Here is a 57,671-nt window from a genome sequence, read left to right as displayed (position 1 = left end):
AACGATGATGCCAGTTATATGGACTAAAAAAATGATTACAACGATTCCAATGGCTTTCCCGATCCATCGCCCGACGATGAGCTCGCTATATTGGGCGATTGTCAGTTTCGGATAAAGCGCATGCAGACGAAGAGCTACAAATATGCTGATAAATCCGCTTACGGAAGCGACGAGGGGGCTTAACCAAAGATCATTTCTGGCATACTGTGCCGAAATAGCCGGCAATGAAAGAAAGCCTGTAGCCAATATGACAGGATACATGATTAAACCCATTTGAAAGGCGGAAATTTGACCTTTCTCGAGCATAGGCATTCCCTCTCGTTCTTAGATTACTCCCCCCCACGCTCAGGACCGGGCTTCTCATCGGATGCTTGACGATATTTGTTGTAATTCCCTGTAAAATGAGGACGGGAATCCATCATCCACCATGGCGCTCGGATGAGAACGTCCTTCAATTGATTCATTTTTGGAGTCGCAATGGTGTCCAAGTAAGGCACGCCGAATGAACGCAGGCTCGACATATGGAGAACCAAGGCGATCATCCCCATCATAATGCCTAGCAACCCCAGTGTCCCTGCGAGAATGATTAATGGAAAACGCAGCATCCTTATTGCGATTCCCGTAACATATCGCGGGATCATGAAGGAGGAGATGCCGGTGATGGCGACGACGATGACCATCGGCGCCGAAACGAGGCCAGCTTGCACGGCGGCTTGTCCGATGACGAGCGCTCCGACAATGGAGACGGCAGCCCCGATTTGCTTAGGCAATCGGACGCCTGCTTCGCGAAGCGCTTCGAACGTGATTTCCATAATTAGCGCTTCGACAAATGCGGGAAACGGTACGGCTTCCCTGGAGGAAGCCATGCTGATTAACAAGGAGCCGGGCACCATTTCTTGATGATAGGTGAGTACGGCTACGTAAATGGACGGGAGTAAAAGTGAAATTAAAGTAAACGTATAGCGAAGCCAGCGGATAATCGTTCCGATCCAGAACCGCTGGTAGTAATCTTCGGAAGACTGGATTAAAGAAAAGAAAGTCGTTGGCGCGATTAAGACAAAGGGGGTTCCCTCTGTTAGTATGGCTACTCTGCCTTCCAACAAACTGCTGGAGACGACATCGGGACGCTCAGTGCTGAGCAGTTGCGGAAATGGCGAGTAGGGGTTGTCCTCAATCATTTCCTCGATATACCCACTTTCCAGAATACCGTCAATTCGAATGCGGTTGAGCCGATTTTTCACTTCTTCGACGAGTGTCATATCCACAAGACCTTCGATATAAGACACAATGACTTTCGTTTGCGTGTAATCACCGATCTTTAAAGTTTCCATTTTTAGAAGCGGACTCTTAATAATACGGCGAATTTGCGACGTGGAGGTTCGCAGTGTCTCCGTAAAGCCTTCCCGGGGTCCCCTGATGCCTACTTCTGCAGAAGGCTCATCGATAGCGCGTTTATCCCATTTTGTCAAGCCTAGAGCAAGGGCACTCGCCTCATTGTCGCACAGAAGCAGCGGATTTCCTTCCGAGAGATAAGCGATGCATGTGGAAAAGGTAGTGCATGGATTCGCATGAGTAACGGATATTTTTCGCTCAATAAGCCCTTTAATATCGATGATCTCTTCATGATCCTCACGCATTAAGGGGACTATCACGTTTTCCTCTAGTCCATTGCTGTCGGATAACCCTTCAATATACAGGATCATTGCATTCGTTTTACCTGCGATTAATATGGAGCGGAAAATGACGTCCGAGCAGTTCGCATAGATCGACCGGAATTTCTCTTCATTTTGCTGCAAACTGGCAAAAAGCAGCTGCTCCTGCTCCTGAGCTTGCAACTGCTGCGGGGGAGACGATGATTGGAAGCTGGGTTTCAATTTTTTTTTCATTAACAGTTTAAATAAGTTTCTAATCAAACGGTTCCCCTCATTTGTAGTGCATTGGATTGAATTTCCTTAACATAAAATTCTTTATGTAGGTTTAACGAAAGCTTCCTTTTTTATGCAACGGACTATCTTTCATAGCCGAAACCAACGGTTGAGTAGCCGGAATACGTATGGAGATGGAGCTTTCGTATCAATCCTTCCTTCTCTGCGGATTGGCTTAGGGCGTCTCCTCTTGATGTGTTATAAGCGTTGAGCTCAACAGTTCCTTCAAGAAAATGGATGTGTGATCCATCCGGAAGAGGGATGGCAGGGCCGGTAGTCCCATAGTAGTTATGATAATGACCGTATCGAATTCCTGTTATGCCTTGATATTGATGGACATGTCCATCATTTGCATCGCCATTGACGCTGAACGTGTATAGACGGATGAGATGGTGATGACTTAACTGTTCAGAGGTCATCGTCGAGAGAAAGTGGATATGAGCAGGCGGGATTCTAACGAGCAAATAAAAAACCCCCTAGGGAAAGGATTATGGTTCCATCCTATTCGCTGGGGGTTCAAGTCATGACGCTGGGAGTGTATATAGATTCGATTGACCAATCTTCATATTTTTGTCGTCGATGATGCGAACTTCAATTTGATGCGGTTTGCTCCAATCTATCGAGGAATCTTCGGGAAATTCCGCGTAAAGCTTATCTGCGCCATCGAAGCTGGATTTCATCAGTTGGCCGTCGATATAGACGCTGCAGGAAGAAAAGAAGTTGGAGCCCTCAATCTGCAGCTTCTTATCAGCCTTAGATACGCTGGCGATAACCGGATCGCCGTAGCCAAGCGTGTACAAAGGTTGGATAATTGTGTCCTTGTAGCCTTTGGCCTCATACCCATAACGGCCGCCAAAGAGATTGTCGTATTGCAGCTTGGCATAGTCGGCGAGATCGCTAGCTTTAATGTTGTATTTGTCCCACATGTCATTCGGTGGGATCACCGGTATCTTTTGCGATAAGTCGTACAAATAGTCGGTGTAATAGCTGCCCTGCACGCCCGCCATATGCAGGACTCTAGGTCCGAGATAGGAAGGACTGAGACGAAGGTTCGTTTTCTCTTGGTCCGCAGGCAAGAAATTGTTCCAGATGACGAATGGGGTGTAATGGGTTTTGGTGTAGAGATCGGGATCGTCAGGGAGCACATATTTGGCATCGCGATAAACCTTGTAGTTATTCTCCATGAAAGGCAAATGGTCGCCGAAGAATAGGATGATCGTGGGCTCTGAGCGCTTTGCATAGTAATCGACCAACGTTTGCAAGCATTTGTCGGCGTCCGTAATTCCCTGTGCATAAGTTTCCAACAAGCTTTTGGATTCGGCTGAAATGTCGCCAGTGACTTCAATCGTGTTTTTACTAAACTTACCCGGTGTGTAAGGATGATGATTTTCCATCGTATTAGCGAAAATGAAGTCAGGACCCGGACTTTTCTCGGTTTCATTAATAATCTTCTTGGCTACCGCACGATCGGCATAATTCGGTCCTTCGAAGTCATTCGGGAAATACTCGCTGGAGATGAAGCGGGAAAAGCCGAAATGCTTGTACACCTTGCGGCTGTCAAAGAACCAGCTAAAAAAGGGGTTGATGGCCGTAGCCGAATAACCTTGGCGAGTCATGATACTGGCCATGGAGTCTACGCCATGGTTCATATATTCTATGTAAGGCAAGATCTTATCCGGCGACTTTCCGAAAAAACGCATGGAATTGCTGGATAACACTTCAAATTCGACGTTCGCGGTACTGCCTCCGAATTGAGGCGACAGCATCCAGCCTCCCGTGTATGTCTTCTGCAAGTTATGCAGTGAGGGGATGGGATCCCGGCTGAACGAAACATTTTTCATCACAGTTGGATCCCAGAAAGATTCGCTCAGCATGACGATGATATTCGGCTTTTTGTCGCTTGCAGCCGGTTTTTCAGGAATTTGATTCAAGATGTTTGCAACTGCTTTTTTACTGTACCCGTCCGGTTTCGCAACATCTAGAAAACCTAGCATTTGTACCGAGGAAAACAAGAACCCGTTCTCGTCATACGTTAACGTTTGATCCCAGGGTACGGTGTACAGACCGAACATATTCATAAATGGTATTGGCTTGTCCGCATACAGACTGGTCATCATGACCACAGCAATCACTGCGTATACAATCCGTTCCATCCAGGGTATGCGTATAGGCCGTTTTCGCAAAATGAAATGAAATAAGATGGCAATCAACACCAGGAAGCCGACAACATAACCCAGGATGCGAAGATGTAAATATTGACTTAGAAATGCGCGATATTCCACGATTTGATTGTGAAAAACGAGATCCCACGGGTAATACGGAGCTCCAATTGCTTTTAGTTTGCTGCCGCTGATAGCGCCAAGCGGGAGGAGAGCAGCGCAGAGCAGCCAGAAGGATAAACGGCTTCGGCCAGTTAATGCAATGAGCAGCAAGTAGAGGGTTCCCACAACGAAATAGCCAAGAACCATCGGGAGTGGGTGATTTATTACCCATTTGTGGAGATCTTCATAGCTGCCGCGTTCCAGGAATTCAACCATGAACATCAGCAACAAAGGCAAAACGATAAACATGACGCGCGATGGAAGTCGCTTAAGGATTTGCAAAAAAATTGACATATCGGGGCTCCTGTTCGTTAATATCTGATCCGGATTCATTCGTTCATTATCTTATATTTTTTGTAAAGAAGAAAGATAACCATTGACACGTATAACTATAACATTTATGATTACAGTTAAAACGCTGGGGAAAATTTCCGAATAGAAATTATACTTATTTTTTCCGGTTCATTCGATGCTGGCTTATGTTAAGATAGCTGAGGATAAAAAACAGATGGAGGTGAGAACCATGCAACATGTTGCAGATGCAACCATGGTACAAGAGAAAACAATAGATGCCAAGAAGGCAGTGCCATGGATTATTTTTTTAATTTTTTTCGGAGTGTTGAACGAAACGGTTTTCAATGTTTCCACACCTGAGATCGCTAAACAATACGCGATAACCCCGACAGGCGTGAGCTGGGTGCTCACGACGTTCATTATTTTCTTTGGAATCGGCTCCGTTATTTATGGCCGGCTTTCCGACATTTTTAGTTTGAAGAAGCTTATTGTAGTTGGCATCATTATTTACAGCGCAGGCTCGATTATTGGCTTTGCGATGCAAGCGTGGTATCCGACTGTCATCCTTGCCCGGGCCATTCAAGGGGCAGGCGCATCCGCTATTCCAGCCTTAATTATGGTTGTCGTGGCACGCTACTTTTCTCCGAATGATCGCGGGAAAATATTCGGGCTGCTGACATCGACGGTTTCCTTTGCAATTGCTGTTGGTCCTGTTGTTGGAGGATTCATATCGGCAACTTTTCATTGGACCTATTTGTTCATCATTCCCTTATTTACACTTATTTCTATCCCTTTCTTCAGAAAGATTCTTCCGGATGAGGAGGGCAAAAAAGGGAGCGTGGACATACTCGGCGCAGGTCTCGTAGCATTCACTGTTGCCGGCCTTATCGTGTACTTGTCGTTCCCTCAGTGGTATTATCTGGCGATTAGCCTTGTGTTACTGGTATGGTTCATTGCGCATATCCGTAGAGCAAAAGAGCCGTTTATTGAGCCAGCGTTATTCCGGAACGGATTGCTGCGCGGAGGCCTCATTGTCGGTTTCCTTATATTCTGTACAGTCATGGGCATCATGTTCGTCATTCCTTTAATGCTAGCCGGTGTGAACAATTTGGATACGAGCACTATCGGGCTCATTCTATTCCCAGGCGCAATTTGCTCCGTAGTCTTTGGAACGATTGGCGGCAATCTTGCCGACCGTAAAGGGAACAACTTTGTTGTATATATTGGTTTGACGCTGCTTTTCGTTAGTCTGGCTGCGATTGCTCTTATGGTCGGCCATTCGCCATGGCTTGTATCGGCGGCACTGCTGCCAACCTATGTCGGGTTTTCGTTTGTACAGACTGCGCTTGCGAATCGGGTTTCTTTGACGCTTGACGTACACGAGACGGGAGTCGGAATGGGGCTGTTCAACCTAATCAGCTTTATTTCCGGTGCAGTAGGAACAGCATTAGTGGCAAAATTAATTGATGGCGGACTCATGGATTTCTACAAAAATCCGCTGCTCAGCACGGAGAAAGCCGTTCCATACAGTAACTTGCTTCTGATTTTCGCTGTTGTCGTCATCATTAGTGGGATCGTCTATAATCGCATCTATCGGAAAAAAGGAATCGCCGTTTAACCAGCTGTGATATAGTGAAGGACGCTTTGCAAAAGCAAAGCCGCGGTTCGTGATCTTCCCGCGTTATCAAAACTAGGAGGCTCTTTGGGAGATGTTTAATTTTATATGGGGCATTGGTTTTGTCCTTGTCAATTTCGTATTATTCTTGATTTGCTACCGCATTTTCGGTAAACAAGGACTGTACGCCTGGGTCGGCGTTGCTACGGTGCTCGCAAACATACAGGTCGTCAAAACCATTGAGATGTTCGGACTTGTTATGACGCTCGGCAACACCATGTACGGCACCATCTATTTAACAACCGACTTGTTGAATGAGAAGTACGGCGAGAAAGAAGCCAAGAAAGCAGTCTGGTTCGGTTTCTTCACGCTAATCATGACCATAATCATTATGCAGATGGCTATGGTATTTACGCCGGAAGGATCTGAGATGGGGAAGGCCTCGCAAACCTCCTTGGAAACGATTTTTGGCCTTCTGCCGCGTATCGCCCTAGGCAGCTTGACGGCATACTTGGTCTCGCAATTTCTCGATGTAAGAATTTATACGTATTTAAAGAAAGTATTTTCAGCTCGCAACCAGCTTTGGATACGTAATAATGGAAGTACCGGCATTAGTCAATTGGTCGATTCCTTGGTGTTTTGCAGTATCGCTTTCGCGGGCGTATATGACTGGAACGTCTGGGTGCAAATATTTCTGACCACTTATGGAATCAAGTTCGTAATTTCCTTTGCCTCAACGCCGGTGCTTTATATAGCAAGAAATTTTGTTTTTAAGTCATAGCATAACAAGCCCGACTTTGCTCTCTTTATGGAGAGCGAGCCGGGCTTGTTTGTTTTTACTCATTTTTCATGCGCTTCATGGGATGGAATGTCTTGGAGCTGAGAGAAAAACTTTAAATGACAAACTTGAATAATAATAAACGATAAAATATAATAAAAAATAATTGATATTAATATTAAATGATAAAAGTGAGGTGAGTGATGGGATGGATAAACAAGGATTGAATTCACTTTTTAATGAAGAACGCAGGAACTTGATCGTAGCTTTGTTGGAGAAAGAAGGCAGGGTCGAAGTGAAGCGCTTAGCCCTTCAATTCCAAGTGACAGAAGACTCTATCCGTAAAGATTTGCGCGCACTGGAAAGCCGCGGTCTGCTGCAAAAAGCCCATGGCGGAGCGGTTCCCGTGTCCCGAGTTTCGAGCTTCGTGCCGTATCAGGAGCGAGGTGATTCAGAAAAGAAGCGCCCGATTGCGCGTGCGGCTGTGTCGTTGATCCAGCCAGGTGAAACAGTGTTTATTGAATCATCAAGCTACACGCATTTAATGTTCTACGAGCTTGGCGAGATGACGGATGTCACCGTCGTTACGAATAGTATTTACGGTCTCCCTGAGCTGGTGCGCAGAGTCAACCTTATCCAGTTAGGCGGAAGTGTTCATAGGCAGGATGAGGCTTGTTATGGCCCGTTTACCTTGCACATGCTGGAACAAATGAATTTTGATAAATGCTTTCTGAAACCGGCAGGCATTACAGGGGATGGCAAGCTGACAACAGGCTTACAAGAGAGCTTAGCCGTTAAGCAGAAGGCGATTAAACAATCGGACCGTACCATTGTTTTGCTCGACGAACAGGATTGGGGACGCCGTGACGTTTACAATGTAGGCGGATTGGACTTGATTCATACCGTCGTGACGAATGGGCTCTCGGAACCGCTTCGAACCAAGCTGGAGAAGAAGGGGATTGTTCTGGTGAAGGCATGATTTTTTTCATAAGCCTTAACCATAACCCATAATCGTAACTCATAATCTTAACCCATTCAAAGATTGAAAATTACATTGCCTGTGGTATCTGCAAAGTTCCCTTTTGTATGTATTTCAGGAAGATCTTGTTCACTTACCGAGGAGGAATTCAGATGAAGCTTCATTGTGCGGAGTGCGGGACTCAATTACCGGCAAACAAATTTGCTTATCAATGTTCATGCGGGGGCTTATTGGAAGTGGTCCATGATTTTCGGGATGCGGATGCGGACCGATTGAAACGGTTGTTTGATGATCGATTGGCGTTGCGCATGAGCCCATATGCTTCCGGTGTTTGGCGTTATAAGGAACTCATTGCGCCTGAGCTGCCTGAGAGGATGATAACGACCAAATATGAGGGGAATACCGGGTTATACGCAGGTTCCGATTACCAGCAGCAGTACGCAGGCATGAGGCGCCTTTGGTTTAAAGCGCAAAGCGAGAATCCGAGTGGATCCTTCAAAGATAACGGAATGACCGTAGCCGTATCGCACGGCCGTTCACTCGGATACAAGCATTTTACTTGTACTTCGACCGGCAACACTTCATCTTCCTTAGCCATGTATGCGGCATTCGGAGGGGATATATCTTGCGTTTTTGTGCCCAATAAGGATATTTCCTACAATAAAGTATTGCAAACGCTGGCCTATGGAGCAATTGCCCTTAGCTTTGAGGGGACGTATGACGACGGGATTCGCTTTTTGGAAAAGCATGCGGAAGAATTAGGCCTCTATGTCTGTAACTCCGTGAATCCGCTGCGGATTGAAGGCCAGAAGAGCATTGTGTATGAAATCGCTCAATCGATGAAATGGCAGCTTCCCGATTGGATTGTGCTGCCAGGCGGTGCGCTTAGCAATGCGACGGCACTCGGTAAGGGGCTCCGCGATCTCAAAGAGCTAGGTTTCATCGAGCGGCTTCCGCGCGTCGCGGTTGTTCAAGCGGAAGGCGCGAGTCCCTTCCATGAGATGATGGCAGAGGGCAAGGAGCAGCTTGTGCCGCAAAGCTGGCCATACACCCGCGCCTCTGCGCTAAACATCGGCAACCCGCCAAGCTGGCGCAAAGCCCGGCGGGTGCTGGAGGCGACAAGAGGCGTCACGACAAGTGTCAGTGACGCCGAGATCCTCGATGCCAAGGCGGTCATCGACCGCAGCGGCATCGGCTGTGAGCCCGCGTCGGCGGCTGCGCTCGCCGGCCTGCGCAAGCTTGTCCGCGAAGGCATCGCGGACAAGGACGAGACGGCCGTCTGCATACTGACGGGCCATCTGCTCAAAGACACCGATGCGCTGCAGGAGTACCACTTGGACGCCAAGTGGCCCTCAGCTGCGCATCGGAATGCACTGCTTTCGTCTTCGCTAACTCTCGAAGACGTTGGCATTCATCTCCGTGCTGCTGCCTGCGCACGGAGCTAGTTCATCTGACGGAAGCGTTCCGGCGTCAGTCCCACATGCTTGCGAAAGCTCGCCACGAAATGGCTCGCATCGCGAAAACCCACCTGCTCCGCCACATCCTTCACGGTCATGTGCTGCTGATTCAGCAGCATTTCCTTGGATTTGCGGAGCCGCATCAGAATCAAATACGAATAAGGCGAAAGCCCGAAAGCATGCTGAATTAACGTATTCATATGCCGGGGGGTTACCTTAAGAATGCTGGACATCTCCGCAAGACCGATATCAGGATTGCTGTAGTGCTGTTCCAGCCAATCGAGCAACGGCTGAAGCAGCGTTATTTGACTTGTGATTGAAGCACGGTTGTTGACTTGACCGTGCTTTTTGAGCATGGTCAGAAAGTGATACAAATCCGCAGAGGCGTCATAGCCGGTGTACTCGGCTCCAGCTTCTGCGTGTAGAAGCATTCGCTCTAACGCGTATTGTAGCGAGGAGTGTTCCTCCCAACGGAAGATCGCGGATTCATTCAAGCCAAGCGTACTTAGGATAGATTCTGCCAATTTGCCGCCGAATGTGATGTATTGTGTACACCATCTTTCACTGACCGTCCAATAAGCATGAGGTTTTCCTGGAAGCAGAAGGGCACCTGATCCCCTTTGCATGTTAAAGCTTTTGCCGTCTAACCAGAACTCGCCTTCGCCTGAAAAAGTCTGAAGCCAATGATAGCAAGGGTAACCATGATCCCGGACGAATTTTTCCTGATCTTCGTGATGGCCGATACTCTCAATAAATAATGGAAACGGTTGCCCAGCGGATGGCGTTAATTCAAATCTTTTATGCATAGTCTAAACCTCAGTTCCATTTTCTTATATTAGCATGTAAGAATATTATATTTTAAGCAGGATGAATATCCAATACAATGGTTGTATTCTTATATTCAATTCATGTCAATAGACAGGGAGTGTTCATTTTGCTTAGTGAGAAATTGCCAAAGATCTGGTATGGCGGAGATTATAATCCGGAGCAGTGGGAAAAGTCCGTAATGGAAGAAGATTTGCGGATGTTTAAGCTTTCAGGCATTGATGTGGCGACTCTAAACGTTTTTTCGTGGGCGCTTTCACAACCGAATGAAGATAGCTATCATTTCGAATGGTTGGATGACATCATTGATCGGTTGCACAAAAGTGGGACATACGTTTGCTTAGCGACAAGTACAGGCGCACACCCGGCATGGATGGCTAAAAAATACCCGGATGTGCTAAGAGTAGATTTTGAAGGGCGTAAACGCAAATTCGGGGGAAGGCATAATTCATGTCCAAATAGCCCTACCTATCGCAAATATTCAGAGCGAATCGCCGAAAAGCTTGCCGAGCGTTACAAAAATCATCCTGCTGTTTTGATATGGCATATTTCTAATGAGTACGGGGGTTATTGTTACTGCGATAACTGCGCTAATGCTTTTCGCGGATGGCTGCAAACACGCTATACAAGCCTTGAAAACCTGAACAAAGCGTGGAACACGCGGTTTTGGGGACATACTTTCTATGAATGGGACGAAATTGTACCGCCAAATGCGCTCTCCGAGGAATGGGGGAATGAAAAGACGAGCTTCCAAGGCATTTCGCTGGACTATCGCCGCTTCATGTCGGCTAGCTTGCTGGAATGTTACAAACTGGAGTACGATGCGATCAAAAAGCATACCCAGCACTTGCCTATTACAACGAATTTAATGGGAACATATAAAGAATTGGATTATTTCAAATGGGCCGAACATATGGATGTAGTTTCATGGGATAACTATCCGTCGTTAGATACGCCGTTCAGCTTGACGGCGATGACCCATGATCTTATGCGTGGATTGAAACAAGGCCAACCGTTTATGCTCATGGAGCAAACGCCAAGCCAACAGAACTGGCAGCCTTACAATGCGCTCAAACGTCCAGGTGTCATGAAACTTTGGAGCTATCAAGCGGTTGCTCGCGGAGCCGATACAGTCATGTTCTTCCAACTTCGAAGATCGGTCGGTGCCTGTGAGAAATATCACGGAGCCGTTATCGAGCATGTCGGCCATGAACATACCCGCGTTTTCCGTGAATGCGCGGAATTAGGTGCCGAGCTGCATGGCCTATCGGACAGCTTGCTTGATGCGAGAGTCCACGCGCGAGTAGCCATTGTCTATGATTGGGAAAATCGTTGGGCTGTCGAGCTGTCCAGCGGACCAACCGTAGCGCTGAAATATGTGGACGAAGTCCACAAATACTACGACGTATTGTTCCAGCAAAATATCCAAGTCGATCTCATCGGAACTGACACGGATTTATCGGGATACGACATCGTTATTGCCCCCGTTCTTTATATGGTGAAAACCGGTTACGCAAAGCGAGTGGAGGATTTTGTCCAAGCTGGAGGAACGGTTTTAACGACGTTTTTCAGTGGCATTGTGAATGAATCCGATATTGTTACATTGGGCGGTTACCCCGGTGAACTAAGAAAGGTATTAGGGATATGGGCGGAAGAAATCGATGCGCTTTTCCCGGGTCAAACCAATCAGATTGTGGTGAACGATTCGTGGGGAGTACTAAAGGGAGCGTATTCCTGCGATTTGCTTTGCGATTTGATTCATGCCGAGGGTGCAGAGATTAAAGCTGTTTACGGCAAAGATTTCTATCGTGGCATGCCTGCTCTAACCGTTAATTCATTTGGCGCAGGGAAAGCCTGGTATTTAGCAACTAGTCCAGAGCCATCTTTCCTTCAGGGATTGCTGGCCAACTTATGCAAAGACAAAGGGATCACGGCCCCTATCCCTCCAGTTCCAGGCGTTGAGGTTTCGATCCGTAGCAAAGACGGCAACTCCTTCTTATTCATCTTGAATCACAATGCCGAATCTGTTGATGTGAAAATAGGTACTCAACCGATGAAAGATATGTTGACCGGACAAACATTCGTCCATACTGCAACACTCGCTGAAAAAGGCGTTCTCATTTTAGCAACAGAATAAAGCGTGTTTGTTTCCCTTGCCAGAAGCCTCTATCTGCATATTAAGAGATAGAGGTTTTTTTGCTTTATAGGAAAAATTTTACTATAGTTAGGTCATAGAGAGAAAGATTACTAGAAGATAGCGCATAGAGGGAGGAAACAATTTGAACGAACAACAGCACTTATATATATGTTCGGATTCAATAGGAGAAACAGCTGATGCTGTGGCGAGAGCCACGATTCGTCAATTTAACACAGAACAAGTGAAAATCAAACGTTACGGCCATGTCAGCCAAGAAAACGAAATTAGGCAGATGCTTCAAGAAGTGGCGGCGGCGGGAGGTTTTGTCGCTTATACACTCGTTCAACCGGAACTGCGGGATTTGATGAAATCGGAAGCGCTTCGGCTAGGTGTTCGGGCCGTTGATATAATGGGACCTATGCTTCAGGCGTTCATGGATACATACGGTGATGCTCCGAAACGCCAGCCCGGTCTGCTGTATGAGATGAACGCGGACTATTTCAGAAGAGTGGAAGCCATCGAATTTGCCGTGAAATATGACGATGGCAAAAGTACCCGCGGCATGGTCCAAGCGGAGGTTGTGCTCATCGGGGTATCCCGAACCTCGAAAACACCACTAAGCATCTTCTTAGCCCACAAAGGATTAAAAGCCGCTAATCTGCCCATCGTTCCAGAATTAAAGCCGCCTTCAGAATTATTCAAAATCCCGAAAAAACGTATTATCGGTCTCACCATGGATGCCGATCATATCCTTCAAATTCGATTAGAGAGACTTAAAGCAGTAGGCCTTCCTGAAGGTTCCAAGTACGCCACACTTCATCGTATCCATGAAGAACTCGATTACGCTCACGCCCTTATGCAACAGCTTGAATGTGCGGTTATCAATGTTACTAACAAAGCGATCGAAGAAACAGCCGGCATCATTGTCGAAACCATTCATGGCAAAAATTACTGAAGTGAAATTATATAGAATCCGACATCTAAATTTCAAAAATCCAAAATCTGCAGCTGGTTCGGTTTTCTGAAACAAGACTTCCTGTTATATATACAAAATGAAGATGTAACCTATTTGAGCTAGTCCAACACAGTCTTCATGAATCCAATAATTAAGTATGAGTCATAGCGTCTTTATTAAATCGAGAGGCAATCGAAAAGGAGGACAAAAAAGCAAATTAATTGATAAAGTAGTATGAGTGCAGGAGTTATATCTAAAAGAAGCTGATAGGAAGGTGAATTAAGGAGTTTAAGATTTGCAGTTACAGCGGATTGATGATTGGGTTGTTTTGACCAGTTTGGCTGACATTACTGGACTACCAGATCTACAAGATCTACAAGGCCCATCAGGCCTATCGAGTCTAACAGGTCTACCATGACTAACCCAACCGATCTGACCATTTTTTCTGATCTAAGAAAAGTAGGATTGGGAACGAATTGGTTAGGTAAATGTTCCTTTCAAAGTGAATTTTCATTATTTTGTAGATATAACAGGAAATGAGTTTACGCAACAAGCAAGCCCGAGTAGTTTCTTATGATATCCTCATACACCTCGAGAACGCGCTAAATTTACATTTATATCCTAAAAAGAAAAAATAAATATTAAATTCAAAATTATATGCTATACTAAAATAGAACAAATGTTTGGTATTCGAGGTGTGATCATGGAGAAGCGGTCAGTTGATATCGGTTCACGAATCTTTCATACAGAAGAAGACTGTGAAACTTACTTGATGAACATGCGTTGGCCAAGCGGGTTTTGCTGCCCTCGGTGTGATCATTCGGTTGCTTATTCAATTGAAAGCCGAAGACTACTTGAATGCTCATCATGCAAAATGCAGGTTTCATTTACGGCTGGAACCATTATGCATAAATCAAAGCTTCCATTGCTAGTTTGGTTTCGTGCCTTACAGGTGATTATTCAAGATGAATCAAGCTGTACGCCTAGCAGTTTGTCGGCCATATTGGGCATTAATTATCGCAGTGCTAGGTTACTGCTTCAAAAAATAAACTTTGCCTATCTCAAACAGGAAAACAGAATCCAACTTTTTGAGAAAATGAAGAAGTCAGTTTCCAAAAATACATTGGTGAATCTAGATGAGTCAGAAGATCAATTGGACTTTTCCTCAGAATTACAAGTGATCGTGGAAAGAGTTTCTGAACAATCCACAAATTTTTCTTATATGTGGTTTCGCAGTGCGCTGCTATCAGCTATCGGAGTGATGCGCTCGTTCTTTGCTTGAAAAAAATTTGCATGCAACGACTACCTTGTTGAGGTTTGTTGACGCTCCTCTGATTTTGGGGCATGATAGATGGGTGATCTTGTTTTAGAAGCAAAGTAGTTTGCTGGCAGGGGGAGTGGGCATTGAATTCTAAAAAAACCTTACAAGTGCCTATTTATTTTTATCGAAAATTCATTTCGCCGTTAAAGCCGCCTACTTGCAGGTTCTATCCTACATGCTCGCAATATGCGCTTGAAGCGATAGAAGTACACGGGGCATTGAAAGGCTCTTGGCTATCCGTGAAGCGGATATGTAAATGCCACCCTTTTCATCCCGGAGGCGTCGATCATGTGCCGCCCGTAAGCAAATCGCCTTATACGGATCATCCTGCTTGACATGCAGCTCCTTTTTTCGATATATTTTCCTTAAGCATTTCATATTCATTCGATGAACGGATAAGTACAAGCGGATGCCTATCAACAGAGAGCCGGGTCAGGTGAAAGCCGGTGTAGGAGCAGGTTTGGAAGATGGTCCTGGAGAATAAGCCTTCGAGCTGCCTAGTTTTGCCGGTTATCCCAATAATCGACACTGGGAGTAAGCTGGCTTCGTGTCCCAGCGTTAATGGGCAAGTCGTCAAAGACTTACTGAGCCCCGAGCTTGTGAAAGACGGGGAAACCTGGGTGGTACCGCGTGAGTTCAGCTCTCGTCCCAAGATGGATGAGGGCTTTTTGTGTTTTCTAAAATGTGCTGGGAGGAACGAATGATGTCAACAGAAACGAAATCATTTTATATCACTACGCCGATTTATTACCCAAGTGATAAGCTGCATATCGGTCATGCCTACTCCACTGTAGCAGGAGATGTGATGGCCCGTTACAAAAGGCTGCGCGGCTTTGATGTTAGGTATTTAACAGGGACGGATGAACATGGACAAAAGATTGAACGCAAGGCACAGGAAAAAGGGACTACACCGCAGCTTTTTGTAGATGGCATTGTTTCTGGCATTAAAGAGCTATGGGCGAAGCTCGATATTTCCTATGATGATTTTATCCGCACGACGGAAGATCGCCATAAAAACGCCGTGGGGAAAATTTTTCAACGCTTAGTGGACCAGGGCGACATTTATCTGGGGGAGTATGAAGGCTGGTATTGCGTGCCTTGTGAAACTTTTTTCCCTGAAAGCAAGCTGGTGGACGGCAAGTGCCCGGATTGCGGGCGACCAGTTGAGAAGATGAAGGAAGAGACGTATTTCTTCCGCATGAATAAGTACGTGGATCGACTAGTCCAATACTATGATGACAACCCGGATTTCATTCAGCCTGAATCTCGTAAAAATGAGATGCTGAACAATTTCATTAAGCCGGGACTTGAGGATTTAGCTGTATCTCGTACGACTTTTGACTGGGGAATCAAAGTTCCGGGGGATCCCAAACATGTGATTTATGTGTGGATTGATGCTCTTTCGAACTACATCACTGCGCTAGGCTATGGTTCAGAGGACGAAAGTAAGTTTCGCCAGTATTGGCCGGCTGATGTTCATTTAATGAGTAAGGAAATTGTTCGCTTCCATACGATTTATTGGCCGATTATGCTAATGGCGTTGGATCTTCCGCTGCCTAAGAAAGTATTTGCTCACGGATGGCTGCTCATGAAGGACGGCAAGATGTCCAAGTCGAAAGGCAATGTGGTTGATCCGGTTACATTGATTGACCGTTTCGGTCTTGATGCGTTGCGTTACTATCTCATGCGCGAAGTGCCTTTTGGCGCGGACGGCACGTTCACGCCGGAAAGCTTTGTTGAGCGGGTCAATCATGACCTTGCGAATGATCTCGGGAATCTACTGAACCGTACGATCGTGATGATTGATAAGTATTTTGCAGGCCTGATTCCCGCGTATGTTCCTGGTGCTACCGAGTTTGACGAAAGCCTTCTGGAGGCTGTTCGTTCCGCGGTCGCGAAGTACGAAGAAGCGATGGAGAAGATGGAATTCTCCATTGCGCTCGCGGCTGTGTGGCAGCTCATCAGCCGCACGAACAAATATATCGACGAGACGCAGCCGTGGTCGATGGTGAAAGATGAGGCCAAGCGCGGAACCCTTGGCTCTGTCATGTATGTGCTGGCGGAGTCCCAGCGCATCTCTTCCGTTCTGCTGCGTCCTTTCCTGACGAAGACGCCGCAACTGATTTGGCAGCAGCTAGGCTTAGCTGCTGAAGATTTGCCACGCTTGACCTCATGGGAAAGCGTGCAAACCTTCGGTGCTCTCCCTACAGGCACCAAGGTGCAGAAGGGAGAGCCCATGTTCCCGCGTCTGGACGTGGAGGCAGAAGTCGCCTACATCGCCCAGGCTATGGGGGGCGGCGTCACTGCGAATGCCGCCGAAGCGGAAACGGCAGCACCTGCGGTTGCTGCCGCAGCGGTGCCCGCGCCGGAGCCGAAGGAAGCCATCGGCATCGATGACTTTGCCAAGGTGGAGCTTCGCGTGGCGCAAGTGCTGTCAGCCGAGCCTGTGAAAGGCGCGGATAAGCTCTTGAAGCTGCAGCTCGACCTTGGGTACGAGCAGCGCCAGGTTGTTTCGGGCATCGCGAAGTTTTACTCGCCCGAGGACCTGGCTGGACGCAAAGTGATTTGCGTCACGAACTTGAAGCCCGCTAAGCTGCGCGGCGAGCTGTCGCAAGGGATGATCTTAGCCGCTTCGCATGGTGATCAACTTACATTGGCGACAGTACCGGACAGCATGCCGAACGGCGCTATTGTCAAATAATTAACTTCAACCCCAGTTCCGGCTCTGCCAGAACTGGGGTTTTGTTCATGGGGTGATTTTTTTCTGAATGGGCATCCTATAGGAAAAGAACTAACGGAGTGAGACACATGAATGTACATTTTCTTGTGAAAGCTATTGTTGTTGTAGGCATTTCCATGATTTTCTCAGCATGCACGCTTTTTGGCGGCGGCAAAGCTACTAAGCAGCAAAATAATTCGGATCCATCGAAAGCGCAAAGCGGTGATGGAAAGGGCAGTATTATCAATCAAGAATTGAAGAAGCAGTATGACATGTACCAGGAAATCATTCAATATCAATCAGAGCAGGACAAAAAGGTCCTCCAGCAATCAGAGGAAAGGTATAAAAAGTTGAAGCAAGAGAGTGATAAGGCTACTAAAACTGAGGAGAAAGGTACCTCTAGTTCATCGGCTAACCAGGAAAAATCAACGGGGTCAGGCTCGGATCAGGCTAAAAATAAAAAAGAAGGAGACAGCAGTAATTCCGATGGCGGTTCTGATTAGTTCATGTATAGAGAAGAACAATGCTCACTAAATAGCCACTCGGTGAAGAAGTTCACAGATTGGCTTTTATTTATGCGATTAAGCTATGTTCTGTATTGACATCGAAGTTGCCTATTCGTATAATCAAGATCGTTAATAAAAAAAATTACGATTTAGATAGTGCGGGGGTTTATCATGCGTAAAATGATCGGTATTTATATAGGGATTTTGGCTCTTTTCGGGCTTATATTGTCTGGATGTGGCAATGGCTCAAGTTCGAAAGCGGAGCTCGTTGAAGGAAAAGTAAATGTCATAACAAGTTTCTACCCACTTTACGATTTTACGCGGAATATTGGCGGCGATTATGTTCATGTCATCAATCTCGTTCCAGCGGGTGTAGAACCTCATGACTGGTCGCCTAAAGGCAGAGATTTGAAAAATATGACCAATGCTCAAGTATTCGTGTATCAGGGAGCAGGCTTTGAAGGTTGGGTTCAAGACTTCTTGGGAAGTATTCCTGCTGATTCCAAACTTGGTGTTGTGGAAGCCAGCAAAGGGGCAGATTTAATCAAAACCTCTGAAAATAAAGATCAATTTGATCCGCATGCCTGGTTAAGCCCGTTAAATGCGGTGAAAATGGCTAATAATATTAAAGATGCGCTTATTCAAGCAGATCCGGCGCACAAAGCTGTCTTCGAGCAAAACTACAATATTTATGCCGCTAAGCTGGCTGAATTGGATAAGCGTTACAAGGATGAGCTTGCTCGAACATCCAAGAAGGAAATTGCGGTTTCCCACCAAGCCTTTGCCTACCTTTGCCGGGATTATGGCTTGACGCAATTGTCCATCATGGGATTGTCCCCTGATGCAGAACCTACAGCTCAGGATTTGAAAAAGATGAATCAATACATTAAAGACCATGGCATTCAATATATATTCTTTGAAGAACTGGTTTCTGATAAGCTGGCGAAAACGTTAGCAAAGGATGCAAAGGTTTCAACTATGGTTTTGAATCCGCTAGAAGGATTGACGGAGCAGCAGCTTCAGGCTGGCGATGATTATATTTCGGTTATGGATAATAATTTGAAAAATCTCGTGAAAGCTTTACAATAATGAAGAATGCAAGGGGAATTTAATAGGTAAGGAGTTTCGCTGATGGATAATAGCAGCCAGCAAAAGTGCCATAACAGCATTGTTTCTATAGATAATGTCTCATTTTCTTATGAGCATAAAAAAGTGATTGAGAAGCTGCGCTTTGACGCGCTAGAAAGGGATTTCGTCGGTGTCATCGGTTCCAACGGCGCAGGTAAAACCACACTACTCAAAATGCTCGTCGGTTTGTTAAAGCCGACGGAAGGCGAGATCCGTCTTTTCGATCGTCCGATCAGCAAGTTCAAGGATTGGGAGCGGATTGGATATGTCCCGCAGAAAAATGCCTTTAACCCGTTGTTTCCGGCAACGGTTCGGGAGATTGTGCTGTCAGGCATGTACAGCAAAAAACGGGTCTATCGCCGGCTTTCCAAAGCCGACGTCCAGAAAGCCGAGGATGCGATGCTTGCCATGCGCATCGAGGACTTGGCTGACCGGCGGATCGGCCAGCTGTCCGGCGGTCAACAGCAGCGCGCTTTCCTCGCGCGCGCGATTGTCAATAACCCGGAGCTGCTCATTTTAGACGAGCCGACGGTCGGCATCGATGCGGAGACGCAGGCCGGTTTCTTTCGGATGATTCGGCACATGCACCAGCATCATCATATGACGTTCATCATGGTATCGCATGATATGGACATGATGCAGTCTTATCTAGGCACGCAGCCGCAGCAAGTAAGCGGCGGCATCAAATTTTATGTGAAGCATACTCATGATCCCGAAGATTGCCGAGAGACGAACTTAACTCACTCCATCGGCCAAATTCGCGAGATGATCGGAGTACAGTAAGGAGCGGGCATCTTGGACATTTTTACGGAATATTTTTTTCAGAGAGCTTTAATTGGAGGCATTTTAATTGGTCTCACGGCGCCGTTAATGGGCGTTTTTCTTGTCCTTCGACGGTTATCGATGATCGGGGACACGCTTGCGCATGTTTCCATCGCAGGCGTCGCGCTGGGATTTCTTATTAATATCTATCCTCTAGGCGTGGGGCTTGTTTTCGCGCTGTTAGCTTCGTTTGCGATTGAACGGCTGCGGAAAGCCTACAAAACATATGCTGAGCTCTCGATCGCCATTATTATGTCAGGCGGTGTGGCGCTTGCGACACTTCTTTTTACGCTTGGCAAAGGGTTTAATATGAATGTCATGAGCTACTTGTTCGGCAGCATTTATACGCTTGATTCTACAGATCTATGGGTTGTTTTTGGAGTATGTTTGCTTGTGGTTGGGGTTATTGCTTTTCATTTTAAAGAGTTTTTCTTGATGTTCTTTGATGAGGATGCAGCAAGTGTAAGTGGACTTCCATTGAAATTTTATAATATGATGATTACGATGCTGACGGCATTAGTGATCTCAGTTGCGATCAAAATTGTGGGAGCTCTCTTGGTTTCTTCCTTATTGACGATTCCTGTTGCCTGCAGCCTTCTCATTGCGCGAAGCTTCAAGCATTCCGTGTTTCTGGCTGTGCTGTTCTCTGAAATTGCTGTAGTCATCGGATTGATTATGGCTGGCGTCTGGGATCTCGCTCCGGGAGGAACTGTCGTTCTCACATTAATCGCGCTGCTAATCGGAATTATTCTGAAAAGAGGATTGAGAATTTAATATGGATTCAGTGAATTTATGGATCGCCCTTTGGGCGGGGATTGCATCATTCATTTCGCCCTGCTGCTTGCCATTATATCCTTCCTATCTTTCGTACATAACGGGCATATCGGTTAGTGAATTGAAGTCCGGGCAATCGTCATCAGCCGTTCGTCGGCGGACTATGCTCCATACTTTATGTTTTATCGTTGGATTTTCTATCATTTTTTATGCGTTAGGTCTAACCGCAGGTTTTCTTGGCAATTTCTTCATTGATTACCGTGATTTATTGCGGCAAATCGCCGCCATTTTAATTTTCATCATGGGACTGTTTCTGCTCGGCATTTTCCAACCGCAATGGCTTATGAAAGAGCGCAAGCTGAACATTAAATTCAGACCTGCAGGTTATCTGGGGTCGGTTCTGATTGGCATGGGCTTTGCCGCTGGCTGGTCACCATGCATTGGACCCATCTTGTCGGCAATATTAGCTTTAGCGACAACAGAGCCAGGCACTTGGTTCCAATTGACGACGGCTTATTCCTTAGGGTTTGCAATTCCATTTTTTGTTTTATCGTTTTTCATCGGATCTACCCGCTGGATTCTGCGTTATTCCAATACCATTATGAAAATAGGAGGGGGACTCATGGTGCTGATCGCGATTCTGCTTTATACGGGCAAAATGACGCAAATCACGCTATGGCTCAACAGCATAACCCCCGATTGGTTAAAGTTTTAAGTTCATCTTTTAAGTGAAATATTCGATCTTGGCCTCAGGGAATTTGTCAAAGATTTGTTCGGTGATAAATTCCCTAAGCGCATTTGCCTGCTCATCGGGATACACATACTTCCCTTGTCCCCAACGCCCCCACTTGTATTTCCGTTTCTCTTCATCCATCTCCAGCTTTGTCTTCGGATATCGTTTCTGAATCACAGTTTTGGCTGTTTTCGTGAACCGATGTTGAATCATTTCAAATGTTAGATCTCTAGTCGCCTCGATCGGCAGTTCGTTGCGCAGCCGCTCTAATAACAGCTTGTAGCCGTCTTCCCAGCCGTCGTGCCAAACAATCGGCGCAATGATGAATCCAAGCGGATATCCAGCCTTGGCTACTTTGCCTGCCGCTTCAATCCGTTCATGGAATTTGGATGTGCCGGGTTCAAAGTTTTTGATCACATAATCCGCATTCACACTAAAGCGAAAGCGGGTGTGTTTATTGTGCTTGGCGTCAAGCAAAGGTTCCACATGATGATATTTGGTCACAAATCGCAGACGTCCGTGCTCCTGCTGCCCCATGAATTCAATGAGCTGCTTCAATGAGCCCGAAATATGCTCTAGGCCGACAGGGTCTGACGTACAGGCCGCTTCAAATCGTGTGACTTCAGGTTCGCGTTCTTCGATGTACTTTTGGGCGGCGCTAAGGATATCATCGATGTTGACATATATGCGAATGTAAGGCTTCGCTCCAAGTGTTGTCTGCAGGTAACAGTAATGGCAATGCCCCATACAGCCTGTCGCAATGGGAATGGCATATTCGGCAGACGGTTTAGAGGTGTCGAATTTCAACGTTTTACGGATGCCAACGACGAGGGTTCGTTTTGCGATGCGATACTTTTCCAGTTCTGATTCTCCCGGCAGGTCGCGGATTTGATTATGGGAGGTTGTCATGTGAATCTCCAGTCTTTGCTGCTGAGCCCATTCATAAATTTGCCGACCTTTGGGATAATTCATTGCATTCGGCTCAAAATATACAAGCTCAGGGACGAAAAGATCGGTGCTGGGCGCGGGAGGTCTAAGCAAATCTGTTGACATAACGGGCTCCTTCCGGCATCGTGATGAAAGCTGTTAGGTTAATCTTTAGTGTGCCAAGGCGGTAAGTATTGAATCATGGGAGATTTGACCGCATCTACGTTGATGGATTATGATAAGTAATGCAATGGACAGGAAATAAAGAAGCAGGGGGAAACAAAGCAATGGCTACACCAAGCATGGAAGACTACCTGGAGAGAATATATAAACTCATTGACGAGAAAGGCTACGCTCGTGTCTCCGACATTGCTGAAGGACTAGAGGTGCATCCCTCATCGGTTACGAAAATGATTCAAAAATTAGATAAAGACAATTATCTGATTTACGAAAAATATCGCGGGCTTATGCTGACCTCCAAAGGGAAAAAGATGGGTAAGCGTTTAGTGGACCGCCACCAATTGCTGGAGGAATTCTTAACAACCATCGGTGTCCAAGAGGATAATATATATAAGGATGTAGAAGGTATTGAGCATCATCTGAGCTGGGATTCCATTACCTGCATTGAAACGCTATTGGAGTATTTCCGGCGCGATCCGAATCGAATGGAAGGACTTCTCCAAGTTCGGAAAGAGTTGGAATCGGAAAGTTGATAGAGAATAGACAGACAGAGTCCCAGCAAGGGCACTCTGTTTTTTATTTGTCCTGTAAGGACGATATTCCTAGAGGCATATAAACAAACACCTCCCGCATATAGAAAAGTGGAGCCTAAAGTCTGGCTCTGGCTGCGAGGCTTCTTGAGGGGGAGTATGGGTGAAAATCAATGGCGTATTTGAAGGTGGAGGCGTTAAAGGCATTGCGTTGGCTGGGGGCGTAAGCGCTGCAATGAAACAAGGATATGAGTTCCATGAGGTAGCGGGTACAAGCTCAGGATCCATTGTGGCAGCTTTTCTTGCTGCAGGCTATTCTGGTGAGGAGATGAAAGAACTAATCCTGAGAACGCCATTCAAAGCTTTCTTGCAGAGACCGACCATATTCAATGCCAAAATTATAGGCCCGGCGGCGCGGCTTTTTATTAAAAAAGGTTTGTATTCCGGTGAAACGCTGGAACAATGGGTTAATCAGCAATTGCTTATGAAGGGTATCCGCACATTTGGCGACTTAAAGCCGAATCAGCTGCGTATCATTGCTTCTGACATCACTCAAGGCAAATTGCTGGTGCTGCCTGACGATATTTCCCAATATGGGATAGATCCCCTGAAATTCTCTATTGCCAAGGCGGTGCGGATGAGCACGAGTATCCCATATTTCTTTGATCCCGTTATGATTCGGCGAAAAATAAAAAGCTCTGCAAACGCAGAGCCTTTTAAACAACAATTTTTTTATATCGTAGATGGCGGACTGCTAAGCAACTATCCTTTGTGGGTATTTGATAGTGCCCCAGACGAGGAGCGAATCCCTGTTATTGGCTTCCAGCTCGTTGGTAAGAGCGAGCATCCTATGCATACAATCAAAGGACCCATCTCGATGCTTGAGGCTTTATTCAGCACGATGCTCAATGCGCATGATGAACGTTATATCGAGCAGCAGTACCGCTTTCGAACAGTTAAAATTCCAACACTGGGCGTTCAGAATACACAGTTTAATTTGTCCAAAGAAACCAGTATGGAGCTTTATCAATCGGGCTATACGGCCGCTGACAACTATTTTACCAAATGGTCGATGGAAACATATGAGCAGGACTACGAGAAATACGTGCTGCGCATTGACAAATGAATTAATGATATTTCGGGAAATCATCTGACTCTGAATCTTTGTTCCCGTTGATCACGCGGAATTTCCCGTTCATTCTTTTCCCTTTCGCAGTCCCGCGTCCGGGAGTGTTCCATTTCCAGCGGGATGGCGGAAATTTATAAAGCAGGAAGATAATCCCTAGCACGAGTATGGGGATGAAATAAGTTTGCATATTCCTGAGCAAACCAATCACTATCAACACAGCTAGCGCAATCTCGAACGGGGAAAATCTTCTTTTCATAGCCGTCCCTCCATTATTCGTTGTTCGGCTTCCCGCATACGGTTGAAAGAGGCGATGGAAACTTCAACTTGACTATCTTCCGGTTCTTTAGTCGTGAGGAGCTGAAGCCACAAACCTGGATAGCCCATGAAGCGCAGTACCGGCACTTCCCGCAGCGAGTTGGTGAACCGCAGAACTTCATAAGAAACTCCGATAACGACCGGCAGGAGCAGCAGGCGCTGGACGATACGCTCGACGTAGCCGTCATAGTGCAGGAATGAATAGATGACAACACCGACGATGACGGTGAATACGATAAAGCTGCTGCCGCAGCGATAGTGCAGCGTGTTGAATTTCTGGACATTACTGACTGTAAGCTCAACGCCTGCTTCGTAGGCACTAATCACCTTATGCTCGGCTCCGTGATATTGGAACAATCTGCGAATCATCGGGGTTAACGATATGAAATAAATGTACCCGACCAGCAATATGATTTTAATAATGCCTTCTATAAGATTATGAAGAATTTGATTGCTAAATGCATTCCCAAAAAGAAACTGCTCAATGACAGCAGGGACCAGAGTGAAAACAAATTTCCCGAATAGGAAAGAGATCACACCAACAACAGCCACACCGAGTATCATCGAAATGTTGGAGAAAATGCCGGGTTTTTCATCTTTTTTACTGCTTTCCTGCGACTCGCCTTCTTGCTCGGCGAATGATTCAGCGGAGAAGTTAAGATGCTGAGCTCCTTTTGCGCTGGATTCGATGATGCCAACGATACCGCGGATAAAAGGGATTTTCTTAAGTGACTGAACCCACGGGATTACTTTTTTTGGTACCTCTAAATACTCTAAGGAACCGTCTTTTTTGCGCACCGCGGTAACGTGCACGTTTTTACCTGCGAACATGACGCCCTCGATGACGGCTTGTCCTCCGTATATGCTGTTTTGTTCTGCCATTACAACCACCTTCTCTGGATTTCGTCGGTGCTTCCCGGTTCGGAAAACCAACTTCATGTATTTTCTTTTGTACCTATCTTCTCATTGTAACGGATTCGTGGTTTGAATGCTACCGATTGCGGTAGAACATACTATTCCTGAGAAGGAAGCTGCGAACAACTCGTGCAGAGAAAGGATGGACACGCTCATGGGTGGGAAGAATGGAGACAGGATTAAAACCAATCGATGGTTATTTGCCCTCTACATTGGATTCTTCGCCGGTTTGATATGGGGTGCGCTGAAAATTGTTGAGCACTATTTGAAGTTTACGAAAGTAGTGGTTGGATTTCTTGTCGAACCTTTTTTCAAACATGATTTTCTGCTTTCCTGGCAAGGTACGCTCGTCGGATGGGGATTTTTCATTTTATTTTCTATTGTGGCGGCCTACCTCTATACAATAGCCTTTTGGAAACTAAGGGGCCCGTGGTGGGGAATTGGTTATGGAGCCGTATGGTGGTGTTTCGTTTATTTATTCGTTGGGCCTTTGGCAGGAATGACCTATTGGATTACCGATTTGGATATCAATTCGAGTATAAGCGATTTTTGTTTATTCCTGATATGGGGAATGTTCATCGGCTACTCGATTAACGTCGAGTACACGGACGAAAGAACAAGAGAGCCTATACACAAGAGTTGAAAGTTATGGTAAAATGTCTAAGTTAAACACTAGGTTTCAACCTACTTGCCTGGAGGGTTTTACTGTTGAAAAAGGTACTGGTTATCAATGGTCCGAATTTAAATATGCTAGGCGTACGGGAGCCAGGGATCTATGGTACAGTTTCTCTCGCTGCGATTGTCCAGGGGCTTAACGAAATTGCCGGGACGATGTCGATTGAACTAGAGACGTTCCAGTCCAATCATGAGGGCGCCATCATCGATAAAATTCATGAGGCGTTTGGCACGAAGGATGGCATTGTTATCAACCCGGGAGCGTTCACGCATTACAGTTATGCGATACGGGATGCGCTTGCTACCGTGCAGCTGCCTACAGTTGAGGTTCATTTATCAAATATTCATAAGCGTGAAGAATTTCGTCATCATTCCGTAACCGCGCCAGTGGTTATCGGGCAAATTTGCGGTTTTGGAGCGCTTGGTTATGAGCTTGGCTTAAGAGCGTTAATCCCCCACATGTAAGAAAGATTGGTGATTGAAATGCAGGAGAAACGTATAGAACGTGTTCGTAAATTGATGCAGCAGCAAGATTTCCCGGCACTGCTTATCACAAATGCCTACAACCGTACATATGTGTCAGGCTTCACGGGTTCCTCTGGTTATGTCCTCATTACGTTGGATCGGGCAATTCTCATTACCGACTTCCGCTATATGACTCAGGCTCCTCAACAAGCCAAACATTTTGAAATTGTTGAACATAAAGCCAAAGCAATCGATACAGTCAAGGAATTGCTGCAGCATCAAGGCATTGCGAAGCTCGGATTCGAGCAGGCCGACGTTTCGTACGGCGACTTTCTTAGTTATCAAGAGGGGCTGCCAGGAATCGAATTGCTGCCTACGAGCCGTATCGTCGAGCAAATTCGTATCATCAAAGACGAGGCGGAACTGCAAATTTTACAAGAAGCTGCCGATTTGGCGGATCAAACCTTCTCTCACATTTTATCCTTCCTTAAGCCGGGAGCCGTAGAGAAAGATATTGCGCTTGAGATTGAGATGTTTATCCGCAAAAATGGCGGCACATCAACCTCATTCGAAACGATCGTCGCTTCGGGCGAACGCTCGGCATTGCCGCATGGCAAAGCGATTGATTGTGTACTCCAAGGAAACGAATTTGTCAAATTAGATTTTGGAGCGTATTATAAAGGATATTGCTCTGATATCACTAGAACCGTTATGCTAGGTAAGCCAACGGACAAGCATAAGGAAATTTATGATATCGTGCTTGAAGCCCAGTTGAATTGCTTAGCTAACTTGAAACCGGGCATTACAGGTCGTGAAGGCGACGAATATGCGCGTGACGTCATTGTCAAGCATGGCTATGGCGATTATTTCGGTCACGGTACGGGTCATGGCTTAGGTATGGAAGTTCATGAATCGCCTCGTTTATCGAAGACAGAAGACATGATTTTAACACCCGGCATGGTGGTTACTGTTGAGCCTGGTATCTATCTCCCTGGATTTGGCGGAGTTAGAATTGAGGACGATGCAGTAATAACCGACGCTGGAATTAAAATACTTACCCATTCTACCAAAGATTTTCTTATTATTGATTAGCGGAGGGACTCACAAGTGATATCAGTTAACGATTTTAAAACAGGACTTACCATTGAAGTAGAGCATGATATTTTTACTGTTTTGGATTTCCAACACGTTAAACCTGGAAAAGGTGCGGCATTCGTACGTTCCAAACTCAAAAACCTGCGTAATGGGAATACGGTTGAGCGTACTTTCCGTGCTGGTGAGAACGTTGGGCGCGCACACATCGAAAATCGCGAAATGCAGTATTTGTATGCGAGCGGTGACGAGTATACGTTTATGGATACAGAAACGTATGATCAATTCTCCCTTGGTTATGAGCAGTTGAAATGGGAACTGAACTTCTTGAAAGAAAATATGAACATCAAGATTTTGAGCTACCAAGGTGAAATTCTAGGGATCAACCTGCCGAAAAGCGTTGATTTGAAAGTTATTGAAACCGAGCCGGGAATCAAAGGCAACACAGCACAAGGCGCTCTTAAAGGTGCTAAAGTTGAAACAGGACTTATGGTTCAGGTTCCACTATTCATCAATGAAGGCGACGTTCTTACGGTTGATACAGAAGACGGTAAATACATCTCCCGTGCCCAGTCTTAAATAAGACAAGCCTCTCTGACGATAACGAGTCAGGGAGTTTTTTTATGCAGTGCGTATTTCTTCCCACAGTTCGCCGGTTATATGCTATAATATTGAATTGTTATGCTACTTGAAGCGTTAGGAGTGAGTCTGCTTTGTCTCTTATAGTGATGAAATTTGGCGGCAGCTCTGTCGGTGATGCGGAGCGAATGAAACGTGTTGCAAAAAGGATCGTGGAACGAAAGCAAGCAGGGCACAGCTGCGTAGTAGTCGTTTCGGCGATGGGAGATACAACGGATGATTTGATCGACCTGTCCAAGCAAATTTATGATGGAGCCCCTCCGGCTCGTGAAATGGATATGCTGCTCACGACAGGGGAGCAAGTATCAGTAGCGCTCTTATCGATGGCGATACATAGTTTAGGCGAAAGCGCGGTTTCTTACACGGGCTGGCAAAGCGGCATTTATACAGAAGCCGTTCATGGAAAAGCAAGAATTACGGATATTCAGCCTCATCGTGTTCTCAGCGCAATTGAACAGGGCAACGTCGTTATTGTGGCCGGGTTCCAAGGGATGACCGAGGCCGGAGAGATTACAACACTTGGCCGCGGCGGTTCCGATACGACAGCTGTTGCGCTTGCTGCAGCAATCAAAGCCGATCTTTGCGAAATCTATACCGATGTAGACGGCATTTACTCGACAGATCCACGAATCGTGAAAGTCGCTAGAAAACTGGACGCGATTTCTTACGATGAAATGCTGGAGCTTGCCAATTTGGGTGCAGCTGTTCTTCACCCAAGAGCCGTCGAATACGCAAAAAATTATAACGTAACTTTAGTGGTACGTTCGAGCTTTACGCACAATGAAGGAACCAACGTGAAGGAGGAAGCAGTCATGGAGCAAGGAATCGTCGTTCGAGGCATTGCCTACGATAAAAATGTAGCAAGAATCAGTATTCTGGGTGTGCCAGAGAAACCGGGACAATTGGCGAAAGTGTTCATCGCGCTTGCTGAAGTGCAAATCGATGTAGACATCATCGTTCAAAGCGGCGTTATTAACGGATCCGCTGATTTCTCCTTCACCACGACGCTGGCTGATAAGGAGAAAGCGTTGGATGTAATCGCGCAAATTCGCGAGGACATCGGTTATCGTGAAGTAACTTCTGAAGTCAACCTGGTCAAGGTATCCATCGTTGGCGCAGGCATGGTGAGTACGCCAGGTGTTGCGGCTACGATGTTCAAGGTGATTTCGGATCTTGGCATAAGCATCTCTCTTGTTAGTACGTCTGAGATCAAGATGTCTTGCGTCATTGACAGCACACATCTGACTGACGTGATCCGCGCTCTTCATACGGCATATGGCTTGGACACATCCGAGCAAGCGTTTGTCGGCGGTCCTGAAGATCGCAGATAAATAGAGCTTAACGTATTTTGTCAGCGATAAAGTAGGCTAGTTTTAATAAAAAAGCAGTGATTCCGGCAGCCATGAGTGGACCTACCGGAATGCCGCGCATAAATACAATGCCAAATATAGAACCAATCACGAGGCCCACAATTAATTGTGGGTCTATTTTTAATAATTCCAACCCTTTACCGTTCATATAAGTAGCAATTGCACCGCCGATTAACGCAATAATGCCCGGCCAAGTCGTAAAAACGGAGGCGATATCCCGATACGAAATACGCTCGCTTGCGAATGGCACCAACACGCCCATCGTTAAAAAGAGCAGACCGAGCTCTAATCCTCTTCGTTCAACTGTTGGCAAATAACGATCGAGCCCAATCAGTTTAAACACGAGTAAAACACAGGCTGCTGTCGTTATAATAGGCGAGCGACCGACTAACCCGATAATAATGAGAATGACTAATAATAGATCGCCGTTCATACAATATCCCCTTGTCACATGAGTCGTCCATCCTAGTTTATGAGGGGGGCTTGTTTTTAGAACGAAAGCCGGTTTCACGTCAACAGAACCATTTGATCACGATCCAAGATGGGAACTTGCTCGGAGCTGTTCACCTTGCAGCAGTCCTTCAGATCTTCGTTAAAGCCTAGCTTGCATAAGCGTTTCCCGTTTGTGCATGCGAGGAGGGTCTCGAAGAGCACATCCTTGCTTTGCTTATAGCTGCTGTGCATCGCCAAACCAAAGTCATTAACAACCATAGGCTTTGTGCCAATGAGATGGCTTATTTCATCTAAGATGAGTCCCGCACAAAGCCCATCCTCCAAGGAGAACACGTCCTGCGTTCCCGCGCAGAGGATGACGATATCCCGTTTGAAGTTCAGAGCAGCCCGCGCACATGCGCCTCCGTTGGTCAAAGCCCCGGCAAGCACATGATCAGCTTTTAAAGCTTTTTGTATGCCTCTTGTGCCGTTTGTCGTGGTAAGGATGATTCGTTTCCCTTCTATAGCAGCTCTCGTATATTCATGAGGAGAATTCCCGAATTGAAAGCCAGGAATTTTTTTGCAAAAACGTTCACCGCCAAGCAAGTCTCCTGGTTTTTGCAGTTCTTTAGCTTGTAATACGGTCTCAACGGGTAAGATGGCTCTACACCCATTCGATAGCGCGGCAATCATTGTGCTTGTTGCGCGAAGAACGTCGATGACAATGACTGTTTTGTGAATAAACTCATCGGATCTGGCTTCGCCGATGTTGGCAACCACATCGATTTGCATGATTTATTCCTTTCTGGTACCGAAGATCAAGGTGTCGGAGCGTAAGCCTCTACGCAATGCTTCCAAGGAAATAATGTCGTGCGTCGAGATATTTCCCAAATGAATATCCGGACCAAGCAATTGCATTAAATGTACCTGTTGGTTTTTAAGCGGCGCTTCCCATAGCAGCAAATGCTGGCTTGGGATAGCTTCCAGCACTTTGTGCAACTCCTCGTCCTTACAGTTCCCATCCTTGTCAAATATGCCTACGCCCATCCCTGATTCACGAGCTTCGATCGTAATCAATTCCGCTCCGTATTCAGCATCGATCGTGACGGTCTCGATCAGCTCTTCGAGCTCGATGGTGGAACCCCAGCCCTTTTTACCGTATTCCGTAATGACCTGCAACCCTTCCTCTAAACCTCTTAAAATGAGCTCATTCCGTAATTTTCGCCCAATTTCAATCGTTCCATCGGATACTTCTAGTCCCGTAAAACCAAGCGAAAGAATCATGTCAAAAAATGAGGATACCGCATTCTGTGCAATTGCAACTTCAAGAAAAGTGCCGCCCGGATAAATACATATGCCGCTCGCTGTTGCCATTTTGATTTTGGCCTTGAGCAGCTGTTGCGGATATAACGGAGAAGTGCCGAAACCAATCTTGATCATATCCAGGTGATCATCGGAAGTACTGAGCAAATCGTCAAAAGCGTTCAACCCCAAACCTTTGTCGATGACCATCGTTTTGCCTAACGTTCTTGGTTTGGCCTGCCTTCGCCCCGTGGGATCGGCTAGAGCCGGGTGCCATTTCAGTTGAGTCACTTCCATCGGTAAATCTCCTCGCTATCCCTCTAAGGTACATTTCTGAGTCATCATATGCATTTTTAGATGGGGAGGTGCCCACCATGCCTAAAATCAGACGAGCTTGCATAAGGTAGGGTAAAAAGGGATTGACCCTACCTTCAGGCTTTGTGCGAGCAGATACTCGCTTCATGATCCGAAAAAAACCTCCAGCTCCCATTGTAAAACTGTTCCTTTCATTAGATGGGCCTTCGGATTGTAGGAATAGCTTTACAAAAGTACGCTTCCGGCCTTTTTTCGAATCACTACGCTGTTTGCTTGGTTTAGCATGAAAAAGACCCAACCCTTTTTAAGGAGGGGAGAAAAAGTGATCAACAAAATCGTGCTGAGCATGGCATCGCTGAGGTTGATGTCGGGGGGCGTCGAAATTATCGCGGCGATTATTATGCTTCGTCTGGCGACGATTGAGAAGGCGCTGCTGGTGAACACGGGGTTGGCTCTAGTAGGCCCTCTAGTACTTCTAGCGACGACGACGATTGGTTTAGTAGGGATTGCAGAGAAACTATCATTTGGCAAAATGCTTTGGGTGCTTGTAGGCGTAAGCTGCATTTTTATTGGGATATTAAAAAAGTAATTGGTCATATTTCTTTCTAGCAAGCATACAAATGAAATATAGAAGACTGGACAACTTGGAGGCATGTCATCTCATGCACGATTCTGTCATGAATTTGCTCCCGCATTCTCTCAGAATGATTCTCTCGCAACTGCCGATTGAGGTACAAGCTAGTGTTGAGGAAATACGAGTAAGGGAATTACGCCCACTAGAGATCAGCTACAACGACCAATATGCTTTTCTTGATGATCGAGGTCAAATGGTGTTGCAGGAAACTTTGGCTTATAGGCCAACACGCCAGGATTGTCTTTCCCTGCTTGAACAGCTCACGAATCATTCCTTGTATACATTTGAGGAAGAGCTGCGGCGAGGATATATTACAATCGCCGGCGGTCATCGAGTGGGACTAGCCGGTCGAACCATTTTGGATCAAGGGCAGGTCAAACTGATTCGCGATGTGAGTTCCTTCAATATCCGAATTGCCCGTGATCGGCAAGATGTGGGGAAGAAGGTGATGCCGTATCTGTTCGATCCGTCTCATCGGAGCATTCACCAGACACTAATCATCTCGCCCCCGCAGCAAGGAAAAACGACGCTGATTCGCGATCTGGCAAGGCTCGTCAGCCGTGGAGACTGGGGAGTTATCGGTCCCGCGAATCGTGGACGCAAAGTAGGGATTGTCGATGAGCGCTCCGAATTGGCGGCTTGCATCAAAGGAGTGCCCCGATTCGATCTCGGTCCGCGGACGGATGTGCTGGATGGCTGTCCGAAGGCGGAAGGCATGATGATGATGATCCGCTCGCTTTCGCCTGATGTACTAGTGGTCGACGAAATTGGTCGTCCGGAAGATGCGATAGCTATTCATGAAGCGCTTCATGCGGGTATTCGGATCATTGCAACGGCGCATGGCGCTGGTTATGAAGATGCGCGAATGCGGCCTGTTTTGAAGCATTTGATGGAAGAGGGGGTGTTTAACCGATATGTCATTCTGGATAGAAGGAAAGGAGAACGAGCGCCGTTCCAAGTGTTGGATCGCCAGGGCAAGCAGCTCTCGTCGTATCAAGTGAGCAAAGGATGATCAATCATGCTTAAGTTTATTGGAGCGGTTCTCCTCATAGGCGCCGCTGCCTTGCTCGGCTTCCTTCAAGCGGCCCAATATGCAAGACGGCCCAAACAAATTCGGCTGCTCATCAGCGCCCTTCAGCGGATGGAAACGGAGATCATCTACGCGCTAACCCCGCTTCCTGAAGCGTTCGCTTCGCTTAGCAGGCAGCTTGCCGAACCTCTTTCGTCCTTATTTCGCTTAACCTCTGAACGCCTGCTTGGCCAAATAGGGGTATCGACGAGCGAGATTTGGCGTCAAACGGTCAAGGAAGTGTGGAAGCGTACTTCGTTGAAACAAGCGGAACAGGAAGTGGTGCTGCAGCTTGGATCTGTGCTTGGACTCACTGATCGCGGCGACCAAGTGAAGCATTTGCGCCTCGCCATTAGCCAGCTTCAATCGGAAGAAACGGAATCCAGAGATGAACAGCGGCGCTACGAGAAAATGTGGAAAAGCCTCGGCGTCCTGATCGGAGCCTTGATCGTGATTGTGATGTATTAGATGTTGCGGCAGACGGACCCGCAAAGTAGGTCTGTTGTCAAACAGAGTGAGGTGCCTGGAATGCACGTAGATGTGAACGCCATTTTCCAGATCGCCGGCATCGGCATCATCATCGCGATGATCCATTCGGTGCTCAAGCAGATGGGCAAAGAGGATATGGCGCATTGGGTCACGGTCATCGGCTTTGTCGTCGTGCTCTTTATGGTCGTCAGCATGCTGGATAATTTGTTTAAAGAAATAAAAACTATTTTTCTATTTCAATGAGGTGGGCCCTATGGAAATCATCCAGATCGTAGGTCTTGGGCTCATCGTAACGATATTGTCCCTCATTATCAAAGAACAGAAGCCGATGTTCGCTTTCCTGCTCGCCGCCTTTACCGGCGTGATGATTTTTTTGTTCCTCATCGGCAAAATCTCTTCGGTTATCCATGTGCTCGAAGATTTGGCCCAGAAATCAAATATTAATATGGTATTTCTCAAAACGATTCTCAAAATTATCGGCGTCGCCTACATAGCCGAGTTCGGCGCTCAAATCGTCCGTGATGCAGGCCAAGAATCAATTGCTTCCAAGATCGAGCTATCCGGGAAAGTGCTTATTATGGTTATGGCAATCCCTATTATTACCGTCATTATTGAAACGGTTATGAAGCTGCTGCCGGCCTAATTTAAGCTTGCGAAGCTAGCTTTCCTTCGGAAAGCTCTAAGGAGCTAAATGCCAATGATTCCACACGATTCACACCAGAGTTTATCTTATGGAGAAAGCCTATCTTCGAGAAACAAAACGCTGCAAAGCCGCTGGATGTTATTGATCATCCTTACGATGGGGTTATGGTTAGGCTGGATGGGATCTTCGTCAGCGGAGTCACCTACGGATATCATGATCAAGGAACAAGCGAATCATCTGAATACGGATCAGGTCGAGCAATATTGGGATAAGCTGATGAAGGATTATGGCGGTTATTTCCCGGAAAGCAAAACCCCGACATTTATGGAGCTTTTGATTGGTACAAAAGGTATCAGCATGTCAAGTATTTTCAAAGGCTTACTTAACTACGTCTTTCATGAAGTCATTATTAATGGCAAGCTGCTTGCTTCCATCGTTATTTTGACCGTGTTCAGTATGATACTCGAAACACTGCAAAGCTCTTTCGAACGCAATACCGTAAGTAAATTGGGTTATTCCATTGCTTACATGGTTTTGATCATTATTGCGATAAACAGCTTTAGCGTTGCCATCAGCTACGCCAAAACCGCAATTACTTCCATGATTCAATTTATGCTTGCCATTGTGCCGCTGCTTTTGACCTTACTGGCTTCGATGGGAAATGTCACATCTGTAGCGATTTTACATCCATTGATCGTTTTCATGATTCATTCCGTAGGGACAGCCATCTATGTGTTCGTTTTCCCGCTGCTTTTTTTCTCGGCGTTGCTGCACATTGTCAGTTCACTGAGTGAAAGGTATAAAGTAACGCAATTGGCGAATCTCCTCCGCACCATCAGCCTTAGCTTGCTGGGCGTGTTCGTTACCGTTTTTCTCGGCGTACTCTCCGTTCAGGGCACAGCCGGAGCCGTTAGGGATGGCGTGGCGATCCGGACAGCCAAGTATGTTGCCGGCAACTTCGTGCCAGTTGTGGGCAGATTGTTCTCAGATGCGACGGAAACGGTCGTAGGCGCATCGCTGCTCGTAAAGAACGCCATTGGGCTTGTCGGCGTCGTCATTCTTATCATGCTTTGCGCATTTCCTGCAATCAAAATATTGACATTAGCCTTTATCTACAACGTATCTGCGGCCATTATGCAGCCCCTTGGAGATAACCCGATGATTGCTTGCTTACAAACAATCGGGAAAAGCTTAATTTACGTGTTCGCCGCTTTGGCGGCAGTGGGACTCATGTTTTTTCTCGCAATAACCATCATGATTACAGTCAGCAACGTGTCAGTGATGATGCGGTGAAAGGAGCGTAGCTATGGATTGGTTAGGAGGATGGCTGAAAGCAGTCATCATGGTTATCCTGCTCGCGACCTTCGTGGATCTGCTTCTGCCTAGCAATACCATGCAGCGCTATGTCAAAACGGTTATGAGCTTGTTCGTGCTGCTTACGCTCCTAACCCCTGTTATGCAGCTGTTTAAAAAAGAATGGAATGTAGATCAATTGATTAGCTCCGCCGAGCAAAAACAAAATCAACCAACAATGCTGGCTAGCTCCGGAGGCAACAGTTTGATGAAATCGCTGGGCGATATTACGAATGAAGCTCAAAAGCTAAAAGAGGAGGGTCAAAATCAATCGCAGCAAATCGTTCAAACCCAGCTCGCAGAGCTTGTGAAAGCAGATTTGCAAAAGCAAACAGATCTTGCCGTACAGGAAGTGCTAGTACTCGCACAATTCGACAATAACGGGAAGCCTGCCATTACACGAATGAAGGTAACCCTTGATGATAAAAAAAATGATCAAAAACTTCAGCCAACCTCAGCACAAAACAGGATCGCTGCGATGGAACCGGTTAAGCCTATCGAACCGATTCGAATCGAAAGTGTTAGGAGTGTGCAAGGCCGTATATCAGCAGATGCGGATACAAAAGCTGAAGCCGATCTTACACCTCAACTTGTGCAAGAAAGAGAGCGGCTTCTGAAAGGAATTACTCGTGATTGGCAGCTAGAGCCAGATCAGATTGACATCCAATTTAGGCAAACGAATGGTAGGATTGCGAGGTGAATCGATGGGAACATTGCTGCAATGGATGGAGCAGAAATTCGGCGGCGGCCCGGGTGGACCTAAACGGAAAAACACGCTGCTGTGGGTTGTATTAATAGGTCTTCTGGGGGCATCGCTGATGATTTTGAATTCTTTTTTAACAGTGAAAGATGTTGATCCCATCAATGCAGGGCGAGCCTCTCCTCCACCTAGTAAAGAAACCTTTTTAGGAAGCTCGCCCAAAGAAAACTCGGCCTTTCACGATTACGAAACGGCTTATCAGTCGCAACTGAAGGACATTTTACAGAAAATCGTCGGCGTCGGCGAAGTTGAAGTTCTTGTGACCATTGAATCAACCGAGGAAATGACCGTCGACAAAAATTACAACGACAATCAGCAAATGACGACAGAACGCGACACGAATGGAGCAAACCGGAATATTTCCCAGGTTACACGGAGCGGTGAAGTCGTGATCTACCAAGTTTCGGGGGATCAGAAACCGCTAGTTCTCAAATATATTAAGCCCAAAATCAGAGGCGTTGTCGTGGTGGCCAAGGGTGCTGAGAATCTAACAGTCAAGAAAATGATTATGGAAGCTGTTGAGCGCGGGCTAGATGTCACCTCGAATCGCGTCTCTATTTTACCAAGAAAAACCGGTGAATAACGTACAAACCCTATAACCCCAATTTCAAGGAGGAATATGCAATGAATGCAAAAAGACAAACAATTTGGCTCGTTTCGATGCTTAGCTTGATGGTGGTTCTGTCCGCGTACTATCTCTTTACTGAGGATGTGAACAAGCTTGATTTGGCATCTACAGATACGGCGGCGCAAACACAAGAAGTGAAAATCGATATGAGTCAAGCCGATGCTGCTGCTTCCAAAACCGATGCGACAAAAACCGATGTCAAAGCTGCAACAGGCACAGATGCCAAAACGGATGCAAAATCGGATGCATCGAAAACTACAACAAAAACAGATGCAAAAACAGATGCAAAAACAGATCCAGCTAAATCGACAACAGCAACTGACACAACCAAATCTACCGCCCAATCGATGAAAACAAACACATCGAAGACAGATGATCAAATCATTAAACAAGTTGAGGAACAAGCAAAAACAACCTCTGCAAGCGATTATTTCACGAACGAGCAAATGAAACAGCACGATTTATTCAGCAAAAAGTCATCCGATCTGATGGAAATCATCATCGATTCCAAACAAACGCCAGAAGCCGTCGTCAAAGCCAATAACGATTTAGCGAAGCTTTCAGACATTCAAGACAAAGTGGAAGGCCTGCAAGATGAGCTGTTGAAGGATTTTCCGCAAGCTATTGTCAACCAAGACGGCAACAGCTGGAAAGTGACGGTTCAAAGCGATAAACTTGAGAAAAGCCAAGGCGTTACGATTGTTGATATGGTTATGAAAGAGCTTGGCGCAGCTCCTGAAAATATTAAGATTCAATATGTTCGTCCCTAGTATCTAGAGACAAGCGTGTCGAATTGCGCGAAGCGATGGGAAGGGTCCTGCCAAACTGGACTCTTTCCATTTCTTACGTTTATGGGTATAATACATACGTTGCGGCTAAGCCTACCCAGCAAACCCGCAGGTAAACGGTTCACCAACTTTGAAGGAGTGACTTGTAATGTTCAAATTGAGTGAAATCAAAGAGTTGATTAAACTCGTCGATCAATCCTCTTTACAAGAGCTTGAAATCGAAAACGAAGGCGCACGCCTTATGATCCGCAAGCCGAATAAAACAGAATCCGTTCTTGTAACCGCGGCACCTGTACAACACTCATATGCTCCCGTTGGACAAGCAAGCGTTGCCACACACGCGCCTGCTGCTCTGGAATCTTCAGTACCTACAACGAATGGAAATGCTAAGCAAGAGGACTCATCTTTACATAAGATTGTTTCGCCAATGGTAGGAACCTTCTACCAGTCTGCTTCCCCTGGCTCTGCTCCTTTCGCAAGCGTTGGTTCCAAAGTAGGCGACAAATCGGTTGTCTGCATCGTGGAAGCCATGAAACTGATGAATGAAATCGAAGCGGAAATTAAAGGTGAAATCGTCGAGATTCTCGTAGAAAACGGTCAACTCGTTGAGTATGGACAACCTTTATTTTTGGTGAGACCGGAGTAAGCGTGCTTACGAGGCATGTTTTCCTAATCAAAACTCAGGAAATGCTTACGAAGCAAGTTTTCCTAAAGGAAAACTCTTAGGAGGTAGAAAGATGAAGTTTCATAAAATCCTTATTGCGAATCGCGGCGAAATAGCGGTTCGGATTATTCGGGCTTGTCGAGAACTCGGCATTTACAGTGTAGCCGTTTATTCAGAAGCCGACCGAGACGCCCTTCATGTGCGTCTTGCCGATGAAGCTTATTGCATCGGGCCGACTGCTTCGAAGGACAGCTACTTGAATTTCACGAATCTGATGAGCGTAGCAACATTAACGGAGTGTGATGCCATTCATCCAGGTTACGGATTTTTGGCGGAAAATGCGGATTTCGCTGAAATTTGCGAAAGCTGCAATATTACGTTTATTGGGCCTTCCCCAGATGCAATTAGCAGAATGGGAGACAAAGCCGTCGCAAAGCAAACGATGAAGGAAGCCAGAGTTCCTATCATTCCAGGTTCAGACGGATTGGTAGAACATATTGAAGATGCCGTGACGATTGCCAGGGATATTGGATATCCGGTCATTATTAAAGCTACGGCTGGCGGCGGTGGCAAAGGCATTCGTATCGCGGATAACGAGGATATGCTCGTTAGCCAAATTACGGCAGCGCAGCAAGAAGCGCAGAATGCTTTTGGCAATGCCGGCATTTATTTGGAAAAATACTTAACAGGCATGAAGCATGTTGAGATTCAAATTATAGCTGATAAGCATGGCAATGTTGTTCACTTAGGTGAGCGCGATTGTTCGGTTCAACGCCGCAGACAAAAGCTTGTCGAGGAAGCGCCTTGTCCAATTCTTACGCCAGACATTCGTAAGGCGATGGGAGAGGCTGCCGTCCGCGCGGCGCAGGCGGTTTCTTATTCCGGCGCAGGCACACTCGAATTTTTGCTCGGTCCAGACGGTAAATTTTACTTTATGGAAATGAATACAAGAATTCAAGTTGAGCATCCGGTAACGGAGATGATCACTGGCATTGATATTATCAAGGAAATGATTCATGTTGCAGAAGGCGATCCATTATCCTTTGGACAAGAGGATGTTAAAATCAATGGATGGGCAATTGAATGCCGTGTTAATGCAGAGGATCCGAATAGGAATTTCATGCCATCGGCAGGTCAGGTCAGATTTTATTTGCCTCCAGGGGGATTTGGCGTTCGGGTAGACAGTGCTGTGTATCCAGGGTATACCATTCCTCCGCATTATGATTCCATGATCGCGAAGCTGATCGTTTGGGGGACTTCGCGCGAGGATGCCATAGCCCGTATGAAGAGAGCGCTCACGGAATTTGCGGTTGAAGGCGTGAATACGACAATCCCATTCCATTTGAAGTTGCTTGAACACAAGAAATTTATCAAGGGCGACCATGATATTAAGTTCTTGGAAGAACATGATATCAACGATCCGGAATCGTAGACAAACGTTTGTCATATTTTTGAGGGAATGGTATAGTTATTAATTAGGACGACTTCTCCAAAAAGTCAAAGACAGATTATTTTTTCGACGCCAGTTTTGCTGGTGAAACACACAGTAGACACTTTCGAAGCAAGTTTGCTGTGCAAACTCAAGTATTGCTTACGAAGCAAGTTTGCTGTGCAAACTCTAAGGAGGTGCCACAATGAGCACAATCGCTCCGGACTACGTCAAAACGGATATGGGCAGCATCCAAATTGCCCCCGAGGTTATCGAAATCATTGCCGGTTTGGCAACGGTGGAAGTTCAGGGTGTAGCAGGGATGAGCGGAGGATTAGCAGGCGGTATCGCTGAATTGCTAGGACGCAAAAATTTGTCCAAAGGCGTAAAAGTAGAAGTGGGACAGCGTGAAGCTGCCATTGACGTCTCCATCATCATTGAATATGGGAATCGGATTCCTGAAGTGGCAAGCAGCATTCAGCAGAATGTGAAACTTGCGATTGAATCGATGACCGGTTTGAACGTTGTTGAAGTCAATGTTCATATTCATGATGTTCATTTCAAACAAACAGAAAAACCGATCGAAGAAGAAACAGCAGCTGCTCATCGTGTGAAATAAAGAGGAAATGCTGAATTCATATGGATCAATTGAAACCCCCTACAGGTTTGCAGGGGGTTTCCTCTAGCCAAGAAGATAGCATGGTTTTCAGGTGGAAACAGGCTCACTTATTGGCGCTAGAACGCACCTCTATACGTGGTCGCTTATTGCCAAATGACTGCGATAGAGGTTTTCTCACTATGGGAAGGGGATAAGCTTACGTGGGTAAAATTGTAGACAGGCTTTTACTGCTTCTCTATAGCCTAATTGTATTCGTGGCTTCAATCATCGTGCTGTGTACGGCGAGCAGTTGGATTCCTAAAGCGCAAGCGGATCTGACATTAAACAATTTCTATATGGACAAAAACTATGCTTATCCGGCTATCGTTATCAGTTTGATCGTTCTACTCATTAGTATTCGATTTCTCTTTATTGCGCTGCGCCGCAGCCGTTCGCAAGCTCCCTCTATTGATCAACGCACCGACTTTGGCGACATTCGGATTTCCATGGAAACGGTTGAAAATTTGTCGTTGAAGGCAGCTGGACGCACAAAAGGCGTAAAGGATTTGCGCGCACGGGTGAAAGTCAATCAATCTGGATTAGAAATAACGATTCGTACCGTTGTCGACGGGGAAACATCTATTCCTGAGCTTACGGAAGATATGCAAAGCACAGTGAAAAATTACATTGAAGAGATTACTGGCATCCCCGTAGCTAACGTAACCGTATTCGTAGCGAACATCGTGCAATCAGCGCCAACATTTAAAAGCCGAGTCGAATAGAGGTGAACCCACTCATGTGGAAGGAACTGTGGGACCAGCACAGGGGCAAAGTAATCGGAGTGGCAGCAGGCGTTTTCTTCGGCTTCATTTATTTGTTTTTTGGTTTTTGGGACATGCTGATCTTTGCATTCATCGTCCTAGTAGGGTATTATGTCGGCTACAAGCTGGATCGTAGAGAAAGTTTCGTGCTGCTTGAAGACATTTGGCGCTATCTCACCCAAAAATGGAGAATGTTTCGCTAAAATCCCTGGTACATCCATGGATTTTTTTGTTTGGATTGGCTTCAAAATGACGTATACTAGTAACAAAGAAGTTGGGTCGAACAGTCGTATCACTTGAATGCTCAACCTAGTCAGCGCTTACGAAGAAAGTTTTGCTTGGCAAAACTCAGCAATGCTTACGATGAAAGTTTTGCTATCGCAAAACTCTTAGGAGGATCACAATGAAACGCAGAGTTGCACGTGAAATTGCATTACAGAGCTTATACCAGATTCAAATGAATGAAGCATCGCCTAAGGAAGCTGTTCAAATTGCGGTTCACGAAGCCGAGAATGACAATGAGGCTCAGCTTGATATCTCGGGTGAGAAGATTTCCCCTTCGTTTATTTATGAACTAGTGGAAGGTACCTTTGATAATAAAGTTAGAATTGATCAGTTGCTTGAGGAGTATTTAAAGGGTTGGCAGATGGACAGGCTCTCACGGATCGATCGCGAAGTGTTGAGACTAGCGGTTTACGAAATGCTGTACAGAGATGATGTGCCGCCCAAAGTAGTGGTCAATGAGGCCATTGATCTGGCGAAACACTTTGGTACGGACGAATCGGGGAAATTTGTCAACGGGGTTCTGGGTAAAATGATTAAAGAACTGGACGACTTGAAGATTAAAGCTTTGCAACCTTAAATGTACCGGCAGCACCTCTATTTATACTTAATACAAAGTCTTAAACACGTCATAGAAGAAAAATTTAGTACATAGCATCATCGATGCATGACCAGCCAGTTTCTCTGGTTATTACAATCTTAGGGGGATTCAACTTGACAGCACAAGTCATTAACGGAAAAGAACTCGTTAGCTCGATTCGTGAGGAAATAAAAGCCGATGTCGCAGCGCTTACCGCGCAAGGCAACCAGCCTGGGCTCGTCGTTGTTATTGTTGGGGAAGATGCAGCGTCACAAGTCTATGTGCGCAATAAGGCGAAAGCTTGTGACGATGTAGGCATTTATTCGGAGGTCCATCGTTTGCCTGAAAGCACCACACAACAAGAATTAATTTCTCTTATTCATACTTTTAATGCGAATAGCCGCATCAACGGCATACTCGTACAGTCACCGCTGCCTAAACATATTGACGAAGAAAAAGTCGTGGACGAAATAGATCCGGCTAAAGACGTGGATTGTTTTCACCCTGTGAATGTGGGCAATCTCATGATTGGCAAGGATGGGATGAAACCTTGTACGCCTCATGGCGTCATTGAGATTCTGAAACGTACAGGCGTAGAAATAGCAGGCAAGCACGCGGTCGTTGTGGGAAGAAGCAACATTGTAGGCAAACCGATGGCTCTGCTGCTTCTTCGTGAAAATGCTACAGTGTCCGTTGTGCACTCCCGCACGCCGAATATGGAAGAAATTACGAAGCAAGCGGATATTCTTGTTGTTGCTGTAGGTAAAGCGCATTTGATTACAGCTCGCCATGTCAAACCGGGAGCTGTCGTGATTGATGTTGGCATGAACCGTCCAGCTGATGGCAAGCTCACTGGAGATGTGGATTTTGAGGCTGTCAAAGAGGTCGCCAGTTCGATCACGCCAGTTCCTGGGTGTGTAGGTCCGATGACCATCACGATGCTGCTTCGCAATACGGTAGACGCAGCAGAACGTGCTGCCAAAACGAATGCGAGCGTGTAACGCGTCTTATGGCTAAGAATGAGACGAAGATTTTATCCGTCAAGGATTTGAACCGATATATCAAGATGATGCTTGAAGGCGACAATCGCCTTCAAGATGTTTGGGTTCGCGGTGAAATATCTAACTTTACCCATCATTCCAGCGGTCATATGTATTTTACGCTGAAGGATGCGGACGGCAGACTGAAAAGCATTATGTTTGCCTCGCATAATCAGCGGCTAGGCTTTATTCCAAAAGAGGGCACGAGAGTGATTGCCCGCGGCAATATTTCCGTCTATGAAAGAGACGGAGCTTATCAGTTTTATGTGACGACGATGCAGCCGGATGGGGTCGGCAGTCTGTTTCTCGCTTTCGAGCAGCTGAAAAGGAAGCTCGAAGGAGAAGGACTGTTTGCGGCAGAGCGCAAAAAACCGATTCCACGGTTTCCGCGCGCGATCGGCGTCATCACTTCTCCAACGGGGGCCGCTGTACGTGATATCATCATCACGCTTCAGCGACGCTTCCCGCAGGTTCCGATTCTCCTGTACCCTGTGCTTGTACAAGGTGCGCAGGCGGCGCCTTCGATCGTCAAAGCGATCGAAGCGATGAATCGGCTCGGTGAAGCCGACGTGCTTATCGTTGGCCGCGGCGGCGGCTCACTCGAGGAGTTGTGGGCGTTCAACGAGGAAGCGGTCGCGCGAAGCATCGCCGGCTCCGTGATTCCCGTCATTTCGGCCGTTGGCCACGAAACGGACTTCACGATCGCCGACTTCGTCGCCGATCTGAGAGCGCCGACGCCTACGGCGGCGGCCGAGCTTGCAGTGCCGCACCACCTCGAGCTGAAGCAGCAGCTTTCGCAGCAAGCGCAGAGGGTGCGTGGCGGGCTGCTTCAGCAGCTGCGGCGCAAACAGGAACGGCTGGATCGCGCGAAGCGCTCGCCGTTCCTGACGAACCCTCGCAGGCAGCTGCTGATGCAACCTGCGGAGCGCCTCGACCGGCTGGCGGAGCAGCTCGGTTACCGCATGCGGCAGCGCTTGTCGCGGCTAGCCGAACGGCACATGAAGCTGGAGCGCAAGCTATCCAGCTTCAATCCTACCGAGCAGGCCGTGTTTGCGAAGCGACGCTTGGAAACCTCGCGGCGGCAAATGCTCACGGCCATGCAATCACTCCTGCGCGAGAAGAAGCAGGAGTGGCAGTCCAGCGTCCGTCATCTGGACGCGCTTAGCCCGCTGAAGGTTATGCAGCGCGGCTACAGCTTGGCGTATGACGATGAGGAACAGACGCTTATTCGTTCCACGCGTCAGGTTGCGGTCGGGGATAGGGTCAGGATCCGGCTGAAGGACGGAAGGTTGGATTGTCAAGTCACGGGGATGGAGGAGAACAAAGATGTCAAGTCATGAAACGGAAGTTAGCTTTGAACAGGCAATGGAGCAGTTGGAACGTATCGTAGCTCAACTAGAAAGCAGCGATGTGCCCTTGGAGAAAGCCATTGAGCTCTATCAAGAAGGGGTTCGGCTATCGCATTTGTGCGGCGTGAAGCTCGAGCAGGTGGAGAAGAAAATTGAGATGCTGGTGGAGGGAGAAGCAGGGGTTACTCGGAAACCTTTCCAGCCAGCTTTGGAAGATAAGGGGAATTAGCTTGAATAAAACGAGCGCGATTGGCGAATACATAGCATTAAACGTAGATAGAATCGAATCGGAATTAGCTCAATCGCTTCCTTCGGGTTGGAAGGTTCCCCTCTCGCTTCGAGAGTCCATGAACTATTCGCTCATGGCAGGCGGGAAGCGTTTGCGCCCCATTCTTGTTCTCGCAGCAGCCGAAGCGCTAGGCGGTTCCATAGAAGCGGCGCTTCCTGTCGCCTGTGCAATCGAAATGGTTCACACCTATTCGTTGATTCATGACGACCTGCCGGCAATGGATAACGACGATTACCGCAGAGGCAAGCTCACGAATCACAAGGTATATGGAGAAGCGATGGCCATCTTGGCTGGAGACGCACTTCTCACTCAAGCTTTCTACAGCATTTCACAAGCGCATAAAAGCTTTGGCGTTCCTGCTGAACGCGTGCTGGCGATTACGGAAGAACTGTCTGTCTTTGCTGGTGCACGAGGCATGGTGGGCGGACAAGCCGCTGATATGCTTGGGGAGCAAGGCATCACAAAGCTTGAAGAACTGGAGTACATCCATACGCATAAAACAAGCGATTTGATTGTGTTCTCCTTACGTGCCGGCGGTCACCTTGCAGGAGCTTCGGAAGAGCAGTTGGTGGCTTTCACCCAATTCGGCCATTCAATTGGACTCGCCTTTCAAATTCAAGATGATATTCTGGATCTCATCGGAGATGAGAAGAAGCTTGGCAAGCCTGTGAAGAGCGACATTCAGCAACAGAAGGTAACCTATCCGTATTTCATTGGCCTGGAAGCATCGGAGATGAAGGTCAAGGAACTGACGAATCTGGCTAAAACTGCGCTGCTGCAAGCGAATATAGCTAACCCTGAGCGATTGCTTCAATTAGCGGATTACTTGATGCAAAGGGATCATTAGCACATTTTTTAAACGTGCAAAGGTTTTGCGGGGTTCTGACAGTTTACATGTGCTGCCCTGATTTATGGTATAATGTTGTCATCTTAGCATTTTCACATTGAAAGTGAGGAAACAAGCGTGCTGCTCGAACAAATCAATCAGCCTGAGGACTTGAAGCGTTTATCCTTGCCAGAGCTTGAGACATTGGCCGGTGAAATCCGTCAATTTCTGATTGAAAAGCTATCTGTCACAGGCGGACACCTTGCGCCTAACTTAGGAGTGGTTGAGCTTACACTCGCTTTGCATACCCTGTTCCACAGCCCGTATGATAAATTGATTTTTGACGTAGGACACCAAGCTTACGTTCACAAAATATTGACAGGACGCAAAGATAAATTCGACACCTTGCGGAAATACAAAGGGTTATGCGGTTTTGTTAAGCGCTCCGAAAGTGAACATGATGTCTGGGAAGCCGGTCATAGCTCTACTTCGCTGTCAGCAGCGATGGGTATGGCTTTGGCGCGTGATTTGAAGGGCGAACATAACAAGGTCGTAGCAATTATCGGAGACGGCTCGATTACAGGCGGTATGGCACTTGAAGCCATGAATCATATCGGTCATGAAAAGAAAAATATTATGGTCATTTTGAATGACAATGAAATGTCGATTGCGCCCAACGTCGGGGCTATTCATAATTATTTGAGCAAAATTCGTTCGGATCGCCATTATCTGAAGGCGAAAGAAGAAGTTGAAATCTTACTTAAGAAAATTCCTGCCATCGGCGGAACGCTGGCCAAAACAGCGGAGAAGCTGAAGGACAGTCTTAAATATTTTGTACTGAACGGCGTTTGGTTTGAAGAACTTGGGTTTACTTATATTGGTCCAGTCGACGGTCATAACTTGCCGTTGTTAATAGATACGCTCAAGCAAGCTGAAAAAGTGAACGGGCCTGTACTCGTTCACGTCGTAACTATGAAAGGCAAAGGTTACACGCCGGCAGAGAAGGATTCCCATACTTGGCACGGCCTAGGGCCCTATAAGATTGAATCCGGTCAAGTATTGAAATCCGTTGGGCCACCGATGTATACAGAGGTATTTGGCAACACGTTGATCGAGCTAGGAGAGAAGGACGCTAGAATCGTCGCTGTGACGCCAGCGATGCCTGGCGGTTCCGGTCTATTGAAGTTCGCGAAGCAATTTCCCAATCGGATGATTGATGTGGGAATAGCGGAACAACATGCCGCTACATTATGCGCAGGACTTGCCAGCGAAGGATTGAAGCCTGTTTTTGCTGTGTATTCGACATTCTTGCAAAGAGCCTATGATCAGGTTGTTCATGACATTTGCCGTCCGAAGCTGAATGTTACCTTTGCCATTGATCGCGCTGGCTTTGTCGGTCCAGATGGCGAGACGCATCAAGGTGTTTATGACATCTCGTTTTTACGCACGCTGCCGAATATGGTGCTGATGATGCCAAAAGATGAGCGTGAGTTGCGCGATATGATGCAGACGGCGCTTGAATATAAGGACGGACCGATTGCCTATCGATATCCGCGAATTAATGGTACGGGTGCGAGCATCGAGCAAGCGCCTCAAGCAATTGCGATTGGAACCTGGGAAACGGTTCGCGAGGGCGATTATGCTGCTGTACTTGCCGTTGGTCCGATGGTACAGCTTGCAGAGGAAGCCTCTGAGCAGCTTGCCAAAGAAGGCATCAACTTACGTGTAGTAAATGCCCGGTTTATTAAACCATTGGATGAGTCCTACCTGCTGCAGCTAGCCAAGGATTCGACACCCATCATTACGATGGAAGAAGGTTCCATCCAAGGAGGCTTTGGCAGCGCGGTTATGGAGTTTTATGCAGCGAAAAACGTCGTGGGCTTGCCAATCAAAGTTCTTGGCATTCCTGATTATTTCGTTGAGCATGGATCTGTCGCGCAGCAGCGCGAGGAAGTCGGACTCACCGTCCAGAATCTCATTGCCGAAGTAAAGAAGCTTATGCCTCTCAAACGCCAACGGGCTTAAAGAATAGGAGTTAACCCATTCACATGTCATCGGATAAAGAACGTATCGATATATTGCTCCTGGAGCAGGGGTATTATGAAAGCAGGGAAAAAGCAAAGGCCGCCATTATGGCAGGCCTTGTTTTTGCAGATGAGGAGCCTGTCGATAAGGCAGGCATGAAAATTAGCCGGAGCGCCGTTCTTAAGGTGAAAGGTGCTCTCCACCCCTACGTTAGCCGTGGAGGCCTTAAGCTGGAAAAGGCGCTTAAACAGTTTGAGATTAACGTGGAAGGCGCAGTCATGCTAGATATCGGTGCTTCAACAGGTGGTTTTACAGACTGCGCCTTGCAAAACGGCGCTTCCTATGTTTATGCCATCGACGTTGGCTATAACCAGCTCGATTGGTCGATTCGTAACCATGAGCGAGTCAATGTCATGGAGCGCACGAATTTCCGCTTTACCAAAGCGGAGGATTTGATCGGTCCTTCTCCTACTTTTGCATCGATTGATGTGTCTTTTATTTCACTTCGTATTATTTTGCCACCGCTCAAGGAAATCTTGAAGGATCGGGGCAGCGTAGTTGCTCTTATTAAGCCGCAATTTGAAGCAGGGCGGGAGAAAGTCGGTAAATCTGGTGTTGTGCGCGATCCTGGCGTACACGAAGAAGTACTTACTGCAGTACTTACATTTGCTGAAGAACTGGGCTTTGCTTTAAAGGGACTTACGTACTCACCAATCACTGGAGGCGAAGGGAATATTGAATTTCTTGCCTATTGGACCTGTGGAAATGAGGAAAATTCCAGTCACGAGGGTTCTTTGAAGCTGCTTATTTCTACTACGGTGAAAGAAGCGCAGAAATTGCACGGCAAATAAACTCATCTTAGCGTTCGCGAACCCCAGCGGCCCAGAGATGGGTTTTTTGCTAGAAAATAAAGGGTTTTCCGAGTAAATCCGCGAATACTATGGCGAGGTGATGGACATGGAGAAGGGCGATGTCATAGTCATTTTGCTAATTCTGATTGGGGTTGTGTGTTATTTCATTTGGCGCTTTCAGCGATGGCTTCAACCACCGATCAAGCGAGGGTTTCGGATCCCTTCTATGTCAGAGGAAATCCCTCAGGATGATGTTGTGGAGTTGCTGGAGGGTGCGGGATTCGATGTAATTGGCGGTAAAACCAAGATCCCCATTACGATTACTGTAGATGATCGTGAGCAGCTTGAAAGCCGGCTCTTTATCGATTATTTTGCTCAGAAGGAAAAGAAATTATTTCTTGTCAAAGTAGCTAAGGAACGAAAACCCCTCGAAATGACTGGAAGTTCTGTACGTGACATGCTGCTCCCCTATAGTCTGATATATCCGGAGGCAGCAGGAGTGCTCTATGTCGATATGGGGCAAAACAAAATCAAAAAAATCACATTTCATATAGAGGTGTAAGCATGAAGGGTCAACGGCATGTGAAAATCAGAGAAATCATAACGAATCACGAAATTGAAACGCAGGATGAACTAGTAGAATCCCTTCGGGCCGCGAGCTTTCACGTTACACAAGCGACAGTATCGCGAGATATCAAAGAACTTCATCTTATTAAAGTGCCCTTGGATGACGGCCGATACAAATATTCAATGCCGGCGGATCAACGTTTTAATCCAATGCAGCGGCTGCGCAGGGCGTTAAGCGACCATTTTGTCAGTATCGATTTTACAGATAATCTGGTTGTGATGAAATGCTTGCCGGGAACGGCGAACACGATATGTGCGTTAATCGATAACTTGGATTGGCAAGAGGTCATGGGAACAATCTGTGGCGATGATACGATTTTAGTCATTTGCCGCGGCAAGGAAAATAGTCAAACGTTTGTTAATCAAGTGATGTCATTATTATCCTAAACTAGGGAGGCATTCATGCTCACAGAACTTTCGATTCGAAATTTGGCCGTTATTGAACATGTACATATACGCTTTAAAAGCGGTTTTCATGTGTTGACAGGGGAAACGGGTGCAGGTAAATCCATTATCATCGATGCGCTTACGCTTATCGTAGGGGGAAGAGGCTCATCGGATCTTGTGCGTTACGGAGCGGATAAAGCGGAGATAGAAGCCATGTTCGAATTGCCGCCTGCCCATCCCGTTTGGGCTACGCTTACAAATCTCGGTATTCAGGCCGATGCCAGTGAGCATCTGTTAATTCGCAGAGAAATTACTGCCTCCGGGAAAAGCTCCAGCCGTATAAACGGTCAGCTTGTTAATTTAACGATGCTGCGAGAGACTGGCGAGTGGCTCGTTAATATCCATGGTCAACACGAGCATCAATCTCTGCTCGATGTCGAGGAACATATTCACTCATTGGACCTTTTTGCAGAAGCTGAAATTCGTTCAGCCAAGAAAATCTATCAAGCTTCCTATGATGAATATATGAAATTGCAAAAGGATTTGAAAGAGCTGCAGGAAACGAGCAAGCAGTCGCTCCAAATGCTAGATTTATACCGCTTTCAGATTGACGAGCTATCCGCGGCGAAGCTGAAAATCGGCGAGGACGAGTCTCTTCTCGAAGAGAAAAGGAAACTCGCAAATGCAGAGAAGCTGTATCAAAGCTCATCGGAAGCTTATGATTTCCTCTATGCGACGAATCGCGGCTTGGACGCGACAGGCAAGGCTGTTGCACGCTTACAGGACATCGTTCAACTTGATCCTAGCAAGCTGGGGCCATTGCTGGAACAAGCTCAATCCGCTTATTATCAGCTTGAGGATGCGGCTTATCAGCTTCGCGATTATCGCGAGGAGATCGAATTTAATCCGGCTCGACTGGATTTCATTGAACAACGGCTCGACACAATCAATTCACTGCGACGAAAATATGGTGAGAATATTCAAGAAATGCTTATCTATTTGGACAAAATCACGAAAGAAGTTGACACCATCGAGAATAAAGACGATCATATCCGCAAACTGGAAGATCAGCTCGCCAAGGAAGAGAAGCAGCTCGGTATCGCGGCTTTGGATTTATCGAATATCCGCAAAGGGATTGCTCAGCAGCTTGCTGCCCAAATTGAAATCGAACTGCGTGATCTCCAAATGGAACGCACTCAGTTCCGGGTTCAAGTTGAACATATTTTGGATGAGCGGGGCATTGAAGTCGATGGCAATCGTGTGCGTTTCTCCAGGCAAGGTATCGATCAGGTAGAGTTTCTGATGGCTCCGAATCCTGGCGAACCACTTCGCGGGTTAAGCAAAATTGCATCCGGCGGAGAGCTCTCCCGCATCATGTTAGCAATGAAGACGATTTTTGCGCGTGTTGACCAAATTCCTGTACTCGTTTTCGATGAGGTGGATACGGGGGTAAGCGGCCGCGCGGCACAAGCGATTGCCGAGAAAATGTCAGCACTTTCCGGCAGCTGCCAAGTGTTCTCCATTACGCATTTACCGCAAGTAGCCAGCTTCGCAGACGTTCACTTCTACATACATAAAGAGGTAGATCAGGAACGCACGTTTACAAGGGTTCAGGATCTTCATGAATCGGGGCAAGTGCAAGAATTGGCTCGCATGCTTGGCGGCGTAGAAGTAACTGAAACGACGCTGCATCATGCAGGGGAAATGCTTGCCATGGCACATAATAAGAAAATAAGGGTATGAAAGTATAGATAGTCATCATTTTCAGTTATAAAACGGGGGGAGTGGGGTTAACTTATAGGTACGCATTTGACGAGGCTGTTCGTCAGGGCTCAGGAAGTTAGAAGGAGCGTGAAAATAGTGCAATCCAGCAAAAGAAAAAGATTGATTGGTCTTCTGCTCGTCTTCTTCGTTTGTATGGTTAGTTTGTCCGCACCTTTCCAAAGCTTTGCCTCTTTTCCTCAGGAACTTCGCTTATTCAGCGGCCAAGGAAAGCAGCTCCAGTTGACGATGCCGGTCAATGCCCAGATAACGGTTAAAGATCCGGATATCGTGAAAGTTAATGGCAGTGCTGAGCACTCATTTCAAGTTAATTTGAACGAACCCCTCTCTTTGCAATCCGACCGTTCCGGGCAAACGGAAATGAAGCTTAAGCTTTTTGGCGCTATTCCGCTGAAAACAGTCAAGGTCAATGTCGTACCTGATTTAAAAGTCATCCCAGGCGGTCAGACTATCGGCGTCAAAATCAAGTCTGCCGGTATTTTGGTTGTAGGTCATCATCTCGTAACTGTTGCACAAGACCAAAAGGTTTCCCCAGGGGAAGAAGCAAAAATTCAAGTCGGTGACCTCATAACCAAGATCAACGGCAAAGATTCTAAAGATGTCAGCAAAGTAGCTGAGCTGGTTGCCAAATCTGGTGAGAGCAAGACACCGCTCGACCTGAGCATTCTTCGTAATAATGAGGAAATTCAAGTAAAGCTTCAACCTGCTTATGATGTTGTGGACAAGTCGTATCGTTTAGGCTTGTACATCCGCGATTCCGCTGCCGGTGTTGGCACATTAACGTTCTATGCCCCTGATCAGGGCGTTTACGGCGCTCTCGGTCACGTCATAACGGATATGGACACGCAGACCCCCATTATTGTTGGCGAAGGCGATATTGTCTATTCTAACGTGACTTCGATCTCAAAAAGCCATAACGGCGAGCCTGGCGAGAAACGAGCAACATTGTATAAAGACAGTAAAGTGATCGGGAATATTGAGAAAAATACGAGCTTCGGCATATTCGGAAAAATGTATACAGCACCAGACCATAGCTTGGATAAGAACGCTATCCCTGTTGCCTTTGCAGAAGAAGTCAAGGAAGGTTCGGCTCAAATCTATACCGTAGTAGAAGGTCAGAAGGTTGAGAAATTTGACATTCAAGTTGTTCATGTCTCCAAACAAGATTTTCCCGCAACGAAAGGGATGGTCATTAAAATTACCGATCCTAGACTGCTGGAAAAAACAGGCGGCATCGTGCAGGGAATGAGCGGCAGTCCCATTATTCAGAATGGAAAAATGATCGGAGCGGTTACCCACGTCTTCGTCAACGATCCTACCAGTGGTTATGGTTGTTTCATTGAATGGATGCTTCAAGATTCCGGCATCATATTAAGACCTACATCCGCAGAATCAAAGGCCAGTTAAAAGCCTTTGATTTTTTTCTTTCTCATCGGTTATTAAATTATCATGTTGATTTAGTGTCATTTTAATCTTTTTTTACATGATGGCATGATTCTATATTGACTTTGTCGAAAAATGTTGGAATTACAAGATAAATATACTATTATATAAGAAAGTGAAATGAATGGAAAGAAAAATAATTTTCGACAGAAGGAATTTAAATGAGGCTGTCGAATACCTTAACTTATGAGAAAAATTACCAACTTGTACAAGTAGCTAAAAGGAGGATTTCAAGTTGCAAAAAATTCAGGTGCTGTTAGCAGATGATAACCGGGAGTTCACGCATTTATTATCGGAGTATATTGGTGAGCAAGAGGATATGGAAATTGTTGGCGTCGCGTACAATGGAAACGAAGTTCTTCGATTTATGGAACAGCAACGCGATGTCCCTGATGTACTCATTTTAGATATTATTATGCCTCATCTAGACGGACTTGGCGTACTTGAGAAGCTTCGTGAAATGAACCTGCACCCGCAGCCGAAAATCATCATGTTGACTGCATTCGGCCAAGAAAATATTACGCAGAAAGCCGTTCAATTAGGTGCCTCCTACTACATACTCAAACCTTTCGATATGGAAGTTCTGACGAACCGCATTCGCCAACTTGTCACGAACAATCAGTCGACTGCAACAACATCATCATCGCCTAAAGCGAATGTCGTTCACATGCCAAAAGGCAAAAATTTAGACGCGAATATCACAAGCATCATACATGAAATCGGCGTACCTGCACATATTAAAGGATATCAATATCTCCGCGAAGCCATCACAATGGTCTACAATAATATCGAGATTCTAGGTGCGATCACCAAAACACTATATCCAGCAATCGCTGAAAAATACAAAACAACCCCTAGCCGCGTAGAGCGAGCTATCCGTCACGCCATTGAAGTTGCCTGGACGCGCGGCAACATTGACAGTATTAGCTTTATTTTTGGCTACACGATTAATATTTCAAAGTCGAAACCTACGAATAGCGAGTTTATCGCAATGGTGGCGGATAAATTGCGCATTGAACATAAGGTTTCCTGAGAGGGGAAAGATTAGCGTAGGTTAGAGTTTTAACGGGTACTGAAAGGTGTATTCGCTCACAAGAACGTATCGATACAAAATTGGAATCACCCATAAGGGTGGTTCTTTTTTTATGTTGCACTCTGTCTTACAATACCAACTTTCATAAAGGTAATATTTGTATTGCTTACCATCGTTCTACTCTAGTATTATTATTTCAATAGACTGTCCCATAGAGGTTTATGATGAAAATTATTAAAATCATTGGACGAGTATTATTGTGGTTTTTCGCTGGGATTGGATTCTTTTTGGTCTTTGTTGGAATCATTCATTTTATTTCTACTCAATGGTGATATTAATTTTCTCATATTGGAACTTTGAATTTGGATCCCATGGTAAGCTTTATAAGCTCCTAAAGACAATAGGAGCTTATAGCACAAGGGATTAGTTACGTTTAATTTACGTTAAAATATATCTTTGCAGCAGCAATATCAGCTTCATATTGAGCATTTTGTTCGTCAAGCTCCCATTGATCATGAGCATTGCTTCCGTCAATCCAGTATTGCTTTGTTAATGCATCTAGATAAGAGTTAAAGCTAGTATAACTATGCAAGTTGACTAGAGGATGGGCTGAAGCGGCAGAACCGGCACTCAAGATCGAGATAACGACTACGGCAGATAAAGCGAATGACTTTAAACCTAATTTCATTAGTAATCCCTCCACAACATTAGTTTGAAATCTTTTACATTTAAAGCATATGAGATGAAGTTAGGGGATACAAGAGCTTTACCGAAACATTATATTCGATTCACTATATTCATGAGGTGCAACAAATCCAATGCCAAGCATAAAAACTGAACTTTATATACATGCGCCCATCGAGGTGTGCTTTGACTTAGCTAGAAGTATAGATATACATGCGCAGTCAACGTCACAAACGAAAGAGAGAGCTGTGGATGGGGTTACAAGCGGCCTTATTGAGTTGGGACAAACAGTTACATGGGAAGCCGTTCATTTTGGGATCAAGCAACGCCTGACTGCAAGGATAACAGAAATGGATAGGCCATTTCGATTTGTGGATGAAATGGTACATGGCGCATTCAAGCGGTTTAAGCATTGTCATGAGTTCATGGAAGTCGAAGGCAGTACTCGGATGATTGATGTATTTGATTATACGTCACCGTTAGGATTTCTGGGGAAAATCGCAGATCAGTTGTTCCTAGAGGCGTACATGAGCGAGTTTCTCGTGAGAAGGAATATGTTCATCAAGAAGATTGCTGAGGGTTTGATTTCATCAGACTTTGGAATTTAGGATTAGGAAGGTGTTGGCAACTTGGAGGAATCACAGCTTATGGAATGCCCTTGGTGTGAGGCAAAACTTGAATTTGGAATGAAGCACTGTCCTGAATGTGAGCATGAAATCGTTGAATTTGATTCTAAGCAAGATGAAATCGTAGAATCACCACCTATACGTGGTGTGCTAATGCTTTATGTAGCAACATGTGTGATAGGCATTTTTTTAATTTTGTATAATTATTTGGTTATAATCAGAAATGGGATTTCTTCATATAACTGGTCTGCTTTTTCCACCTTTATAGCAATTTTTAATCTTTTACACCTGTTTACCTTGATTGCTTCAACTCTTTTGATTTTCAAAAAGAGAAAATTTGTTCCAAAGTTAATTGTTGGCTTCGAAATATTAAATTTGGTAGCACTTGTTATTAGTTTCTATTATTCAAGCCAACTATCACAAAAGTCATTGATGATGGGAGCTTCTATAAAAGTTGTTTGGATATGCTTGTGGATTTGCTATTTCCTTATGTCGAAAAGGGTAAAGCAAACTTTCAATCTATAATAAGGGGATTGAAAATAAAGAAGAGCTCCGCCATAGGCTGAGCTCTATTTGATATCTTTTAGTTCACTTTGCTTTGCAGCAGTTCCACTAGTTGTTTGCCTGGATCTTTCATTTCTCCAGTAGGGCGATTCCCCTTGCCGCTGCCCTTGCCATCCGGTCCTTTAGCGGCCGAAGAGCCCTGAGCTTTTGATTGGCTTTGATCTTTTGAAATGTCATTAGGCGTCTCTTGCGCAGTATCCTTGGAGGCATCAGGTTGAGAAGTGGGATCAGCTTTTTTCATCGCGTTTCCGCCATTGCCATTACCGTTGCCTCGGTTACTCATACGAGTCGCTGCATCATCAACGAATTTCTTCTGGGCATCCGTCAGCTTTTCGAATAACTTGGCTTTGCTTTCGTCCGTTATTTCACCTTTGGAGATGATATCTTGAGCGGTAGGAAGCATGGCCTGCGCCTCATCTTTTGTAATCGAGAGTCCATCGGCTTTGTCCATCATAAGCAGTGTCTGGAACGTGGAGAACAGTTGCCGTTGCTGCGCAGTCATCGCTGGCCTTCCTTGTGCGGATTGCTTCTGATCTGTTGATTGATCCTGACCTTGCTTGGCAGGCTGATCCGAGCTGACAGGCGCTGCAGCGCTCTGTGCGGACTGTCCATTCCCACACCCGCTTAGTAACATCGGTATAATTACACAGATGCCAGCTATTTTTTTAATATCCATTATGTACCACTCCTATCTTTTTCTTTCTACCTAAGCTTACTGTCCATTTATGAACAAACTAAGAATTGAAGCTTAAATACAGATAAAAGTTTACTTAAAATCTCTTCAGACAAACCCAAAAGAAATGCTAAAAACGTAGCGGTTAATAAAATCTTGGAACCAAACGGAGGGAATTTCCGTTCATATAGTTAGCAGATTTCATTTTATGAAGAATGCTGCTTAATGCATAATTAGATTTGGAGGCAAAAGAGTTGGCGCTATTTAGTACGTTTGTTGTTCTCATTGTTGGGCTAATCCTCTTGGGTATTCTGTTCATGAGGCTGTATCCCGTTTTTGGCAGAAAGCCTTCGCAGATGAAGGTGGATAGTTTTCATACCTCTGAACATCTTGAAAGTGGAAAATTTAGAAATCGATTGCCGATGAAGATGGATACAAGCTTAAAGTCAACGGTTGGAACATTGATTGATTTTATAAAAGGCAATCCCAATAGAAGGCCTCCGCGGCATTTACCGATGGCTTCTCCAGTTTTCAACCAATCCAACAACCAAACGCAAGTGACATGGTTCGGACATTCGGCTTCGATGCTAACGATTGATGGGAAGACGCTGCTGTTGGATCCTATGTTTGGAAAGACGCCATCACCATTCCCCCTCTTCGGAAAGCCGCGTTACAGCGGTGGGATGCCGCTTGACACGGATGATTTCCCTCCTATTGATGTGGTTGTTCTTTCTCATGATCACTATGATCATTTGGATTATGGCACCATTCAAAAATTGAAGTTAAAGGTGGGCATGTTCTTAGTGCCCCTTGGGGTAGGCGGTCATCTGGAAAGATGGGGAATTGAGCGCGAGAGGATTCAAGAATACGATTGGTGGGAAGAGCTTACATATGCCGGCCTTCGCTTTGCTTGTACCCCAGCCATTCACTTTTCGGGGAGAAGTTTGACGGATCGGAACGCAACCCTATGGTGTTCGTGGGTGATAAAGGGTAAACAGACGAGCATATTTTTTAGCGGGGACAGCGGATATGGGCCTCACTTTAAAGAAATTGGCGACAAATATGGCCCATTCGACCTTACGTTAATGGAATGTGGTCAATATGATGAGCGGTGGTCAGATATACACATGATGCCTGAAGAAAGCGTAGAGGCACATTT

Annotated in this window: 63 protein-coding genes (2 of these 63 cut by a window edge); 50 read left to right on the top strand and 13 right to left on the bottom strand. The window is 46.1% G+C overall.

The genetic code is table 11. The features are described 5' to 3' along the window. From ABRS97_RS08310 to ABRS97_RS08295, 4 genes are all read right to left on the bottom strand, one after another. A protein-coding gene (locus tag ABRS97_RS08310) for a GerAB/ArcD/ProY family transporter (protein WP_367812795.1) crosses the window boundary here: on the bottom strand, positions 1 to 306 show its beginning. The gene continues 813 nt to the left of window position 1, outside the view; only the first 306 of its 1,119 coding nucleotides appear in the window; it begins with the start codon at positions 304 to 306; its stop codon lies off the left edge, out of view. A gap of 23 nt (positions 307 to 329) precedes the next feature. Beyond that, a complete protein-coding gene (locus ABRS97_RS08305) occupies positions 330 to 1,886 on the bottom strand; it encodes a spore germination protein (RefSeq protein WP_367812890.1) in 1,557 nt (518 codons plus the stop codon). 122 nt (positions 1,887 to 2,008) lie between these two features. Beyond that, positions 2,009 to 2,389 carry a YmaF family protein gene (locus ABRS97_RS08300; protein WP_367812793.1) on the bottom strand — a complete coding sequence of 127 codons (381 nt, stop codon included), beginning with the start codon at positions 2,387 to 2,389 and terminating at the stop codon, positions 2,009 to 2,011. A gap of 57 nt (positions 2,390 to 2,446) precedes the next feature. Next, a complete protein-coding gene (locus tag ABRS97_RS08295) occupies positions 2,447 to 4,540 on the bottom strand; it encodes an LTA synthase family protein (RefSeq protein WP_367812792.1) in 2,094 nt (697 codons plus the stop codon). Between the two features lie 229 nt (positions 4,541 to 4,769). Between ABRS97_RS08295 and ABRS97_RS08290 the strand changes: the two genes are divergently transcribed. The 4 genes from ABRS97_RS08290 (at position 4,770) to thrC (ending at position 9,357) form a co-directional block, all read left to right on the top strand. Beyond that, entirely contained in the window at positions 4,770 to 6,158 is a 1,389-nt protein-coding gene (locus ABRS97_RS08290; RefSeq protein WP_367812791.1) for an MFS transporter, read from the top strand. A 91-nt stretch (positions 6,159 to 6,249) separates the two neighbouring features. After that, complete coding sequence (locus ABRS97_RS08285; protein ID WP_367812789.1) at positions 6,250 to 6,936, top strand: queuosine precursor transporter; 687 nt, start codon at positions 6,250 to 6,252, stop codon at positions 6,934 to 6,936. Between the two features lie 205 nt (positions 6,937 to 7,141). Further along, positions 7,142 to 7,912, top strand: a complete 771-nt coding sequence (locus tag ABRS97_RS08280; protein ID WP_367812787.1) for a DeoR/GlpR family DNA-binding transcription regulator — start codon at positions 7,142 to 7,144, stop codon at positions 7,910 to 7,912. 152 nt (positions 7,913 to 8,064) lie between these two features. After that, a complete protein-coding gene (gene thrC / locus ABRS97_RS08275) occupies positions 8,065 to 9,357 on the top strand; it encodes a threonine synthase (RefSeq protein ID WP_367812785.1) in 1,293 nt (430 codons plus the stop codon). Here the strand turns inward: thrC and ABRS97_RS08270 are convergent. After that, on the bottom strand, positions 9,354 to 10,175 hold the full coding sequence (locus ABRS97_RS08270) for an AraC family transcriptional regulator (RefSeq protein ID WP_367812783.1): 822 nt from the start codon (positions 10,173 to 10,175) through the stop codon (positions 9,354 to 9,356). The two genes, thrC and ABRS97_RS08270, sit on opposite strands and share 4 nt — an antisense overlap. Before the next feature lie 128 nt (positions 10,176 to 10,303). On the opposite strand from ABRS97_RS08270, the gene ABRS97_RS08265 reads away from it, so the two are divergent. From ABRS97_RS08265 to ABRS97_RS08220, 10 genes are all read left to right on the top strand, one after another. Further along, positions 10,304 to 12,331, top strand: a complete 2,028-nt coding sequence (locus ABRS97_RS08265) for a beta-galactosidase (RefSeq protein ID WP_367812781.1) — start codon at positions 10,304 to 10,306, stop codon at positions 12,329 to 12,331. Between the two features lie 142 nt (positions 12,332 to 12,473). Further along, the gene (locus ABRS97_RS08260) at positions 12,474 to 13,286 is read left to right on the top strand and encodes a pyruvate, water dikinase regulatory protein (protein ID WP_367812779.1); all 813 of its coding nucleotides are present in this window, start codon (positions 12,474 to 12,476) and stop codon (positions 13,284 to 13,286) included. 703 nt (positions 13,287 to 13,989) lie between these two features. Beyond that, entirely contained in the window at positions 13,990 to 14,568 is a 579-nt protein-coding gene (locus tag ABRS97_RS08255) for a transposase (RefSeq protein ID WP_367812777.1), read from the top strand. A 122-nt stretch (positions 14,569 to 14,690) separates the two neighbouring features. Beyond that, positions 14,691 to 14,942, top strand: a complete 252-nt coding sequence (gene yidD, locus ABRS97_RS08250; RefSeq protein ID WP_367812775.1) for a membrane protein insertion efficiency factor YidD — start codon at positions 14,691 to 14,693, stop codon at positions 14,940 to 14,942. A gap of 368 nt (positions 14,943 to 15,310) precedes the next feature. Then, entirely contained in the window at positions 15,311 to 17,308 is a 1,998-nt protein-coding gene (gene metG, locus ABRS97_RS08245) for a methionine--tRNA ligase (protein WP_367812888.1), read from the top strand. A gap of 107 nt (positions 17,309 to 17,415) precedes the next feature. Further along, entirely contained in the window at positions 17,416 to 17,829 is a 414-nt protein-coding gene (locus ABRS97_RS08240; RefSeq protein WP_367812773.1) for a hypothetical protein, read from the top strand. A gap of 174 nt (positions 17,830 to 18,003) precedes the next feature. Continuing rightward, positions 18,004 to 18,921, top strand: a complete 918-nt coding sequence (locus ABRS97_RS08235) for a metal ABC transporter substrate-binding protein (protein ID WP_367812771.1) — start codon at positions 18,004 to 18,006, stop codon at positions 18,919 to 18,921. Positions 18,922 to 18,963: 42 nt separating this feature from the next. Next, a complete protein-coding gene (locus ABRS97_RS08230; protein WP_367812769.1) occupies positions 18,964 to 19,743 on the top strand; it encodes a metal ABC transporter ATP-binding protein in 780 nt (259 codons plus the stop codon). Between the two features lie 12 nt (positions 19,744 to 19,755). Continuing rightward, positions 19,756 to 20,556 carry a metal ABC transporter permease gene (locus ABRS97_RS08225; RefSeq protein ID WP_367812767.1) on the top strand — a complete coding sequence of 267 codons (801 nt, stop codon included), beginning with the start codon at positions 19,756 to 19,758 and terminating at the stop codon, positions 20,554 to 20,556. Position 20,557: 1 nt separating this feature from the next. Further along, positions 20,558 to 21,271: a cytochrome c biogenesis CcdA family protein gene (locus tag ABRS97_RS08220; protein ID WP_367812765.1), complete on the top strand. Its 714-nt coding sequence runs from the start codon at positions 20,558 to 20,560 to the stop codon at positions 21,269 to 21,271. A gap of 9 nt (positions 21,272 to 21,280) precedes the next feature. Here the strand turns inward: ABRS97_RS08220 and splB are convergent, their stop codons facing one another. Then, positions 21,281 to 22,342, bottom strand: a complete 1,062-nt coding sequence (gene splB / locus ABRS97_RS08215) for a spore photoproduct lyase (RefSeq protein ID WP_367812763.1) — start codon at positions 22,340 to 22,342, stop codon at positions 21,281 to 21,283. Between the two features lie 161 nt (positions 22,343 to 22,503). On the opposite strand from splB, the gene mntR reads away from it, so the two are divergent. After that, positions 22,504 to 22,929 carry a transcriptional regulator MntR gene (gene mntR / locus ABRS97_RS08210; RefSeq protein WP_367812761.1) on the top strand — a complete coding sequence of 142 codons (426 nt, stop codon included), beginning with the start codon at positions 22,504 to 22,506 and terminating at the stop codon, positions 22,927 to 22,929. Between the two features lie 160 nt (positions 22,930 to 23,089). Beyond that, positions 23,090 to 24,052, top strand: coding sequence for a patatin-like phospholipase family protein (locus ABRS97_RS08205; protein ID WP_367812760.1), 963 nt, complete (start codon positions 23,090 to 23,092; stop codon positions 24,050 to 24,052). Position 24,053: 1 nt separating this feature from the next. Here the strand turns inward: ABRS97_RS08205 and ABRS97_RS08200 are convergent, their stop codons facing one another. Together ABRS97_RS08200 and ABRS97_RS08195 are read right to left on the bottom strand one after the other, a co-directional pair. Beyond that, complete coding sequence (locus ABRS97_RS08200; RefSeq protein ID WP_367812758.1) at positions 24,054 to 24,311, bottom strand: hypothetical protein; 258 nt, start codon at positions 24,309 to 24,311, stop codon at positions 24,054 to 24,056. Next, positions 24,308 to 25,252, bottom strand: a complete 945-nt coding sequence (locus ABRS97_RS08195) for a DUF1385 domain-containing protein (RefSeq protein WP_367812757.1) — start codon at positions 25,250 to 25,252, stop codon at positions 24,308 to 24,310. Before ABRS97_RS08195 ends, ABRS97_RS08200 begins: the two co-directional genes overlap by 4 nt. A gap of 187 nt (positions 25,253 to 25,439) precedes the next feature. Between ABRS97_RS08195 and ABRS97_RS08190 the strand changes: the two genes are divergently transcribed. The 5 genes from ABRS97_RS08190 to ABRS97_RS08170 all read left to right on the top strand — a co-directional run bounded on the left by ABRS97_RS08190 (position 25,440) and on the right by ABRS97_RS08170 (position 29,487). Beyond that, on the top strand, positions 25,440 to 25,928 hold the full coding sequence (locus tag ABRS97_RS08190) for a YqhR family membrane protein (protein ID WP_367812756.1): 489 nt from the start codon (positions 25,440 to 25,442) through the stop codon (positions 25,926 to 25,928). A 65-nt stretch (positions 25,929 to 25,993) separates the two neighbouring features. Further along, positions 25,994 to 26,425: a type II 3-dehydroquinate dehydratase gene (gene aroQ, locus ABRS97_RS08185; protein ID WP_367812754.1), complete on the top strand. Its 432-nt coding sequence runs from the start codon at positions 25,994 to 25,996 to the stop codon at positions 26,423 to 26,425. Between the two features lie 18 nt (positions 26,426 to 26,443). Next, positions 26,444 to 27,517, top strand: a complete 1,074-nt coding sequence (locus ABRS97_RS08180; RefSeq protein WP_367812752.1) for a M24 family metallopeptidase — start codon at positions 26,444 to 26,446, stop codon at positions 27,515 to 27,517. Between the two features lie 15 nt (positions 27,518 to 27,532). Then, positions 27,533 to 28,096: an elongation factor P gene (gene efp / locus ABRS97_RS08175; protein ID WP_367812750.1), complete on the top strand. Its 564-nt coding sequence runs from the start codon at positions 27,533 to 27,535 to the stop codon at positions 28,094 to 28,096. A gap of 134 nt (positions 28,097 to 28,230) precedes the next feature. Next, positions 28,231 to 29,487, top strand: coding sequence for an aspartate kinase (locus tag ABRS97_RS08170; RefSeq protein ID WP_367812748.1), 1,257 nt, complete (start codon positions 28,231 to 28,233; stop codon positions 29,485 to 29,487). 7 nt (positions 29,488 to 29,494) lie between these two features. Here the strand turns inward: ABRS97_RS08170 and ABRS97_RS08165 are convergent, their stop codons facing one another. From ABRS97_RS08165 to comA, 3 genes are all read right to left on the bottom strand, one after another. Continuing rightward, the gene (locus ABRS97_RS08165) at positions 29,495 to 29,959 is read right to left on the bottom strand and encodes a DUF441 domain-containing protein (RefSeq protein ID WP_367812746.1); all 465 of its coding nucleotides are present in this window, start codon (positions 29,957 to 29,959) and stop codon (positions 29,495 to 29,497) included. A 74-nt stretch (positions 29,960 to 30,033) separates the two neighbouring features. Further along, on the bottom strand, positions 30,034 to 30,750 hold the full coding sequence (locus ABRS97_RS08160) for a 2-phosphosulfolactate phosphatase (RefSeq protein ID WP_367812744.1): 717 nt from the start codon (positions 30,748 to 30,750) through the stop codon (positions 30,034 to 30,036). Positions 30,751 to 30,753: 3 nt separating this feature from the next. After that, positions 30,754 to 31,557 (bottom strand): phosphosulfolactate synthase, encoded by an 804-nt coding sequence (comA, locus tag ABRS97_RS08155; RefSeq protein ID WP_367812742.1) that lies wholly within the window; start codon positions 31,555 to 31,557, stop codon positions 30,754 to 30,756. A gap of 340 nt (positions 31,558 to 31,897) precedes the next feature. Here comA and ABRS97_RS08150 point away from each other — a divergent pair, with 340 nt between their 5' ends. From ABRS97_RS08150 to spo0A, 26 genes are all read left to right on the top strand, one after another. Then, complete coding sequence (locus ABRS97_RS08150) at positions 31,898 to 32,164, top strand: YqhV family protein (RefSeq protein ID WP_367812740.1); 267 nt, start codon at positions 31,898 to 31,900, stop codon at positions 32,162 to 32,164. Positions 32,165 to 32,195: 31 nt separating this feature from the next. Beyond that, positions 32,196 to 33,221 carry a stage III sporulation protein AA gene (gene spoIIIAA / locus ABRS97_RS08145; protein ID WP_367812738.1) on the top strand — a complete coding sequence of 342 codons (1,026 nt, stop codon included), beginning with the start codon at positions 32,196 to 32,198 and terminating at the stop codon, positions 33,219 to 33,221. 6 nt (positions 33,222 to 33,227) lie between these two features. After that, on the top strand, positions 33,228 to 33,746 hold the full coding sequence (spoIIIAB, locus tag ABRS97_RS08140) for a stage III sporulation protein SpoIIIAB (protein ID WP_367812736.1): 519 nt from the start codon (positions 33,228 to 33,230) through the stop codon (positions 33,744 to 33,746). Between the two features lie 60 nt (positions 33,747 to 33,806). Next, a complete protein-coding gene (gene spoIIIAC, locus ABRS97_RS08135) occupies positions 33,807 to 34,010 on the top strand; it encodes a stage III sporulation protein AC (protein WP_367812734.1) in 204 nt (67 codons plus the stop codon). A gap of 10 nt (positions 34,011 to 34,020) precedes the next feature. Next, positions 34,021 to 34,410 (top strand): stage III sporulation protein AD, encoded by a 390-nt coding sequence (gene spoIIIAD, locus ABRS97_RS08130; RefSeq protein WP_367812732.1) that lies wholly within the window; start codon positions 34,021 to 34,023, stop codon positions 34,408 to 34,410. Positions 34,411 to 34,566: 156 nt separating this feature from the next. Beyond that, a complete protein-coding gene (spoIIIAE, locus tag ABRS97_RS08125) occupies positions 34,567 to 35,703 on the top strand; it encodes a stage III sporulation protein AE (RefSeq protein ID WP_367812886.1) in 1,137 nt (378 codons plus the stop codon). Between the two features lie 13 nt (positions 35,704 to 35,716). Beyond that, positions 35,717 to 36,463, top strand: a complete 747-nt coding sequence (gene spoIIIAF, locus ABRS97_RS08120) for a stage III sporulation protein AF (protein WP_367812730.1) — start codon at positions 35,717 to 35,719, stop codon at positions 36,461 to 36,463. 4 nt (positions 36,464 to 36,467) lie between these two features. Continuing rightward, positions 36,468 to 37,106, top strand: coding sequence for a stage III sporulation protein AG (gene spoIIIAG, locus ABRS97_RS08115; RefSeq protein ID WP_367812728.1), 639 nt, complete (start codon positions 36,468 to 36,470; stop codon positions 37,104 to 37,106). Between the two features lie 41 nt (positions 37,107 to 37,147). Next, positions 37,148 to 37,921 carry a SpoIIIAH-like family protein gene (locus ABRS97_RS08110; protein WP_367812726.1) on the top strand — a complete coding sequence of 258 codons (774 nt, stop codon included), beginning with the start codon at positions 37,148 to 37,150 and terminating at the stop codon, positions 37,919 to 37,921. 166 nt (positions 37,922 to 38,087) lie between these two features. Next, a complete protein-coding gene (gene accB / locus ABRS97_RS08105; RefSeq protein ID WP_367812724.1) occupies positions 38,088 to 38,585 on the top strand; it encodes an acetyl-CoA carboxylase biotin carboxyl carrier protein in 498 nt (165 codons plus the stop codon). A 91-nt stretch (positions 38,586 to 38,676) separates the two neighbouring features. Beyond that, the gene (accC, locus tag ABRS97_RS08100; RefSeq protein ID WP_367812722.1) at positions 38,677 to 40,035 is read left to right on the top strand and encodes an acetyl-CoA carboxylase biotin carboxylase subunit; all 1,359 of its coding nucleotides are present in this window, start codon (positions 38,677 to 38,679) and stop codon (positions 40,033 to 40,035) included. Between the two features lie 202 nt (positions 40,036 to 40,237). Further along, positions 40,238 to 40,651 (top strand): Asp23/Gls24 family envelope stress response protein, encoded by a 414-nt coding sequence (locus ABRS97_RS08095; protein ID WP_367812720.1) that lies wholly within the window; start codon positions 40,238 to 40,240, stop codon positions 40,649 to 40,651. A gap of 200 nt (positions 40,652 to 40,851) precedes the next feature. Then, entirely contained in the window at positions 40,852 to 41,412 is a 561-nt protein-coding gene (gene amaP / locus ABRS97_RS08090) for an alkaline shock response membrane anchor protein AmaP (protein WP_367812719.1), read from the top strand. A 14-nt stretch (positions 41,413 to 41,426) separates the two neighbouring features. Beyond that, positions 41,427 to 41,654, top strand: coding sequence for a DUF2273 domain-containing protein (locus tag ABRS97_RS08085; protein ID WP_367812717.1), 228 nt, complete (start codon positions 41,427 to 41,429; stop codon positions 41,652 to 41,654). Positions 41,655 to 41,854: 200 nt separating this feature from the next. Continuing rightward, positions 41,855 to 42,313 carry a transcription antitermination factor NusB gene (nusB, locus tag ABRS97_RS08080; RefSeq protein ID WP_367812715.1) on the top strand — a complete coding sequence of 153 codons (459 nt, stop codon included), beginning with the start codon at positions 41,855 to 41,857 and terminating at the stop codon, positions 42,311 to 42,313. Between the two features lie 134 nt (positions 42,314 to 42,447). Beyond that, positions 42,448 to 43,314 (top strand): bifunctional methylenetetrahydrofolate dehydrogenase/methenyltetrahydrofolate cyclohydrolase FolD, encoded by an 867-nt coding sequence (gene folD / locus ABRS97_RS08075; RefSeq protein WP_367812714.1) that lies wholly within the window; start codon positions 42,448 to 42,450, stop codon positions 43,312 to 43,314. 8 nt (positions 43,315 to 43,322) lie between these two features. Continuing rightward, positions 43,323 to 44,693, top strand: a complete 1,371-nt coding sequence (gene xseA / locus ABRS97_RS08070) for an exodeoxyribonuclease VII large subunit (protein WP_367812713.1) — start codon at positions 43,323 to 43,325, stop codon at positions 44,691 to 44,693. Beyond that, positions 44,680 to 44,931, top strand: a complete 252-nt coding sequence (gene xseB / locus ABRS97_RS08065; RefSeq protein ID WP_367812711.1) for an exodeoxyribonuclease VII small subunit — start codon at positions 44,680 to 44,682, stop codon at positions 44,929 to 44,931. Before xseA ends, xseB begins: the two co-directional genes overlap by 14 nt. Position 44,932: 1 nt before the next feature. Beyond that, on the top strand, positions 44,933 to 45,838 hold the full coding sequence (locus tag ABRS97_RS08060; protein WP_483312425.1) for a polyprenyl synthetase family protein: 906 nt from the start codon (positions 44,933 to 44,935) through the stop codon (positions 45,836 to 45,838). A 117-nt stretch (positions 45,839 to 45,955) separates the two neighbouring features. Next, on the top strand, positions 45,956 to 47,842 hold the full coding sequence (gene dxs / locus ABRS97_RS08055; RefSeq protein ID WP_367812710.1) for a 1-deoxy-D-xylulose-5-phosphate synthase: 1,887 nt from the start codon (positions 45,956 to 45,958) through the stop codon (positions 47,840 to 47,842). Positions 47,843 to 47,865: 23 nt separating this feature from the next. Beyond that, positions 47,866 to 48,693 (top strand): TlyA family RNA methyltransferase, encoded by an 828-nt coding sequence (locus ABRS97_RS08050; protein ID WP_367812709.1) that lies wholly within the window; start codon positions 47,866 to 47,868, stop codon positions 48,691 to 48,693. A 106-nt stretch (positions 48,694 to 48,799) separates the two neighbouring features. Continuing rightward, complete coding sequence (locus ABRS97_RS08045; protein WP_367812707.1) at positions 48,800 to 49,255, top strand: hypothetical protein; 456 nt, start codon at positions 48,800 to 48,802, stop codon at positions 49,253 to 49,255. 2 nt (positions 49,256 to 49,257) lie between these two features. Further along, entirely contained in the window at positions 49,258 to 49,707 is a 450-nt protein-coding gene (ahrC, locus tag ABRS97_RS08040; RefSeq protein WP_367812705.1) for a transcriptional regulator AhrC/ArgR, read from the top strand. Positions 49,708 to 49,722: 15 nt separating this feature from the next. Then, entirely contained in the window at positions 49,723 to 51,450 is a 1,728-nt protein-coding gene (recN, locus tag ABRS97_RS08035; protein ID WP_367812703.1) for a DNA repair protein RecN, read from the top strand. A gap of 117 nt (positions 51,451 to 51,567) precedes the next feature. Beyond that, positions 51,568 to 52,896, top strand: a complete 1,329-nt coding sequence (gene spoIVB / locus ABRS97_RS08030) for a SpoIVB peptidase (RefSeq protein WP_367812883.1) — start codon at positions 51,568 to 51,570, stop codon at positions 52,894 to 52,896. A gap of 271 nt (positions 52,897 to 53,167) precedes the next feature. Beyond that, positions 53,168 to 53,965: a sporulation transcription factor Spo0A gene (spo0A, locus tag ABRS97_RS08025; protein ID WP_367812701.1), complete on the top strand. Its 798-nt coding sequence runs from the start codon at positions 53,168 to 53,170 to the stop codon at positions 53,963 to 53,965. Positions 53,966 to 54,398: 433 nt separating this feature from the next. On the opposite strand, the gene ABRS97_RS08020 is transcribed toward spo0A, so the two are convergent. Beyond that, positions 54,399 to 54,653, bottom strand: coding sequence for a hypothetical protein (locus ABRS97_RS08020; RefSeq protein WP_367812699.1), 255 nt, complete (start codon positions 54,651 to 54,653; stop codon positions 54,399 to 54,401). Positions 54,654 to 54,783: 130 nt separating this feature from the next. On the opposite strand from ABRS97_RS08020, the gene ABRS97_RS08015 reads away from it, so the two are divergent. Then, positions 54,784 to 55,257, top strand: coding sequence for an SRPBCC family protein (locus ABRS97_RS08015; RefSeq protein ID WP_367812697.1), 474 nt, complete (start codon positions 54,784 to 54,786; stop codon positions 55,255 to 55,257). Positions 55,258 to 55,278: 21 nt separating this feature from the next. Next, positions 55,279 to 55,800 carry a DUF2569 family protein gene (locus ABRS97_RS08010; protein ID WP_367812695.1) on the top strand — a complete coding sequence of 174 codons (522 nt, stop codon included), beginning with the start codon at positions 55,279 to 55,281 and terminating at the stop codon, positions 55,798 to 55,800. 58 nt (positions 55,801 to 55,858) lie between these two features. Here the strand turns inward: ABRS97_RS08010 and ABRS97_RS08005 are convergent, their stop codons facing one another. Continuing rightward, the gene (locus tag ABRS97_RS08005; RefSeq protein WP_367812693.1) at positions 55,859 to 56,515 is read right to left on the bottom strand and encodes a hypothetical protein; all 657 of its coding nucleotides are present in this window, start codon (positions 56,513 to 56,515) and stop codon (positions 55,859 to 55,861) included. Positions 56,516 to 56,766: 251 nt separating this feature from the next. On the opposite strand from ABRS97_RS08005, the gene ABRS97_RS08000 reads away from it, so the two are divergent. Continuing rightward, positions 56,767 to 57,671 carry the 5' portion of an MBL fold metallo-hydrolase gene (locus tag ABRS97_RS08000; protein ID WP_367812691.1) on the top strand. 199 nt of this gene lie beyond the right edge of the window, so the window shows 905 of its 1,104 coding nt (coding positions 1-905); its start codon is at positions 56,767 to 56,769; its stop codon lies off the right edge, out of view.

It is taken from the genome of Paenibacillus tabacirhizosphaerae, from assembly GCF_040812395.1.
Taxonomy (GTDB): domain Bacteria; phylum Bacillota; class Bacilli; order Paenibacillales; family NBRC-103111; genus Paenibacillus_E.
This window is presented reverse-complemented; position numbering and strand designations above follow the sequence as displayed.

Bases quoted from the DNA above. Each gene is read 5' to 3' on its own strand.
- ABRS97_RS08305 (WP_367812890.1), bottom strand. From the start codon at position 1,886: ATGAAAAAAAAATTGAAACCCAGCTTCCAATCATCGTCTCCCCCGCAG.
- ABRS97_RS08295 (WP_367812792.1), bottom strand. From the start codon at position 4,540: ATGTCAATTTTTTTGCAAATCCTTAAGCGACTTCCATCGCGCGTCATG.
- ABRS97_RS08290 (WP_367812791.1), top strand. From the start codon at position 4,770: ATGCAACATGTTGCAGATGCAACCATGGTACAAGAGAAAACAATAGAT.
- ABRS97_RS08285 (WP_367812789.1), top strand. From the start codon at position 6,250: ATGTTTAATTTTATATGGGGCATTGGTTTTGTCCTTGTCAATTTCGTA.
- ABRS97_RS08280 (WP_367812787.1), top strand. From the start codon at position 7,142: ATGGATAAACAAGGATTGAATTCACTTTTTAATGAAGAACGCAGGAAC.
- thrC (WP_367812785.1), top strand. From the start codon at position 8,065: ATGAAGCTTCATTGTGCGGAGTGCGGGACTCAATTACCGGCAAACAAA.
- ABRS97_RS08270 (WP_367812783.1), bottom strand. From the start codon at position 10,175: ATGCATAAAAGATTTGAATTAACGCCATCCGCTGGGCAACCGTTTCCA.
- ABRS97_RS08255 (WP_367812777.1), top strand. From the start codon at position 13,990: ATGGAGAAGCGGTCAGTTGATATCGGTTCACGAATCTTTCATACAGAA.
- metG (WP_367812888.1), top strand. From the start codon at position 15,311: ATGTCAACAGAAACGAAATCATTTTATATCACTACGCCGATTTATTAC.
- ABRS97_RS08240 (WP_367812773.1), top strand. From the start codon at position 17,416: ATGAATGTACATTTTCTTGTGAAAGCTATTGTTGTTGTAGGCATTTCC.
- ABRS97_RS08235 (WP_367812771.1), top strand. From the start codon at position 18,004: ATGCGTAAAATGATCGGTATTTATATAGGGATTTTGGCTCTTTTCGGG.
- ABRS97_RS08230 (WP_367812769.1), top strand. From the start codon at position 18,964: ATGGATAATAGCAGCCAGCAAAAGTGCCATAACAGCATTGTTTCTATA.
- ABRS97_RS08220 (WP_367812765.1), top strand. From the start codon at position 20,558: ATGGATTCAGTGAATTTATGGATCGCCCTTTGGGCGGGGATTGCATCA.
- splB (WP_367812763.1), bottom strand. From the start codon at position 22,342: ATGTCAACAGATTTGCTTAGACCTCCCGCGCCCAGCACCGATCTTTTC.
- mntR (WP_367812761.1), top strand. From the start codon at position 22,504: ATGGCTACACCAAGCATGGAAGACTACCTGGAGAGAATATATAAACTC.
- ABRS97_RS08200 (WP_367812758.1), bottom strand. From the start codon at position 24,311: ATGAAAAGAAGATTTTCCCCGTTCGAGATTGCGCTAGCTGTGTTGATA.
- ABRS97_RS08195 (WP_367812757.1), bottom strand. From the start codon at position 25,252: ATGGCAGAACAAAACAGCATATACGGAGGACAAGCCGTCATCGAGGGC.
- ABRS97_RS08190 (WP_367812756.1), top strand. From the start codon at position 25,440: ATGGGTGGGAAGAATGGAGACAGGATTAAAACCAATCGATGGTTATTT.
- ABRS97_RS08180 (WP_367812752.1), top strand. From the start codon at position 26,444: ATGCAGGAGAAACGTATAGAACGTGTTCGTAAATTGATGCAGCAGCAA.
- ABRS97_RS08165 (WP_367812746.1), bottom strand. From the start codon at position 29,959: ATGAACGGCGATCTATTATTAGTCATTCTCATTATTATCGGGTTAGTC.
- ABRS97_RS08160 (WP_367812744.1), bottom strand. From the start codon at position 30,750: ATGCAAATCGATGTGGTTGCCAACATCGGCGAAGCCAGATCCGATGAG.
- comA (WP_367812742.1), bottom strand. From the start codon at position 31,557: ATGGAAGTGACTCAACTGAAATGGCACCCGGCTCTAGCCGATCCCACG.
- spoIIIAA (WP_367812738.1), top strand. From the start codon at position 32,196: ATGAAATATAGAAGACTGGACAACTTGGAGGCATGTCATCTCATGCAC.
- spoIIIAB (WP_367812736.1), top strand. From the start codon at position 33,228: ATGCTTAAGTTTATTGGAGCGGTTCTCCTCATAGGCGCCGCTGCCTTG.
- spoIIIAC (WP_367812734.1), top strand. From the start codon at position 33,807: ATGCACGTAGATGTGAACGCCATTTTCCAGATCGCCGGCATCGGCATC.
- spoIIIAD (WP_367812732.1), top strand. From the start codon at position 34,021: ATGGAAATCATCCAGATCGTAGGTCTTGGGCTCATCGTAACGATATTG.
- spoIIIAE (WP_367812886.1), top strand. From the start codon at position 34,567: ATGGGGTTATGGTTAGGCTGGATGGGATCTTCGTCAGCGGAGTCACCT.
- spoIIIAF (WP_367812730.1), top strand. From the start codon at position 35,717: ATGGATTGGTTAGGAGGATGGCTGAAAGCAGTCATCATGGTTATCCTG.
- spoIIIAG (WP_367812728.1), top strand. From the start codon at position 36,468: ATGGGAACATTGCTGCAATGGATGGAGCAGAAATTCGGCGGCGGCCCG.
- ABRS97_RS08110 (WP_367812726.1), top strand. From the start codon at position 37,148: ATGAATGCAAAAAGACAAACAATTTGGCTCGTTTCGATGCTTAGCTTG.
- accB (WP_367812724.1), top strand. From the start codon at position 38,088: ATGTTCAAATTGAGTGAAATCAAAGAGTTGATTAAACTCGTCGATCAA.
- accC (WP_367812722.1), top strand. From the start codon at position 38,677: ATGAAGTTTCATAAAATCCTTATTGCGAATCGCGGCGAAATAGCGGTT.
- ABRS97_RS08095 (WP_367812720.1), top strand. From the start codon at position 40,238: ATGAGCACAATCGCTCCGGACTACGTCAAAACGGATATGGGCAGCATC.
- ABRS97_RS08085 (WP_367812717.1), top strand. From the start codon at position 41,427: ATGTGGAAGGAACTGTGGGACCAGCACAGGGGCAAAGTAATCGGAGTG.
- nusB (WP_367812715.1), top strand. From the start codon at position 41,855: ATGAAACGCAGAGTTGCACGTGAAATTGCATTACAGAGCTTATACCAG.
- xseA (WP_367812713.1), top strand. From the start codon at position 43,323: ATGGCTAAGAATGAGACGAAGATTTTATCCGTCAAGGATTTGAACCGA.
- xseB (WP_367812711.1), top strand. From the start codon at position 44,680: ATGTCAAGTCATGAAACGGAAGTTAGCTTTGAACAGGCAATGGAGCAG.
- ABRS97_RS08050 (WP_367812709.1), top strand. From the start codon at position 47,866: ATGTCATCGGATAAAGAACGTATCGATATATTGCTCCTGGAGCAGGGG.
- ABRS97_RS08045 (WP_367812707.1), top strand. From the start codon at position 48,800: ATGGAGAAGGGCGATGTCATAGTCATTTTGCTAATTCTGATTGGGGTT.
- ahrC (WP_367812705.1), top strand. From the start codon at position 49,258: ATGAAGGGTCAACGGCATGTGAAAATCAGAGAAATCATAACGAATCAC.
- recN (WP_367812703.1), top strand. From the start codon at position 49,723: ATGCTCACAGAACTTTCGATTCGAAATTTGGCCGTTATTGAACATGTA.
- ABRS97_RS08020 (WP_367812699.1), bottom strand. From the start codon at position 54,653: ATGAAATTAGGTTTAAAGTCATTCGCTTTATCTGCCGTAGTCGTTATC.
- ABRS97_RS08015 (WP_367812697.1), top strand. From the start codon at position 54,784: ATGCCAAGCATAAAAACTGAACTTTATATACATGCGCCCATCGAGGTG.
- ABRS97_RS08005 (WP_367812693.1), bottom strand. From the start codon at position 56,515: ATGGATATTAAAAAAATAGCTGGCATCTGTGTAATTATACCGATGTTA.